This window comes from Weissella oryzae SG25 (genome assembly GCF_000691805.2).
Lineage (GTDB): Bacteria > Bacillota > Bacilli > Lactobacillales > Lactobacillaceae > Weissella > Weissella oryzae.
Genome location: NZ_DF820492.1, coordinates 57,672 through 115,342, shown reverse-complemented (window position 1 = coordinate 115,342; position 57,671 = coordinate 57,672). Strand labels below are relative to the sequence as shown.

Below are 57,671 nucleotides of genomic sequence, written 5' to 3'. Positions count from 1 at the left end.
TACTGTTCTTTCCTAACGCCTCACTGCCGGCTGGCATTTTATTTTTGACCGTTATTAAATACGGACTAGCCAGTTGGAGTATGGCTTTTGCTCTTAAACGGATGCGCTGGCAAAGAGGCTGGTCCTTACTATTTTTTGGTGTAATTTACAGTATGTCTGGCTGGTTCGTGGCCAACCAACTTAATCTGTTATGGCTTGATGCTGCAATTTTGCTACCCTTCATTGTCGTTGGCCTAGAGAAATATCTTAATGAGTGTTCAAAGTGGCAATATATTCTACCACTAACTGCCATGTTGATTATTAACTACTATATGGCCTACATGGTTGGCCTGTTCATGATATTATACTTCATCTGGCGCCAATCATGGTCATCATTTGCCTGGCAAAGTCGTTTAAGGATGCTGCGCAAATTTGTCTTTGGTTCTGCAGTTTCGATTGGTTTATCCGCCTTCATTTGGCTTCCAACGGCTTATACTCTGATGAATTCAAAAGGCCAGTACATGCTTGAAAATCTCAAATGGAATTTTGAGTACCCCATCGCCGATTTCATTGGTAAATTCTTTTTAGGAACGTTCAACTTTGACCAAATGCCAACTGGTTTACCTAATATCTTTGTTGGTTCTTTAGTATTAATTACCGTCTGGTACTTTTTTACTAGTCAGCAAATTCGCTGGCAAACGCGTCTTTGGGCTGCAATTATCACAAGTTTTTTAATTCTATCAATGATGTATGCACCACTTGACTTAGCTTGGCATGGTTTCCAGTATCCAGTTTGGTATCCTTACCGCTTTTCCTTTGTCTTTAGCTTCTGGCTTATCTGGCTTGCAGCCTCAATCTGGTCACCTAAGCTTCAAATGAATTGGTGGCAGTTAGGTTTCTTGCTTGTAATCCTAGTTGTCAGTCTAATTTATCTCTTCTCTCGGCTAAATAAGCTTAACTTCTTGACCCAAGACCAGTTAATTCTTGGCGTAACATTTTTTGCCTTAATGCTAATTTTATACATTTTAGCTAATAATAGTCGCTGGTGGTTGGCGGCAGTTAGTCTTTTAGCCATTGGTGAAATGACCGTTTCAACGATTTGGACGCTCAATCAATTCTCTTATTTAACTAACACTGAATACCAGACTTATATTCGAGCTCTCCAAAAAGTTAGTCGTAACTTTAAACCAAACCATCATACCTTCTACCGTGTTGCTCAGTCTTTCCAACGTACTAAGGGCGACCCCTTGCAGGGTAATTATTTTGGCGCTTCAACTTTTTCTTCAGCTCTCGAGCATCAACAGAGTGATTTTATGGCTGCAATTGGGCAACCAGAAGGTGATAACTATGTAACTTATAATAGTGGTACTCTTTTGACCGACGACCTCCTCGGTATGCGGTATTTAATGCAGCCAACCGGCAACCAAGCTGAACAAAAGGGAACCCCCTCTAATATGGCAACTTTCCCGCGTTGGGATACTAATGGTATTTATAAAATTCAACAGACAACTTCAGATGTCGTTGTTAGCAAAAACGAAAATGCTCTGCCATTAGTTTTTGCAGCCAGTCCAAATGCTTTAAATCTCAGATTTAAGGCTGATGATCCATTGACTAATCAAAATCGACTCTGGGACACTCTAACTGGTTATAATGACAATCAAGTCTTCACCGCTGTGAATTTCAATCAGACATCAGTTGATAATCTCAATGCACCAGGCACCATTACAGGGGCCTTTCTAAAGAAAAACAATGATGACCAACCGGCCAGCATTTCAATGACCTACACACCGAAAACTGATAGTCCTTATTATTTGAGTATTGGTGGCCAAATATCGGCCGATGAAGCCAGTATTACGGTTAATGGCACGCCAATTGCGGCCATCCCAAGTCATCGGCACACGATTGTTTTAGCTTTGCCAGCTGGTGTTGCTGGACAGCCACAAAATATCACTTTTACTTTGAATAAAAATGAATTATGGCTACAAAATGTTTCACTCTATCAAAGTGACCAAACTGCCATTGCCCAAGGTGCCGAACAACTTAAAGCCAATGGAATAACCAATATGACTTTTGCAGACACTAAAATCACTGGTGATATTAACTTACCAGCCAATCAAAATCTGGTAATGACTACAATCCCTTATGCTAAGGGTTGGCAGATTAAAATTGACGGTCATGTTGTTACTAATAATAAAGTTGGTGGCTTCTTCTTAGCCGCAACGACAACCCCAGGCAAACATCATATCGAACTTACTTTTGAGGCGCCTTATTTAAAAGCTGGTATAATCATTTCAGCCGGTACCTTACTCTTTACACTTGGTGTTCTTTGGACTGAGAGTTTCAACCAACGCCATAAAAAGATTTATTAAAACCGACATAACTATATCTTTACACAATACGCTGGTCATGGTATTTTACTTTGTAAGCCTGGCAAAATGCTTTGATTACGTTTTGTCAGTTTAATAGATTTAATTAACGATAGGAGGCCGTCATGGCTGAAGAAAAAACATTTCCAATGACGCTTGATGGAAAGGCAAAAATAGAGGCAGAACTTAATAAATTAATCACAGAGACTCGCGCTGAAATCACTAACCGAATTCAAATTGCACGTAGTTTTGGTGATTTATCTGAAAACTCTGAATATCAATCTGCTAAAGATGAACAAGCCTTTGTTGAAGGACGAATTAACACCTTGCAAAGTATGCTTGATAATTCCGTCATCATTGATTCATCAGAAATTGCTGCTGATGAAGTTGCCTTGGGTAAGATTGTAACTTTCCAAGAGTTACCTGATGAAGATCCTGAGACTTACGAAATTGTTGGTGCCGTTGAAGCTGACCCACTTGCTGGTAAGATTTCAAACGAATCACCAATCGCACAATCTCTAATTGGTAAGACCGTTGGTGATGAGGTTACTGTTACCCTACCAAATAACGGTTCAATGGATGTAAAAATCCTTTCTGTTAAAAATGCTTAATAGCGTTAAGCAGTGACTGAGCTTTTAGCCCAGTCACTTTTTCTTTATCAAAAAAGCCGGCAATTAGGCCGGCTTTTTTAATATACATATTTTTACTTACTACTCTTGCTAGCCGCCCCAGCCGCATTATTAGCGGATTGAACCTTACTAGTATTCTTCAACTGGTCATCATAGGTCTTTGAATAATAGATTTCACCGGTCTTTAAGTTAGCTACGAAGAAGAGATAGCCTTTATCTTGATCCTTAGGATTTAACACTGCTTCTACTGAGCTAACGGTTGGACTGTCAAATGGTCCAGGTCCAAATCCAGTATTCGCATATAAATTATATGGTGAATTAACCTTAACATCCGCATCACTTAAATTCGCCTTATCCGTATCTAAGGCGTACTTAACCGCCACATCTGAAGCCAATGGCATATTTACCTTAATCCGATTCAAGAAAACACCGGCAATAATACCACGATTATCTTGACTAGTGCCTTCACGTTCAACCAAAGAAGCTAAGGTCATCACTTGTTGAACCGTCATTCCTGATTGCTTAATCTGGTCGAAATATGGACTCATTTTTTCGTAATCAGCGGCCACCATTTGGTTAATAATTTGGCGAACATTGGCTGCATTTTTCACTTCATAGGTTGCAGGATATAGATAACCCTCTAGCTTATAACGTACGTTTTGTGCATTAACCGCATCATCTAACAAACCAGGATAAGCGGCTTTTAGGCGGTTCAAAAAGCTTGTATCATTTAGTGCTGCTAAAAATTCCTTAGCAGAAAAGTTAGTTTCAACGGCAACTTCTTTAGCAATTGCCTCTGCATTCTCGCCCTCACGAACTGTTACAGCCCCTTTACCATTCAATGGATAAGGCGATCCACCTGCGGATAATTTAGTAGTAATTGTGCTAAGTGACATGGCTGGACTAAGTAAATAGTAACCTGCTTTTAATTCGGCGACATTCTTTACATCAATATAATGTAAAAATGCCTTATCTGAACGAATTACACCCTTATTTTTTAAATCAGTTGCAATGGCCTTAGTGCTCGTGCCACTCTTAATTTCAATTTGTTGTTCACGCTTCGAACTGCTATCTAATGCTGAATAATTGGTAACCTCTGCATGATAATAGACAGCATAACCAATGCCGATTACCAACAATAAGCCAATAACGGCAATAATGATTCTCATTCGCTTAGATTGCTTGGGCTTTTTCCCGCCAGGGCGCTGCTTTTTAGCACTATCCTGGCGTGTAGTACGCGCTTCAAATTTTTGCATCTTATTATATTCTCCCAAAAATAAAAATCCACATTATCGAAAGTATAACAGCAATACCACGAAAATGTGAATTTTTAACTTTTTAATTAAGAACTTTTTACAAAACCGAAGTTTAGCGCAATTCTGCCGCAAAGTCCTGTGTTAATTGTTGGGTAATTTTTTCAACCGCAACATTAACATCGTCATCAACTAGGGTTGCCGCTGGATTAACAAAATTCAAAGTGTAAGCCAAAGACTTCTTACCTGCTGGCAAATTATCACCGGTATACAAATCGAATAGTTCAACATCATGTAGATAAGGTCCACCCGCTTGTTGAATTGCCTTTAGCAAGGCTGTTGCTTCGGTCTGCTTATCAACCATAATTGCTAAATCACGACTGATTGCAGGATAACGTGAGATTGCTTTATATTGATCAGCACGCTGCTTAATGGCCATGATTGCTGTCAAATCAAGCTCAAATCCATAGGTTTCATTAACCTTATAAGCTTTAGCAGTACTTGGGTGAATTTGCCCAATAAAACCAAGAACCGTTTCACCAAGGCGTAACTCAGCTGTACGACCTGGGTGCATCTCAGGATAATCTTGACTAGCGACAAACTCAACTTGATCAAGCAAAGCCAAGTTATTCAAGTATGCCATTACAATCCCCTTAAGAGTAAAGAAATCTACTGGCTGCGCTGCTTGATTCCAAGTGCGCTTTGTCCAATCACCAGTTATCACACCTGCCAAATGCTCAACTTCAACCGGTAACTGGGTTGGATCAGTCGATACAAACACTCGTCCTTGTTCATACAAAGCTAAATCTTTTTGCTTGCGTGCAACATTGTAAGCAACATCATCCAATAGTCCCGTCAATAGTGAACTACGGGTTTGCGAACGGTCTTGACTCATTGGGTAGTCCAATTTAATCGGCTCACCGGCATGTAATTTGAAATCTTGGGCTTTTTGTGGCGTTGTCAATACATATGAGATTGCCTGATTTAGACCCAAGCCTTCCAAAATATGGCGACTTGCCCGAATTAATACCTGTTTTGCACTCAACATACCGGGAGTTGTTTCCCCAGTTGGCAAAGTAGCTGGTAGCTTATCATAACCATACAAACGCGCAATCTCTTCAATTAGATCAGCTGGCAAGCTAATATCCCAGCGTCTTGCTGGAATGGTTACGGTAAATTCATCATTCTCAACTGTATAAGCAAACTTTAGTTGGTCAAAAATCTTAGCAATCGTTGCCGCCGTAATTTGCGTTCCCAATACATGGTTAGCTTGCGCAACACTTACTTTCACTACAGGTGCTACATATTGATAGTCTTGTGCTACCAAACGTCCTGCTGCTACTGTTCCGCCAGCTAATTGTGCAATTAAGGCTGCGGCATGGTCTAAAGCCACAAAGGTTGCCTCTACGTCAACGCCACGTTCAAAACGCTGTGAAGCTTCTGAATGAAGGTTTTGGCGTTGGGCAGTCTTACGAATCATGCTTGCCTCAAAGACCGCACCTTCTAAGACAACATTCACCGTTGCATTGGTAACTTCAGTTGACTCACCGCCCATGACACCCGCAAACATTAGACCTGTTTCACCATCAGCAATAATAATGTCCTGCTCATCAGCCAAACGTTCTTGACCATCTAAGGTCTTAATTTGTTCAGCCGCCTTGGCAGTACGCACATTAATCTGCTTATTAGGCAAACTATCAAAATCAAAGGCATGCAAAGGTTGACCGTACATTAACAACATGTAGTTGGTTACATCAACTACGTTATTAATTGGCCGAATTCCCATCGTCCATAGCCGGCGTTGCAACCAGAGTGGTGAATCCTTAATCTCAACGTTTTCAACAACGCGCAGTGCATACTTACTTGCTAAATCAGCTGGTGCCGTTGCTGAGAGTAAATCAGCCGTCTTGTGGGCAGATTCAGTTAATTCAAAAGTTGGTAACTTAACCTCTTGCTCCAAAATTGCTGCGACTTCAAAAGCGGTACCGTTCATTGAAAGCATGTCAGCCCGATTTGGTGTAATACCCGTTTCTAGCACATCATCGGTCAAGCCTAATACTTCTAGCGCATCTTCACCCGGCTTTAGACTTGCTGCATCCGTAACATCAAAGACCCAAATACCGGCTTCAAAGGCCTTTGGTGCGATTTTATCATCAAAGCCCAGCTCCTGTAAGGCAGCCAACATTCCATTTGACATTACCCCACGCAACTTGCTCTTTTTGATTTTTTGACCGCCACCAATTATTGAATTGTGCTTCGCCAAAATTACGGTTTGACCAACTGCAATATTAGGTGCCCCAGTCACAATCTGAATTGGTTCATCTTCACCCGCATCAATCTGGGTAATTACCATGTGATCAGAATCTGGGTGTGGCTCTACTGATAACACCTTAGCGATGACAACATTCTTCATATTTCCCTTAGGTTGTGATTGACCTTCAATTTCAACCGCCGTACGTGAAATCTTTTCGGCAAGTTCATTGACTGGCAAATTAATATCGACATAATCTCGTAGCCAATTTACTGAAACTTTCATAGTATTTTATCCTCTCTGCGTGAATTGTTCTAAGAAACGTACATCATTCAAATAGAAGTTACGGATATCTTCGACCCCATACTTTAACATGGCAAAACGATCTGGGCCTAAGCCAAAGGCAAAGCCGCCGTATACATCTGCATCAATGCCTGCCATGCGCAATACGTTAGGGTGAACCATTCCAGCACCAAGAACTTCAATCCATTCGATATCTTCTGGCTTGGTATCAGCGGTAACCGGTCCCCAAGAAACATCAACCTCAACTGAAGGCTCAGTAAAAGGAAAGTATGATGGCCTTAGGCGGATATCGTGGTCATCACCAAAGAGTTGGTGGGCAACTGCTAGCAATGTACCCTTTAAATCAGCCATTGTAATGTGCTTATCAAGTACTAAGCCTTCGACTTGGTGAAATTGATGTGAATGCGTTGCATCATCCGTATCACGCCGATAAACACGACCTGGTGAAATCATCTTCAAAGGCCCCTTAGTAAAGTCATGGTTTACCATTGCCCGAGCTTGCATTGGTGATGTCTGCGTCCGCATCAGAATCTCGGGTGTAATGTAAAAGGTATCTTGCATATCACGGGCGGGGTGATCTTTTGGCAAGTTCATCATTTCAAAATTAAACTTGTCAGTTTCAACTTCTGGTCCCTCTAATACTTGATAACCCATTCCCATAAATTGATCTTCCAAGTCATCAATGATTTGTTGCAAAACATGGGGTTGCCCCTGTTTTAAAGGCCTTCCTGGCAAAGTTACATCAAGTTTCTCAGCACTTAGTTGGGCTTGCAAAGCAGCTTTTTCCAGCTGGGCTTGCTTAATACTAATGGCATCAGCCAACTTATCGCGAAGCTCGTTGGCAATTGCCCCAACTTTTGGGCGTTCCTCAGCACTTAAATCTTTCATACCGCGCAATACTTCAGTAATCGGTCCCTTTTTACCAAGCCAATTAACCCGAACTTGATTCAGCTCTTTTAAGTTATCAACTGAGTCTTTAATTTCGTTTAATGCTTGCTTTTTTAAAGCTTGTAACTCATCAGCTAAACTCATCTTAGTTCTCCTTTTTTGAATAAAAAAAGTCCCTTTGGTAAATAAATACCAAAGGGACGTCTATAAACGTGGTACCACCCTACTTTAACAGTCAATTGCCCTGTTCTTAGGGGCCCTATAACGCGGGCTAAGTCGGGACAGCCTTATCAACCATCCTACTCCTGACTGAAATTCAGTTTGTCATCATCTATGGCTCACACCCACCCATAATCGCTGAAAAGATTAACCAACCTACTAGGTCATTCAAAGTAATAAATTTATTTTACCGATAATTTTTTAATCTGTCGAGTCCCTTAGCTAAAAATTAAGGCTAACAGCGCCACTAATGCGGGTAATCCTTGAACCAAGGCAATTTTTTTATTAACGGTTAGTGCGCCGTATAGCGCAACAATTACAATATAAACCATTAAAAGGCTCAAAAAGATTTTTCCAGCATTGGCCATGAAAAAAATACCAACTACCAAAATTAATGCGCCCAAGGCACCATTATAAATACCTTGATTCGCTAGTAAAGATCGGACTTCCTTGATATTTAACACCTTTTTATCGATACCAAAAACAGCTGCTTGCTTTTCAGCTGACATAAACATCTCCAAAATCATAATATAAAGTGCTTCCAACCCAACTAACATACTTAAACCTAAAGCAAACATCCACTTCTCCCCTATCAGCAAAAAAAGGTCACTTGAACGATGTCTAAGTAACCACTTTTTAAATTAATTAATTTTAGCTATTCCACTTATCTGACCAAGTATGGATTGCTTCCATCATTGGTCGCATTGATTCACCACGCTCAGTTAATGCATATTCAATCAAAGAAGAATCTTCATAGGTCCGACGTTCAATCAAATCAGCTTCTTCAAGCTCTTTTAAGCGTTCGACCATTACACGATCAGAACAGTTAATCACTGCTCGTGACAAGTCCTTAAAACGGCTTGGTCCCTCATTAAGTAAGACTTCAATAATTAAGCCATTCCATTTACGACCTAAAATATTAAAAGTAGCAGTGAATTTATCACAAATTACTGCATCAGCACAGTTTCCTTCGCTTACCTTTTGTTCAGTTGCTGCTGTCATGTTTTGTTTCTCCTTACTTATTTTACTAACAATTACTCGGTAATTATTTTAGCGCTAATTTTAGTGCATTGCACGAATCTTTGCTTAATAACCGGATTTCATTTTTTTAGCAAGTTGCGAATTTTTCGCCACTTAGGGGCAAAAAAATCAACCAAAGCAACCCAATCATCAACTAAATCAACCAATAAACTTTCTCTAAAATGCGGCAAGGCACTGGTTGCCCCCCACATGTGTTTAAGTATAATATCTTTTTCCATCGGTGAAAGTGCCGTAATTTTTTCGGCATTTCTAAAAGCAACCCGGGGATGAATGAAGGCGTGCGTACCTAGTTCGAACTTAGTTACCCGCCAATCATAAAAGAATAAATCATGTAACAAGCCGGCTCGCGCAACCGCAGTTGCATTTAGGCCATAGCGTAAAGCTATTCGATAGCTTAAATAAGACACATCAATTGAATGTTGCAACCGATCAGAATGATGATGTTGCACATAATTCTTAAGCAATTGAACTTGTGGGTGTGCCAATAGGTCACCCACAATCTCCAAATAAACCGTATCTTTTTGCCATTTCTGTGCTTGCATCAAACCATCTCCTATTCATCCAAGGCTGACAGCTACTTATCTCTTACCGATTTTTTAAAGCAAACATCGCAATCCCGGCGGCTACTGCAACATTCAATGACTCAGCTTGACCAGTTAGCGGAATATATAGGTTTTGGGTCGTCATTTCAGCTAAATCAGTCCGCATTCCCTGACCCTCATTTCCCATAATCAAGGCAAACTGGCTTTGAGCTGGAATCGTGAACAAATCAGCGGCACTAGGATCAAGTTTGGTTCCATAAACATTTAGCCCGTTTTGCGTAAAGGCGGCCGTCCATTCAGCTAAGTCACCAACTGTGAGGGTCAAATGGAATTGGCTACCTTGCATTGCCCGCAAAGCTTTGGCTGAATATGGGTCAACTGTTCCTTGACCAAAGACAACTCCACTATATCCAGCTGCATCCGCCGTTCGTACCATGGTACCAATGTTACCAGGGTCTTGAATTCCATCCAAGAACAACCAAGCGCCGTCATGAATAAACTGTGGTGAACGACTTGCTACTGGTAACGTCACTTCCGCAAAAATTCCTTGTGGTGTTACTAAATCAGATAGCTTCTTTGCAATGTCGTCATTAATTTCAAAAACTGGTACACCCAAAGGAAGTTCATCCTGATGTTGTGCTAGTTGTTCTGGTGTTGCCATGATTGCATGTAATTTACCATCATGTTTAATTGCTTCTTCAACTAAATGCCAACCATCTAAAAGATAGGTTTGACTAGCTTGCCGTCCCTTTTTAGATTGTAACTTTTGCCAAGCCTTTACGCGACTATTTTGCACTGAACTAAGCTTTTCCATAAATTAATTATACCTTTTTCTTCCTTGAACTTGCATGAAAACTAACCCTTGAACAAAAAAATCGCATCCAAGTGGATACGATTCTTCGAAAGGAGATAGAGGGATTCGAACCCCCGCGCCGGTTTCCCGACCTGACGGTTTTCAAGACCGTTCCCTTCAGCCAGACTTGGGTATATCTCCATGACTTTCTTACGACAAATACTAATATAAGTTATTTGCATATTAATGTCAAGATATCCATACCATGAATTGCTAAAAGGCAAGGCTTATATACCACTTAAATCCTAAGTTATTAAGCTTTATTGCTTAATTAATCCGCATAACTGGCTTCGTAACTGGCCTCATCTAAGACTAAGTCAATCTCACCAATATACTCTTGGGCTGCTCCGCGCACAAAATTATGCTTGAACTTCCAGAGTGAATCTTCAACATCTTCCTTTTCAATCCCACCCAAATCATAAAGGGGCATATGACTGTCAATGGCCCACTGAATCATTTCGACTTGAATTGCATAAGCAGCCCCATTTACTGGCGCATCATCAATTGTACCAGCGTACATATACCAAATCTTTGAGCCAATCTTAAAAGCAATTCCGGTTCCAATCGTTTGCTCTTCAAAACGGGCCCGATAAATTCGCATCATATCAGTGCCAACAAAGGCATCTACCATACGTTGGAAATAGTCCTTTGGTCGATATGTAATACCATGTCGCTGGCTCATAATTTCATAAGTCATGTAAAAATCATCTAAATCGCTCTGCTCGAGACCAAAATCAACCACGATACCATCACGGAATGGCCGCCGTAATTTATTTTTAGTCTTTGAAGGCACAAAATCAAAAGCGGTTTCTGCATCTGGCTTAACCGTCAAATCCATCACCATATTCAGGCGTGGTTGAATTGTGGCGTGCATCCCACCCTTTAAGCCCCGATTACGTGTGACATAACCACGAGCCTGTAATTGTGCGTTTAACTCATCACTATAACTAATCTCAGGATCAACCTTCAGAACATAGACATCATCATTTGCCAAAGCTAGCTTTGCTTCTTGCATTAAACGATCAAATAAGTCTAAATCCTGCATATCCATAACTGGACCTTTAGAAGCATAAGCAAACATCTTACCATTGGCCTGCTTAATCATAAGAATTGATAGTGCAGCGATAATCTGCTTATCTGCATCTTCCAAATAAACATAGCGTGGTGTCCAGTTATTTTTAACTTCTGCCCAAGCTAAATCCTGGGTTATTTGCGCAAAGGGTGACTGCCGAACAAAATCATTATAGCGGGCCAAAGCGTCTGAATCATTCATATCTAAAAGTGGCATTAATATACTCCCTAAATTTTCTTATTCTGTTTTTAACTGACTATATACCAAACTGGTTCCACCATACTACCTGGGGCTCCCCACTGATCACCCATAATGGTCCCACCTTTTAACTAAGCCCGTCCAAACATTTATAATATAATAATATACCACACTCTCTTATAAGAAAGTTAAAGCCACCAGCTAGATCTAACTAAATCAATAAAAAAGGTAACTCATCAGTATCGGTGAGCTACCTTTTTTTTCATCTATATATTAGCCAAATTTGAAATAACTACGCCACCTAAGGCAACCAAGATTACTCCAATAATGATAAAGACCATTTGACGCTTTGACTTACGTTCACCAAGAATCCAAATACTTCCAAAGACTCCAACGATAATTCCCATTTGTGACAACGTGGCCGCTGTTGCTTGTCCAATCTTTGGATTAGCTGCTGAGATAAACATAAAGACATTTCCAACTGCCCAAACTAATCCGGTAACTACGTTACGCCAAGTTGCCTTAGCGAAAATTTCGCGTTCCTTCATAAAGAAGATAACGATAATTAAGGCTCCAACGACTTGTCCAATTGATTGTGGGCCGACAATTGAAGTCATATAGTATAGGCCATCTGCTGATCCATGTGGCCCAGCTTTCAAACTAGCTGAGATATAACCTATCTTGGCTAGTAGATTTGGGAAGACAAAATACATCATGTATCCCAAAGTTGAAATTAACATTGCCAACAACCCAGCTGACCAGCTAAAATCAATATTCATCTGCTTAGGTGCATTAGCGTCAGGTATTGATGTGAAGTATGCTCCCAAAGCAACCATAGCAATCGCAATCAGACCAAATAGCCACATCCGTGAGCTGGTCCAATCACCCAAAACAGCCGCCGCCATAATTGCATTAAAAATAATCTGACCAGCCGTTGAAATTGGATTACCAATTGAAACCCCTAGTTTTTTAAACCCAATGAACTGACCAGCGGTTCCAACTGCCCAGAACAAACCAGAAACCACGCCAACAACCCAAATCTTAGGATTGAAGGCATAATCACTCCCAGCTACGGGGAGAACGTAGATTAACATCGTCCCTAGTCCGAAAACTAAGGCTCCAATTGTCATCCCCAAAGTTCCTTGTGCGGCAGAGCCACCCATTTTGGTGGTAACAATACCAACCGATCCCCAAGCGATTGCCGGAATCAAAGCAATTAAAATTGACATATATAAAACCTTCCACTCAACATTATATTAGTAACAACGTGATTTATAATACAATAAATAAAACGCTTTCACAAGACTAAATCGTTAAATTTTTCCATAATTTAGGTATATTACTAATTAGCGCCTATACATAGTCATCTTAAGTATAAGCATTCAAAATACTCTACCTATTAAATTTACTGGAGCTTACTTAAAGTTAAGTAATCAACAACAAGTAATGAAAAAATCGATAAGCAGTGGATATCCACTACTTATCGATTCGATTTTAATCTGGATTTTGTTCAGCCAATTTCCAACGTAGATAAGCATTAATAAAGGGATCCAAATCACCATCCATAACCCCTTGTGGGTTACCTGATTCGTAATTTGAACGATGGTCTTTTACCATTCGATAGGGCTGGAAAACATAAGACCGAATTTGTGAGCCCCAACCATTCTCTAACTGCGTACCTGAAATTGCTGCTCGCTCAGCTTCTTTTTTATCCATTTCAAGTTGATATAGCTTAGCTTTCAACATACCGTAAGCAGTATCCTTATTTTGGAATTGTGACCGTTGTTGCTGTGAGGCAACTACAATTCCGGTTGGTATATGCGTTAAGCGAACTGCTGAAGACGTCTTATTAATATGCTGTCCACCGGCACCAGACGCCCGATAAACATCCATCTTAACATCCGCCGGATTTATATCAATTTCAACTGAATCATCTAATTCTGGCATTACATCGATTGATACAAAAGATGTATGGCGGCGGCCGGCCGAATCAAAGGGTGAAATTCGTACAAAACGATGGACACCACGTTCTGAACGTAGATAACCATAGGCATTATGCCCGGTAATCATCAAGGTCGCTGAATCGATTCCTGCAACATCCCCGGGATGATAATCCATCAAATCAACCTTAAAGCCATGCTTTTCTGCCCAGCGGGTATACATGCGCTGCAAATTGGCTCCCCAATCGGCCGATTCAGTTCCCCCGGAACCTGGATGGATTTCCAAAATTGCATTATTTGCATCGTATGGTTCATTCAATAGCTGCGCCAAACGATAGCTTTCCAAATCTAAAGCCAGTTGCTTTAAATCAGCTTCCATTTCAGCTTGCATCTCATCATCAGGTAGCTCACTCAACAACTCTAAGGCCGTTGCAATGTTTTCAACAGCTTGGGTCAACTTGAGATAGTTGTCACGTCGCTCTTTCAAAACATTGTTTCCATCAATCACCTTTTGCGCTGCCAGATTATCATTCCAAAAATCAGGCATTACCATCTGATGCTCGTTGGCAGCAATTTCATCATTTAGTGCGTCTAAGTCTAATGAGTCACCAAAACGAACAATTTCATCGTTCATCAACTCTAACTCATGCCGTACTTCTGATAGTTCCATTTCTGTCTCCAATCTTCTTTTATACCAACAAAAGCTTCCACGCTTTTACTATGTACAAGAGCCGAATGACTTTCTTACGAATTCATCCGGCCCAATTGTTCAACTAATGATTAGGTATGCTTACCTAATATTTTTTAGTGCTTAACGGAGATTTTGACGAATTTCAGCCTTCATAAATAGCCGCGTAACGTCGTACTCAATATCAGCAATCATCTCTTCAAACATTTGGAAGCCTTCATTTTGATATTCAATCAAAGGGTTTAGTTGTCCATAGCCACGAAGCTGAATCGCATCACGAAGCTCGTTCATCGCTTCCATGTGGTCAGTCCAACGGGCATCGGCAACCCGCAGTACAACCACTCGTGAGAACTGTAGTAACTGATCAGCATCAGCTAACTGGGCTTCCTTAGCTAGATAAACATCCTTTGCCAAGCCATAGAGATAATCTTCAATTTCAGTTTGACTCTTCTTTTCCAAGTCAGCTAGTGTAACTTCACCCTCGTTTACCAAAATTGCACCGGCAAAATCAACAACCGGCTTTAAATTCCACTCTTCTGGCTTACCAATCGTGTGTGAATCGACTACTCGCTTAATCGTACGTTCCGCCATTGGTAAAATCACATCTACCAACGAATTTTCTTCGTCGATTACAGCATTCCGATTTTCGTAGAAAGTATTACGTTGTTGTGACATTACATCATCGTATTGTAAGACGTTTTTACGTGAATCGTAGTTATTTCCTTCAACGCGCCGTTGTGCTGATTCAACTGAACGGGTAATCAAACGGTTTCGGATGACCGCATCCGATTCATCTAAGTTCATACGCTCCATCATTAGGCGAATTCGCTCACCACCAAAACGAACCATCAAGTCATCTTCCAAAGATAGGAAGAACTGGGAATAACCATTATCACCTTGACGACCGGCACGACCACGCAATTGATTATCAATTCGGCGTGACTCATGACGTTCAGTACCAATTACGGCAAGGCCGCCAAGTGCTGCCACGCCAGGGCCAAGCTTAATATCAGTTCCTCGACCAGCCATATTAGTTGCAATCGTTACGGCACTTTTTTGACCAGCATTTGCAATAATCTCAGCTTCACGTGCGTGATTTTTCGCATTCAAAACATTATGAGCAATTCCTTGTGCATCAAGCATGCTTGATAGCATTTCAGAAGTCTCCACTGCAACCGTACCAATCAACATTGGTTGTCCCTTGGCATGCAACTTCTTAATTAAAGCAACGACCGCATTAAACTTTGCATGCAACGTTGGATAGAGCAAATCTTGATCATCAACCCGGCGAACTGGCCGATTTGTTGGGATTGTAATAATCTCCATATTATAAATTTCGCGGAATTCTTCGGCCTCAGTCTTGGCGGTTCCAGTCATTCCAGACAGCTTTTTATACCGTCGGAAAAGATTTTGATAGGTAATCGAGGCCATTGCTCGATTATCCTCTTGAATCTGAACTTGCTCTTTAGCTTCCAAAGCTTGGTGCAAGCCATCAGAGAAACGCCGACCTTCTTGGATACGTCCGGAGAATGAATCAACTAAGACAACCTCACCGTCACGGATAACATAATCTTTATTGTTATCCATTGTGTAGTTAGCCCGCAAAGCTTGGTCGATATGGTGGGTCAAAGCCGTATTTGACGCCCCATAAAGGTTATCCAGGTTAAAGTAACGTTCGGCCTTTTTAATTCCTTCATTTTGCAACAATACAGTCTTGGCTTCCATATCAACCTTGAAATCATCTTCGGCCACCAAAGACTTCACAAAACGGTCTGCCCGAATATACAACTGGGTATTTTCCTGTTCTGGTGCGCCTGAAATAATCAATGGTGTACGCGCTTCATCAATCAAAATCGAATCAGTTTCATCAACTAGTGCAAAGTTCAAAGAACGTTGTACACGGTCTTCTTTGTTTGCCACCATGTTGTCTCGTAGATAATCAAAACCAATTTCTGAATTAGTTGAATAGGTAATATCTGCATTATAGGCGTCACGCTTCTCACTCGCTGATTTCTCAGAAGTATTGATGCCAACGGTCAAACCTAACCATTGGTACAATTCACCCATTTCCTCACCATCACGCGCTGCCAAATATTCGTTAACTGTAACGACATGGACACCTTGTGCTGGGAGAGCATTTAAATAGACCGCCATTGTAGCCGTCAATGTTTTTCCTTCACCAGTCCGCATCTCGGAAATATTACCGCCATGCAAGACCGCCGAACCCATAATTTGCACACGGAATGGATACAACCCTAAGACACGCCGGGCACTCTCACGTACGACAGCAAAAGCCTCAGGTAAAATATCATCTAGCGTTTTACCATCTTTTAGTAATTGACGCAAATATGGTGTTTTTGCTTTTAATTCTGTATCACTTAATGTAGCCATCTCATCTTGGTACGCTTCAACTTGGTCAGCGATGCGGTTGAGACGGAGCATCTCTTTTTTATCACTTTCAATAATGTTCCTTAACGGATTTGCCATTCTATTTTTCCTTTGCAAGTTGTTAAACTAAATCAATATAGTCTACTAAATTTTACCATAAATAACTCTAAGACTACACTGGCAACTATAATAGAAAAACCAAACCACCCTTTCTTACTAGAAAAGTAGTTTGGTTTTATTTTTGTTGCTTGCTAATTCAAATTACAAAAACTCGTTAATGTTAGCAATGGCTTGCTCACGGCCAAGTAACTCAATCAAATCGCCCAAATTTGGACCATCTTCTTGACGGGTTGTTGCGATTCGTAGTGGATTCCAAAGCTCACGGCCTTTAATACCAAGCTCATTTTGAACTTCGCGAATCGCCTTTAAAATATCAACTGATAAGAAGACTGGCATCGCAGCTAACTTTTGTGCAAATAATTCTAGCGCTGGTCGAGCGGTATCAGCGGCCATCCATTCCTTAGCTGATGCTGGAATTTCATCTGCGGCTGGCATTGCAAAAAAGACTGGCTTAACTAAGTCAACAATTTCTGAGGTATATGAAACACCCTCTTTATACATATTGATAACTGAACGCAACCATTGCATCCGCTCAGTTGATAACTCTTCAGCCGTAACTAAGCCAGCACTGATTAAGTTCTCAACCATTTGAGCAAATACGCGTGGCTCATCGGCCTTCTTAATCCATTGATTGTTTACCCAGGCTAATTTCTTACTATCAAACTTAGCTGGTGATTTTGACAAACGAGTTTCATCAAAAATTTTAACCAATTGTTGCTTAGTAAAAATTTCTTCGGTACCAACTGGTGCCCAACCCAACATAACGATGAAGTTCAACATTGCTTCTGGCAAATAACCTAAGTTGCGGTATTGCTCAATAAACTGCAAAATTGTTTCGTCACGCTTTGACAACTTTTTTCCAGTTTCTGAGTTAACAATCAAAGTCATATGTCCAAAAATTGGGGCTTCCCAGCCAAAGGCTTCGTAAATCATCAATTGCTTAGGTGTGTTTGAAACGTGATCGTCTCCCCGCAATACGTGCGAAATTTCCATCATGTGATCATCAACCACCACAGCAAAGTTATAGGTTGGCATACCGTCAGCCTTTTGAATGACCCAATCACCACCAACTTGGTTGGCGCCAATCTCAACGTGGCCCTTAACAATATCATCCCAAGCATAGGTCTTCTCAACTGGCACCCGGAAACGTACAACTGGCTTTAAGCCGGCATCTTCGGCCCGAGCTTGAACCGTTGCAATTTCTTCAGCTGACATGTTCGCATACTCATAGACATAGTGTGGAGCTTCTTTAGCTGCAATCTGTGCCTCACGTTCCGCCGTCAACTCTTCAGATGTCTTGTATGACTTATATGCAAGTCCCTTATCCAATAGTTCTTGAATTAGTGGCTTATAAATCGCCAAACGTTCTGACTGCCGGTAAGGCCCATACTTACCTGGGTTAGCTGGTGATTCATCCCAATCAAGGCCAAGCCACTTCAAGTTATCCAACTGTGATTGTTCACCATCAGCAACATTACGTGCAGTGTCCGTATCCTCAATCCGAATTACAAACTCGCCTTTGTTGTGCCGAGCATATAACCAATTAAATAAAGCAGTCCGAGCATTTCCAATATGCAAATGTCCAGTAGGTGATGGCGCGTATCGAACGCGTACTTTCTTCTTGTCAGCCATGAATTTCAACTCCTCAATGACAATATCATTTTAGTAACTGTTTTCTAATATAGCACAAAGTTCGGCTTTTCGGCCGGTAACTTTAATTTTCTACCAAATTTCCAAAAATCATCCGCCCAGCATCGGTCTGCAGTGACGATGTAACTTCGACCGTAACATTCTCTTGCAAATGATTACGCCCGTCTTCAACAACGATCATCGTTCCGTCATCTAAATATCCGACCGCTTGCTTACGTTCAGTTCCATTACGAACCAATTGTACCCGCATTTTATCCCCCACAACAACGCGTGGACGTAGGGCACCAGCAAGCTCATTAATGTTTAATACTTCAACATTTTGAAAAGTCACAACCTTATTTAAATTATAATCATTCGTTACAAGAATGCCATTAACATCCTTAGCAAGGCGAATCAACTTCTCGTCAACTTCTTTAATGTCATCGTAGTCGCCTTCCCACATTTCAAGGGGTACTGCATCAGTTTCGCGTAATTCATTCAAAATATCGAGGCCACGACGACCGCGTACTCGCTTGATTGATTCGCCAGCATCTGCAATATATTGCAATTCATAAAGCACAAAATTTGGTACTAACAAGGTTCCCTCAATGAAGCCAGTTTTTACAAGATCTGCGATGCGTCCGTCAATCAAGATGTTCGTATCCAAAATCTTATAATGATGATAATTAGTCTCTTCATCGGTTAATAAGTCACTGCCATTGTCTGACTTTCTTGGTCGAATACGGGTTCTTTTGGCTAGAGACGGAATCAAGGTCCGCCATTCATCGATTCTGGTAGAACCTAGTCTAAAACCTAAATATCCAAACAAACCTAGTAGAATTACTGGAATAATTGCACTAAAGAAAAAATTATTCATCCGTGTCAGAGGCGTTGAAATCAAAACTGCCAAAGCCAAACCGATAATCGTAGTAACTGAGGAAACAAGCAAAGTCAAAGGTGATTGCTTATTTAAAACTACCTCAAGTTGATGTAACCCACGATCAACTAAGCGCCAGGTATAAATACCAATTACAAAAAGAATAAATGCACCAATAATGAAATCCGTCACCGGATTAGCTAACCAAATCAAATGTTCAATTTTAAAAATCCGCCATAGAATTGGCAAAATTGAAATTGCCAGCCCACCACCAACTAAGGCATAGGCACCTAAAATTAATCGTTTTCTTAACATAGTTAGCCTCCTTTCTAAATTAATTTAAAGCCAATCGTAAAGCATCCGCTAGCGTTGCCACTGGAACAATTTGCAAGGAAACCTCATCCAAATCATTCGCCACACTCTTAGGGACAAAGACACGTTTGAAGCCCATCTTTTCTGCCTCAAGTAAACGTTCATTAATTCTTGGCACCCGTCTGATCTCGCCAGTTAAGCCAATTTCACCCACAAAAGCATCGGTCGCTTGGGTTCCTACATCCTTGTAAGATGAGGCAATAGCAATTGCTACTGCTAAATCAATGGCTGGCTCATCAAGGCGAACACCACCAGCTGCTCGAATATAGGCATCTTGATTTTGCAACAGCAAATTCGCCCGTTTTTCCAAGACTGCCATCAAAACCGAAACACGATTGCGATCAATTCCTGCTGCGGTCCGTTGCGCATTACCAAAAACCGTAGGAGTCAGGAGGGCCTGGACCTCGACCATAATTGGTCTTGTCCCTTCCATCGCAATCACAACCGCCGAACCACTTGCATTAGCCAAACGTTCTTCCAAGAAAATATCCGATGGATTAGCAACCTCAATCAGGCCCGTTTGTTCCATCTCAAAAATACCTAGTTCATTTGTTGAACCAAAGCGATTTTTCACTGCGCGCAACAAGCGATAAGCGCGCTGGTTGTCGCCTTCAAAGTAAAGCACAGTATCAACCATGTGTTCCAAAATTTTCGGCCCAGCTATTGCTCCTTCTTTTGTAACATGACCCACAATAAAAATTGTAATCCCATTAGTTTTCGCAATTTGTAATAGCTCAGCAGTTGTTTCACGAATTTGTGCAACCGAACCAACCGCTGACTGCACATCAGGTTGTTGCATCGTTTGAATTGAATCAATAATTACGTAGCTTGGTTTCACTTCGTCAATTGCTTTTCTAATACGACTCATATCAGTTTCTGGGAACAAAAAGAAATCTGCATCGGGTTCTACACCCAGCCGTTCAGCCCGTAACTTAATTTGGCTGGCACTTTCCTCACCAGAAACGTACAAAACCGTCCCAGTGCTTGCTAGTTGACCTGAAATTTGCAATAACAGTGTTGATTTACCAATTCCAGGGTCACCACCAATCAAGACCATCGATCCGGGCACAACGCCACCACCGAGGACACGATTAAACTCTGCCAGATTTGTTTGAACACGAGGAGTTTCTTCAATATTTACCTCGGTTAATTTTTGAACTTGCGCAATTTCACCGGCTAGATTAACCCGTGACTTACGGTCAGCCTTTTCGGGCTGCATAACTTCTTCGACCAAAGTTCCCCAAGCGCCGCAGTTAGGACAACGTCCCATATAGCGTTGTGATACATAGCCACAATTTGAGCATACAAACTGGGTCTTTTGTTTTGCCATTTTTCACCTCACTCTTTTAATTACCCGAACTACCAAAGCCACCAACCCGCGCCTGCTTTTTTGCTGTCTGATCGCTATCAGTTAACAAGAATGGCATAAATATTCCTTGGGCAATTCGATCACCTTTTTTAATTTTAACTGTACCTAGTGAGAAATTAAGTAATTGTACAAAAATCTCCCCTTCATTTTGCGGGTTATCAACATAATCAGCATCAATTACCCCAATCCCATTTGGCAGGATTAGTGAGCGCTTCAATGGATTTGACGAACGGTTTGCTAGGATCAAAACTTCATCGTCTTGCATATAAGCTTTAATTCCCGTTGGTACTAGATAAGGTTTCAAGACAGCTTGCCCGGCAGCTAAATCGTCGGCTGACGGTGATTTTTGTTGCCAAATCTGCCATAAAATTTTGATAAAATTCAAACGCCAAATTGACGGCAATTCAAAATCTTCAGCTGCCGCAAAATCATACCCAGCAGCGTGTTGCGTAGCCCGGCTAGGTAAACTTAGTTGAGCATCTTTAAATCTATCCACAATTGCAAATCCACGCTTCATATTATTGCCCTCGTTTTTAACTATTTGTTTTCAGTATAACTTAAAATTCTGCTAAAAAGAAAAAGCAACCTAATAAAATGGTCGCTCATTACTTTCTTTTAATCTTTATATTGCAGCGCTTGATAATCTGCCCGTTTTAAAAATTGCATTCGTGCATATGAGCAAACTGGCTTCAAAGTAATTCTAGCATTCCGAGCCCGTTCAACTAGCTGTGCTAGTATCTCACTGGCAATTCCACGACCACGTAACTCAAAGGCAACCCGAATCTCATCAATTGACCAAGTAGCACCATCATTAATAATTGAAAAACGCAATTCAGCATCAACCACACCTTGCGCATCAGCATGCCAAAGGCGTCCCAATTCATATTGAAATTCCATCTTAGAAACCTCCCAGCTTTAGCGTAAAGTTCGTGCAAAACTTGGCTGATCATAGCGTTGCAATGCTTGTTCGATAATTTTCCCATCGCTCACGGCAACAGTCATGATTTTCCCACCACCTAGGTAAATCGCTACTTGGTGTGGCTCAGTCTCCAGCCCCCAAAAAACTGCATCACCTGGAATCAATGCATCCAACGGTACAGCGGTCATTTGATCAACCATCCCCGTAAGATTATCAGTTATATCTACGCCAAAGACTTCACCATAAAAATCTTGCATGAATCCCATTACATCATAACGCCCATCAGCACTTAAGAATGGCCGGCCTTGATAACTATCAATCCAATCCCAAAGTTGTGATTTCAGATAATCCATCATACCTGCCATTAACTGACGCTCAATGCCGCTGTCTTGCATGTCGGCCGTTTTACGTAGCTCGGTAATTTCAAAACCCTTACCTGCTTTTGAACGGCTATAAAAAAGCTCGGCCTTTATTTCGTCATCTGCTTCAGTTACCCAAATATGACCAAATTCATAATGTGTCTGCATGGTTGTAACCTTTCTTAATAAAAAACTGGCTAGGAATCAAAATCCCCAGCCAGTTAATGTGTTTCTTATTGGTGAATGAACAACAAACCTGAAGTTGAAATTGTCCGTGTGTGGTAAATCAAACCAAGATAGTTTGCTTCAGAAATATTAACAGTTCCGTTAGCATTGACTGAGTCAACTACCGCAACGTGACCATAAGTTGCATCTGCACCTTGAACACCAGGTCCAAAGTAAGCAACTGAACCAGCAGTAGGTACACTGCTTACAGTGTGACCAGCTGAAACAGCTGAAGCTGCCCAGCTACTTGCGTTACCCCAGTAGTTACCAACCCAAGATAGTTGTGACTTCACGTACCATGTGCATTGTCCATATGGGTATGTGTTAGTCGTATCAACAACTGTATTGTTTTGGTTAGAGTTACTGTTCGTATTTGCGTTTGTATCAGTATTAGCTGATGAATTTGAATCAGTTGAGCTACCATTACCTGACAAGTTCAATACTTGTCCAGGGAAGATAACTTGTGCTGGGTTCAAATTGTTTAATTGAACTAAGCTAGCTAAAGTCATACCATGCTTTGAAGCGATACCATACAAAGTATCACCACTAACAACCGTGTATGAAGCTGATGAGCTTGTGTTGCCAGCATTGTTATTGTTGCTGTTGTTACTATTGTTATTTGTAGTGTTTGAATCAGCACCAGGAATATTAATGTTTTGCCCAGTAAGAATCAAATTAGTATTTGAAATACCATTAGCTTGTGCAATAGCATTAACTGATGAGTTGTAACGTGCGGCGATACTATACAATGTATCCCCAGACTTTACGGCGTATGTCGTATCAGCTGACGCGACAACTTGTGAACCAGCGATAGTTGCAACGGCCCCAGCTGCAACCAATAATGAACCTTTTATTGAATTCATAACTTTATTTCTCCTATACTGTTTAATTCCACCGCTTTTAACGATGCTAACATAAAATAATCTTTAACTTTATCAAGTACAGGGATTATTCTACCTGCACTTTGTTACATGAGCAGGTAATTAATATTTAATTTTCTTTACTTTGGTTACAAAAATGTTACAAATTTAAAAATTAAACAAAATCATCATTTTTGCTAGCCAATAAATATGCAAAACCTTTGAAAAAACCTAGATAAAAATTGGGTGATTAATATAATTTTTCAAAAAAATTATTATGAGTTTTTAATAACAAAAGTAAAGACAAGCTTTTCGTTCTCTAAAAAAGTAACCCTTTCTTTATAAATATATTACAAAGATAAGTCATCACAAAGGGCCTAAACTTAAAATATAAGTTTAGGCCCTTTAGCTTTTTATTAATTATTCTAGAATCATCAGCTAGCCTTTACCTTAGTAACAGCTGGTTTGGCTGCTTTTATCGTAATTTTATTATCTTCTAAGTCAGCCACTAGCGCCTTTTGTGTCGGATGATCTAAATAGAAATCAGCGATTTGATCTTCTAATTGCTCTTGGATTACCCGCCGCAAAGGACGCGCACCCATATTTGGATCATAGCCTAATTCGACTAGGCGTTCCTCAGCTGCTTTTGATACCGTGACCTGTAAACCATGCTCAGCTACAGTCTTATTCATGTCAGCAAGCATCAAGCTTGTAATATTAAGTAAATCACGTTTGTTCAACGGGTTAAATTGAATAATCCCATCGAAACGGTTCAAAAATTCTGGTCTAAAGTATGGAGCTAAGCGATGTAAAACATCAGCCTTACTCTGCTTATCAGTTGCAACTTTTTCTGCCTCAAAGCCTACTTTAGGACTTTGCACACCAGTTCCCGCATTTGAAGTCATGATGATAATCGTGTCCTTGAAAGATACTGTGCGTCCCTGTGCATCAGTTAGCCGACCATCATCTAAGATCTGTAAGAACATGTTCATAACATCAGGATGTGCCTTTTCAACTTCATCAAGCAAAATCAGACTGTACGGATGACGACGAACAGCCTCCGTTAGCTGACCAGCTTCCTCATAACCAACATACCCCGCTGGTGCACCAATCAATTTAGAAACTGAATGCTTTTCCATGTATTCAGACATGTCAAAGCGAATCATATTGTCCGCCGTACCAAATAACTCTTTGGCTAATTGCTTAGCCGTTTCAGTTTTACCGACACCAGTTGGTCCAACGAAAAGAAAAGAGCCAATTGGTCGTCCAGTTTTGTTGAAACCAACTCGATTACGCCGAATCGCCCGAGCAACCTTATTAGTGGCTTCACTTTGGCCAATTACATGTTGGGCTAAATTATCAGCCAAGTTTTGTAATTGACTTTGTTCAGCTGCTTGTAAATCACCAACCGGAATCCCAGTACGTTCTTCAACAATTTTTTGAATATCTGCTACTGTTACCATGGCTGCATCAATTTTTTGTGGTGCTTGCTGTTCAATTGCTTCTAATTGTAGTTCTAAGCGATTAATTTCATCCCGTAGCTTAGAAGCTCGCTCAAAAGCTTCATGCTCAACAGCACTCTGCTTTTGCGCTTCTGCATTATGAATTTGTTGCTTTAAGTCCTCTGGATTGGCTACTTTCAAAGTTAAGTTCTTACGTGAGCCAGCTTCATCTAACAAATCAATCGCTTTATCCGGCAAGAACCTTTCTTGAATGTAACGACTAGACAAATTTACTGCTGCTGCCAACGCGTCATCAGCATAATGGACTTGATGGTAAGCCTCATAGCGTGCTCTAATCCCCTGCAAAATCAGTAAGGCTTCCGCCGCCGTCGGCTCATTAACTTGAATCGTTTGAAAACGCCGTGCAATTGCTGCATCTTTTTCAATTTGTCGGTATTCGCTCAAAGTCGTTGCACCAATTAATTGAAACTCACCACGTGCTAGGGCTGGCTTCAAAATATTACCAGCATCCAAAGAACCCTCACCCGCAGTTCCGGCACCCATAATTTCATGAATCTCATCAATAAAGAGAATTACATCAGCCCTTTGGGTAACTTCTTTCATCAATTGCTGCATCCGTTCTTCGAACTGCCCGCGGACCCCTGTGCCCTGCACAAGCGAAACCACATCTAAGCGGATAACTTCTTTGTTTGCCAACTTAGCAGGTACACTACCGTCAACAATTGCTTGTGCTAGCCCTTCGACCACAGCCGTTTTTCCAACCCCGGCTTCACCAATTAAGACTGGATTATTCTTAGTCCGGCGGTTTAGAACTTCAATTACCCGCTTAATCTCGTTATCTCGACCAATCACTGGGTCAAACTTACCTTCGCGAGCAAGTTGCGTCAAATTTATGCCAAATTGTTCCAATAAATTACCTTGTTCATTTCCCGTTGCTTGGCCTTTAGCTTGTTGCTGTTGCTGCATTGCTTGTGCTTGTAACATTCGTTCACGCTCTGCTTGCTGCATACGCGCTGCATCGCTATTCATCATGCGGAAAATATCATCAAAATTTGAAAAAGCAAATGGATCTTGTGCCATATTTGCTACCTCCTAATCATTCATATATCATCATATTTTTCTTGTTAATTTCGTTTATTTTGTAGTTTGACCATTATTGACCTTTCCACTATTTATATATTAGCACTCTGGTAACGAGAGTGCAAGAGACAACGAAAATAAAAGGGCTAATCGTTGCCGATTAACCCTCACTTACTTATTTTGAAGTTGCCTTCAATGTCTCATAATATCCAGTCCAAGTCAGTGTAATATAGCTACCGATGTATGACCAAAGCAGCGCAAATGCCAGTACCGCTACAATATCATTCACAAAACGGAACAATAAAAACTCTACTAAAATCACAAGCATAAACCACCAGAAAAAGGAAGCCACTGCCGTCAGTAGTTCAAAGCGATGCCCCTTAACCAAAGCCAAACCTTGCTTAAGCATCGTTCTCCCCCCCAAGCTACGGTCGCGCAGTTTTGCATCTAACATAAAATAGGGACCAAAAGTATAACCTAAAATTTTGTAGATTAACAAAGCAAACAAAGCCCAAGAACCTAAGCGTACGATCCAAGCCCATCCAATCAAGCCTGAACTATCAGCACCCATACTCCCAGTCATAAATGCTAGACCGGTCAGCACACCTGCCGCATAATTTAATAAATAAGGTAACAAACCCCATAAAATTATAAATATTCCCGTCACAAAGGCGACTAAAATGCTTCGCTTCAACCAATCTATCTGTAAAAATTGCTGAAAATAACTAGTAAACGGTGCTGCCTTCGTTGTTGAATCACGCCACTGCGCTAGTGCTCGATACTGTATGACTTGAAGACCATAGCTAACAATCAGACCGATTAAAAATAAGCCCAAGAAGAATAATAACAAGACACCAATCAATGCCATTGTACTTTTGACCCGCACAAATCCACCAATTAAAGCACCTAAAAGAAACAAGCCCAAGGCCATTGTTACAAATGGCATCAACCAAAGACTCAAGTTGCCCAACCAATCGCGCTTAAAAATTTTTTGTGCTTGTGCTTTTATTTCAACTCTGCGCAAGCGATTTTGTTCAATATTTTCCTGTATTTCTTTCCAAGCCATACTTTTCTCCAGACATTTTTAGATAGAGATTATTGTAAATAACATACCTTAAATATTAATTATACTAAAGCTAACCCAAGGTACTAGTCGAACGTAACAACAACCTTACCTAAACCAGTTCCAGCGGCCACCTGATTTTGAGCTTTTTCAACTACTTCAACACTTAATCCGGACATTGTTTCTGTCAAGGTTGAAAGAATTTGTCCGTTTTCCATCAGCTCACTTAGCAAAGCCAAAGCCTGACCTTGACTTGCAACCGCGTAGCCCGTATTAGTTTTTGTAAACATAAATTCCCAGTCTAATGATGCGGATTTATTTTTTAATTTACGAACCTCTAGAGGAGCCTTAGGTTCAACAATCGCCCCAATATGTCCGAAGGGGGCGATTAACTCGGCAGCCGCTTCGATATGTTGCTCAGGTTGATGTAAAATTGCAATATAATCAACTGGTGCTAAATTAAGTGATTTAACAACTGCAACGTAATCATCACGATGGTTTATAACCTGATCAGCGCCAAAATCATTAACAAGTTGCACCGTTTCAGGCCGAGAAGCAGAAGCAATCACTTCCATACCAAGCCATTTAGCAAGTTGTATCATCACCAAGCCAACGCCACCAGCTCCATTAATAATTAATAAACGCTTTCCTTTAGCTGCCTGCATTTGCATTTCAAGTTTAAAGTGATCATGCAACAATTCATAGGCCGTTAAAAATGTCAGCGGCATTGCTGCCGCCGCCGCTGGACTAACATTCTTTGGTGCCAAAGCTGCAATCCGCGCATCAACAACTTCATATTCTGCATTTGAACCAGTTCGATTCAATTGACCAGCATAAAAGACCTGGTCACCGACCTTAAAATTGGCTACTCGCTCACCCAAGGCGACAACCTCACCAAAGCCATCAAATCCTAAGACCCGTGAGGCCCCCAATTTATTGGCTTGTTCTCGCTGTTTTGCATCGACCGGATTTATCCCAGATGCAAACACTCGCACTAGAATGTCCTCAGCATTTGGTACAGGGCGTGGTATATCCATTAATGCCAAAGGTTTTGCTTGATTGTCAGTCGTTACTAGTGCCTGCATTCTGCTTGTATTTTGTTCCATCATCATCGTTTTCCTTCTATTCTATCTACATTTTTTGCTAATGAAAACAGCTAAGCTAAGCATATTAAATCAGCTTATAAGCTCCACTGCTTACCAGTCACTAACTAAACAAATATGAAAGATACCAAATTAGTGTGCTTTCAAAATGAAAGTATAAAAGTAACACAAATAGATTATAAACCGTTGGAGGATAGAAAGACAAAGCCTGTTATTATAAGTTTTGGTTCCTCCTCTATGCAGATTATTAGCCAGCTTCAATTTGCTTGCATAGTTTAAAACCCTTTGTCTTCAAGTTCACACAATTAAGTTGGTGTTCAAAAACTAAAAATTCAGTCTTATAGTTAAAAAAGGTCACAAGCCTATAAATTAGCTTGTGACCTTTTTGAAAAAATAAAAAGCATCAATTCCGAAGAACTGATGCTTTTAACACATTGGTTTGAATTAGATCTTGTTAACGTTAACAGCTTGCAAACCACGGTTACCTTCTTCAACGTCAAAAGAAACCTTTTGTCCGTCTTCCAAAGCCTTAAATCCATCAGTTTGGATAGCTGAGAAGTGTACGAATACATCGTCACCTGATTCGCGGGCGATAAATCCGAAGCCCTTTTCTGAGTTAAACCACTTTACTGTTCCTTGTTCCATGTCTAATATCTCCTGACACACATAATTATAATTCAAAGGTAATGCCAGATATTTTGGGTAAAACATAAAACATATCTTAAAACTATATTCATTATTATACGTCAAACTAATAATTTTTACTAGCCCATATTTCAAAATATAAAATTCTGATAAAAATTCATGACAATTACTTGGCGTACGCCTATGATTACAAATAGAAATAAATACTTAGGGGTTTAACTGTATGACCATTATTAATAAAATTATCCGTTGGTCTTTACTAATTCTTTTCTTTGGGGCTTTCTTATCAATGTTACTCGCTAGCCACACTGATACGACAATTATCAGTTCAATTAGCGTCATAACTCTAACGATAATTCTTTTCTTGCTCATTAGATGGATTTATCACCAATTGACAAGCTTTTCCAGCAAAACTAAAGGATATATAATCTGGCTAGCCTGGTTTTCAATTTTATTGATTCAAATCATCTTCGTCTTTACCGTACACGTTGGCGTTTTCGGTGATCCAGTCCAAATGCTACAAATGGCAACTCGCCTAGCTAATCATAATTATGATTGGGTAGAATGGATTCGCCAATATCCAAATTTAGTGCCATTAACTGCACTTTATACTGGTTTTCTCCATCTGAGTAGCTGGACTGGCCTACCATTCTTAGCGGTTTTTTATAGTTTTAACGTCGCTGTTACTAGTGCCATTGTCGGTTTAACGTTCTACTTAATCTGGCGTCACAATCAAAATATCGCCGTAATCGCCGCTGGCTTTGCGATTATAACACCGTTCTTCTACACTTTTCTACTTAATGTTGGTTATTCAGATGGGCCCGCAATTTTAATTTCACTAGCTTTAGCTCTCATTTATGACTCAGCTGAACATAAAGGGACATTTAAATGGTTAGCAGCTAGCTTGACCGTTATTTTATTTGGTGCCGCCTACCTTATGCGACCTAATATTATCATTCTTTTGGTTGCATTCTTATTGATGCTCTTGTTATCGTTTAAAAATCGAAAACAAAATTTCACTTTTCAACTAAATCTAAGAATGTTAGCCAGTAGCTTTGTTGGTCTAATCCTCGCTAGTCAAGTTAGTCGTTGGCTCTTTACCATCTTCCACTACGATAAAAATAATGCCGATGTCTTCCCAACGCTACACTGGATTTACATGGGGTTAAATCCAACTTCTGGTGGTAAATATTCAACTGCAGACCGTTATTATACCCTTTTACACCACGGGTATAAGACAGCGGCACAGGCTGATTGGGCTGGCATTTTGCATCGTTTCGCTGAATACAACCCAATTACGCTGATTCTACATTGGTTAGCAAAATTCTTTACCCTTTGGTCATCCGGGACCTTCCAAACTAGTACTGATTATCAAATTCGTTGGCAATCTGCACCCAGCTTTTTGCTTAATCACATGCTGACCTTGGATGTTCTCAATGAAAGCTTTACTAAAGCCCTCATTGCCTTACTACTTTTTTCAATCGTTGTTAAACTTTATCGAATGAAAAAGTTACAAGTCAACTTAATGTTGCTAGTATTACTTTTCATCATCGGTATCTCGCTATTCCATTCGTTAATTTGGGAAGTAAAAATCCGCTACCAATTCATGACCATTGGTTTATTACTCTTTGCTGGTTATCAAAACCTTGCTGACTTAATCGAACAACCGCTTAAATTTAATAAGTTTAAAGAGCTCACGCAAAAAAATACTTGGGCGCTAATTGCTTTGCCAATTTTAGGTGGGATTTCCTTGCTAACGATGAATTTGATTCCTAGTAACCATCTCTTATCACCGGTATCAAGCTATCGTTGGGCTCAATCATCAATTCAAAAGCAAAATGATCATACCTTTATTGAGCAAGGCCAGCAGATTTCACAAATTGTTCCTTTGGGCGTTAAATCATCAAATTTGCAACTAGTAACCGAGTACTCACAACCGCTTGTGTTGTACATCGATCGTTGGCAAGCAAATCAATGGCAGCCTGTCTTGGAAAGCAAAATCCCCGCCCATAGTTTAGTTAAGAATATTTCTTATCCCTTTGCAGCCGGTAAATATCGAATTACCTTACAAAATAATACAATTTATCCGGCTGAGGTAGCTGTGGCACAAAAATCTTATACGACACCAAATCGTTTATTAGCTACTAATCCCCAGGGTGATAATAGTACCTTAGTCTTTACATTTTGGCGTAGTTCTAACCAGCGGGCTGTCTATACACCAACCCTTATTGGTAGCTTTACGGGTATTATCGCTGTTACTTGGCTAATGTTAGCCTATCCACGTTGGCAGGCATTCCAACAAGTGAAAAGAAAAAACAAATAAGCTTTCAAGTTTCTTGATAAGCTATGATATAATTAGAATGAAAATCTTAAAGTAGAAAGACTTTCATGTTTGTGGCGTTGTTCTTTGAACAACGTCTTTTTTAATATTTAATTACCTGCCAAAAAGCGCATTAATACTGAAAGCTGGCCTATACTATGACTGCTTTAACTGTTGGTATTCCCCTATTTTTTGCTACAAATGTTGACACTCTGTTACTGTTACTTAGCATGTTGTTACTTTATCCCGTACATACAATTGTATTATCCCAGCTAGCTGGGGCGATTACCGTAATCGCCTTGGCAAATTTAGCTAGCCAAATTCTTAACCACCTTGTCCCAACTTGGAGCCTAGGTTTATTAGGTATTATCCCCATCATCCTTGCCTTTCGAGTAAACGTTGACCTACCAATTAAGCAAGATATACTTAAAAAATCAGGCGCCTATTGGTTAATCTACATGCTCTATTTAAGCTCAAGTAGTGACAACTTAATTTCCTACAGTGCCGTCTTTACAGCTAGTTCGTTAGCAAATCGGCTAGCAATTAGCGCTATATTACTAATACTCACTGGCTTATTACCCGTAATCATGCAAATAATCTATTCGCACACCTTTATCAAAAGCCATCTTATTCGTTACCAAGCAATCATTACTCGTGTAGCCTATTTTACAATTGGCATCTATATTTTATTTATTACCGCCATCATCCCACACCTAATACAACTATTGCTGCGGTAAATTTGCTAACGCAATTAAACCTTCATGCCAGTAATACACGGCTATTACTATCAATTTGACCTTAAGCCAAATTGATAAATAACTTTATCGACGTACTCTGCTTTAACTTCCCTTTTCAAAGTCTAGGTTAGTTTTTTAGAAATACCAACCTTGAAAACCCAGTTGTTTAAAGGCTACAATGGAAAAGCACTTTAAATCAGGCTGTCGAAAGGGTCTTTAAAATGATTTCCGTCAATAAAAATCGCTTCTTAAATGTTCAGGTTTTCCTATTATTTATGCTTTGTTTTCTACTCGGTTTAAGCGAGTTCATTATGGTTGGGGTTCTACCCCAAATTGCCCACGCGATCAATGTACCAATTACGGCAGTAGGTAACTTAGTGTCTTATTTTGCAATTGCTTATGTTATTCTTGCGCCCTTTGGTGCTGCACTAAGCTCACGCTTTCAACGTTTTCCCTTGCTCCTAACCCTCCTCATCTTTTTCCTAAGTGGCAACATGCTCGCTGCTATTTCTTGGAATTATTGGAGTCTGGTCGTTGCTCGGCTTATCGGGGCTTCAGTTGCTGGTACCTTAACTGCCGTTGCTCTGACCTTTGCACCTGATTTAGTTGACCTAGCCAATCGAACGCGGTTTCTTGCTTGGGTCTACTCTGGTTTTTCAATTGCAGCAGTCCTTGGCGTGCCGATTGGATCTTTCATTACTAATCAAATTGGCTGGCGAGTAACTTTTTGGTTAATTAATGTGCTTACGATTCTATTAATTTGCGCCGTTTATGTAACTATCCCTCGCACCAGCGCAGTGGTTACACAAAACAAAACCAATATTTTTACGCAATTTAAAATCTTCACTGATTTACGAATTCTCTTAGCCTGCGGTATCGTGGTCTTTGGTGCCGCTGGAACATACTCCTTTTACACGTATATTACCCCCTTACTAATTAACTACATCCACATCCCAAAAACTTGGTCTGGCTTGGGGTTAGTCGTTATTGGGCTAGCTGGCCTTTGTGGAAATATTTACAGCGGTAAACTCGCTGCTCAAGGTAGCGGTATTGAGCCAGCCACTAAATTATGGAAAGTTTTACTTGCGCAACTACTGGCGCTCATCATTTTTACCTTGGTTATGAATAATTTCATCGCACTATCCTTGGTACTACTTAGCCTAAGTTTAATGATGTATCTACAAAATTCACCTGCGCAGGTACTTTTTGTCGATGTACAAGCAAGTACCGGCTTGGGGTCAACTAATCTGGCTGCCGCCCTACAATCCATTGCTTGGAACGGCGGTATCGCTCTGGGGTCGGGCTTCGCTAGCTTAATTGTTGCTCACATCGGAATGCGCTGGATTGGCCTTAGTGGGGTCACTTTCGCAATCTTAGCCCTCCTATGTGTTGGTGCGCTTGGCCGACTAAAAAACCACCTTGTGCATGCGTAAAAACTAATCAAAAAAGCAACTAGGCCAAGCGCCTAGTTGCTAAAATAATCTTATTTTAAAGAGGACAATAACTGTCCTCTTTTTTATTGGGCAAAGTAGTTTTCCAAACAATCAACAATTAATTGATGGTCTTCTTCTGAACGCATCCCAGATACGGCAATCGTGCCGACCAAGCCAGTTCCCTTAACGTTCACTGGAAAGGCCCCACCAGCTGCTGCGTATTCAAACTTGTTCAACAAACTCGCCTCTTCTAAGCTTCGTTGCTCGCTCGTCATTTTAATTTGCAAAGCTAGGCTACTGCTACCAAAATTATAGACTGTGTTAATTTTACGTTGTAGCCATTTATCGTTGTCAAGCGCAGTTCCCGCCAAGGCAGCATGAAAAAGTTGTTGGTGCGCCCGTGTTATATCAATCGTAACTGGAGCTGCCTCGGCCTGTGCCAACTTTACTAAGCGATACCCAATTTCTAGGGCAGTATCATTATCAAATTGATCAAATTGTAGTTTCGCTTCTTGGGCGACCACTGTTTCTAAAGATGGTATTTGCATTTGCTTTACCTCGATCAAATTCTTCTGTAAAAATAAATTGCAACTTCCAAACGCTAAAAGGCTAACGCAATTTCTTGCGTTGGCCCCCAAAAGCCATTATCAACATAACCTGTCGGTAGTGGAGCTGGCTTTTCAAAGGATGACTGCAACTCATAGATTTTTCCCTGTTGAGCACCGATATACATACCGTGTAGTAGCTCAAAAACATGATAGCCCATCTCCATACTTGCCCGATGTGGCCGTCCCTTAACGATTGACCAAGCCATTTCAGCAGCGCCAACACCCCGTGAATTCTCTCTAAAGCCATGGGTGAAAGGAAATTCAGTTCCTTCATTCATTGGTTTTTGTAGAATATTGATTGAATCAAAGTTATTCGGATCACCTAGTTTTAAGATGCCTTCATCCCCAAAAATTTTTAATTCTGGCTCCTCGCTAAGAATATTTTCTGAATTAAAATGCACCGTGCATAATACACCATTCGCATATTCAACTACCGCTGTCAAAATATTTTCAGCTTTAACCTGTGATGCTTCACCAAACCAAGGCCGATCAACCCGCCGACCAATCCGGTCTGGCTTGTAAGTCCGGCCAAAGGCGGTCACACGCTTAGCTGGTCCTAAGATACTTGCCAACGCAGTCATATAATAACAACCAGTATCAAAAGGCAAGGTGCCACCTTTTTGGTTCATATGCGGGAAAATATCAGCGTAGATATTAAAGTCGCGATTCAAAGAAACAACGGCTGATAGCGGTTGACCAATTAACCCTTTTTCTAAGATATAATTGGCCGTTTGAATTCCAGCTCCCAAAAAGGTATCTGGCGCCAGACCTAAGCGCAAATTTCGGTCTTTAGCGATTTGACAAAGTTCTGCCCCTTCTGCCAATTCAACCGCAATCATTTTTTCAGAAAAAACATGCTTATCATGAAGTAATGCTTGCTTGATTACATCATAATGCGCCTTGGGATTGGTTAAGTTGATAATCATTTCAATTTGTGGGTCAGCCAAAATTGCTTCATAACTTAAAGCCTTTAGTTGATAGCGCTCAGCAGTTGCTAACATCCGTTCCTGATTAAGATCAAAACAGGCAACTAAATCAATAATCTTAAACTTTTCCTGTAATGATTGAATATATATATCACTAATTACACCACAACCGACAATTGCGGCCTTAATTGTTATTATTTCCATTTTTCATGCCTCCAAAAGATAGTTTACAATTTTATGTAAGCGTTTGCAAAGAGTTCTTCTAAGCATTTAATTATTTTCATAGCTTTTAATATTACTTATTAATTAATGTTTATTATTATCAATTGTAAAAGCTATACTGCATGAAATCTTGTAAAATATTACTTGGAGGGAAAAATTATGAATAAAAATCGTGTCGAAGCATTTACGGATGCTATTATTGCCATCATTGCTACCATCATGGTCTTAGAGTTTAAAACCCCAACTAGTTATGGATTAGACGGTATTATTGAAGAACTACCCTATCTATTTGCTTATGGTACCAGTTTCTTTTTCATTCTAGTCGCTTGGTATAATCACCATTATATGTTTGCCTTAATTGAGAGAGTTACCAAAAAAGTTTATTGGTTAAACAACTTATGGTTATTCACCATGTCACTATTACCTGTTTCTACGGCGTGGGTTGGCCGCTTTGTTGATAAAGCCATCCCCGAATGGTTCTATTTTTTCACAGTCTTTATTTGGACATTAGCCTACATCTGGTTGACCTTAGCAATTGTTGCAGACTTAAAGCAAACCAACCAGGCAAAAGCACAAAAGGTTTTGAATATGCCCGCAATTAAATTTCTCAGCAGTTGGTACGTTATGCTGACTTCTGTCATTGTCCTAATTGCAGTAGCGTTTTTCCCACCAATCGTCCTAATAATGACTATCTTAGAACTTATTTCAATGGCCATTCTTACGCCGGCGGACAGCGATCGAGTTGCATAACTTATATAACAAAAATGATAGTGCCTAACTAAGTTGGGCACTATCATTTTTGTTTGGTAAAATCACGGTTTCACCTTATATTTTGAATTAATTCATTAACTAAGCGTTCAATCTTATCACGGGTCAACCTAAACATGGCTAACTCCTCATCTGCACTATCATAGGGCCTTGCTGGATCAAGCAATGGCCAATGCCGTCTTTTGACAGCTGCCGGTGCAATTGGGCACTTATCGCGTGCATCGCCGCATAACGTAATTACATAATCGCTTGAATTTAGATAGGCTAAATCAATCAAATCAGAGGTCTGCATTGAAATATCAATATTGCTTTCTTGCATTACCGCCACTGCAAGGGGATTTAGTCCATGCTGCTCGATACCAGCACTCTTAATCTGCCAATCCTTTGGTGCGTACTGCTTGGCAAAGCCTTCGGCCATCTGGCTACGCGCAGAATTTCCAGTACATAAAAAATATAGTTGCATTGCATTATCTCCTGCAATTCCAGTTTTTAGCTTTCTAAGAGTATTTTCTTATAAATCAAGCGGTCTGCAAAGCAATATTTTTAATTTGTACCTTCTACCGCTGATAGAGCATGTGGCAGCTAGTCTATCTGACAATCAGTTTTATCAATATTTACCCACATAGTTAAAAAAATTCGTTATCCCTAAGGATAACGAACAAGTTTAATACATTAACTTTATCAAATATTACCACTCAATCGTCTTAGGATTATCCCTAAAGCTCTCAATCAAAACTGATTTTAATGTCAGCTTAATTACAAGCATATTTTCAGCGTTCTCATTCAAACTTTTTATTTCTGGCTGCGCCACTAGTTCCGCTTTTAATTGCTCGTCGGTTAATTTATCCACAACTACATTATTAGAGCTAAATCGTAAACCGGTTGCTTCCACAAACCAAGAACTAATTGCCACGGTGTCGCCAGTCGCAATTTTTTCAGCCCGACTTGTGTCTTTAGGCGTTACAACATACAAGACATTCTCAGCGGTCTTTGATTGTTTAAATGTCACAATTGAATTGTACACCTTTGTGTTATTTACATAGGCCAGCGTAATTTTGTTAGGCAACTTGGCTAAAACTAAACCAAATTGATTATTACTAGCATCATTAGCGTTCTTCTCCTTGGCCTTGCGAATTGTCATGACTACTAACGGGATGACCAGTAAGATATATCCCAGAACACTAACAACGATAATGGTCCAAAATAGCGTCTTAATCCCCAAACCAAAGACAACTAATTCAGAAAGTAAAATCGCAATAAAAAACACAACAAATAACTGTAAAAAACGCTTAACGTACATAATCCCTATCCCCTCTTATTAACTAAACGTCTATTATTTTAGGCCTTTCTTTAGCTATATTCAAGGCGATAACCAGATAAAACAACTACAATTATCTATATAATTAAATCATTATTATTTATAATTTCATCAAATTTGCTTACAAATAATAAACACTTGCACTAGGGTAGGTGCGATTTTCTGTAGCATTCAAATGCACTATAATACAAATTCTAAAAAGTTATTGTAAATCACTAATTAACTAAAAAAGTATATTGCTTATTTCTAAACAATATACTCTCATAAATTATCATTATTTACTTACAACGGACCTAGTTGCTTCTATCTGCTTGTCTTTCCATTCGACTACACTTTTAATTACAAGTTTTTCGATCGCATGGATATATTTATCCATTTTCTCATAATCAGGTTGATTATTTTCATCAATTGGCAATAGAATCTTTTTCCCTAAAGATTTCGAACTACGGAGTTTATGTCCATAATCATATTGTCCAAACAAAGATATTCTCATTGATGCACCAATAAATAACATGGTATATTTCGCCATCTTATTATCGTTACTCCAATATGCACCAGTATCGTCTCCCATTCCGTATTCATACGACCGATAAAATACATTTCCAAATATATCTACGGTTAAACTATTACCAGGAAAAATACGAACATTATTTGATATATAGTTTGCAATACCATTTTCAGTAGTGCCCGACATAACAAAAGGTAATTCGCCTTCTATCTGATCATCTTTTTTCAAACGTCTACCTTGTACAACATGGTCAAATAAATAACCAATTTCAAATTCACGCCAACTAATCGCCCCCCCCATTTTTTCTAAAGCTTTCAACTAATTGTCGCTCCTCATCTGATAATACGTAGCTATTCAATCCCGTTGCCTGTAGATATGTTTCAAGAGCCTTAATACGCTCTGCTTCAAGTTCCTTGATATAAGCCTCCATATAATCAAAAGCAATATTTCCAGTGTTATATACCGGTAAATTGATTTCAATATTATTAAAAGTATCGTCAACTTCCCTGACTAGCACCGATAAAAGCAGTGACTTTTGCTTATTTAATATTCCCGAAAAATAAAGCGCCAAAATATCGTTTATTTCAAACTTCGGTATTATTTTCCTAACAAATTGTCCGGCATACCACGCTTCTTTTTGATAAAAAAAATCCATTTGTAATAATCCAAGGCTAAACGTTTTTGCCGAATTAATGTTCTCGCTATTTACAAATCCCGTATATCCCCAAACACCATTATTAATACTGGTTCTGGTTACATATGGATACTTTTCTTCATTCACTCTAGTAAGACGGTCTTTATTGAATGATTTTGTGTTACTAATTTGAAACAACTCGGATAGCTTGAATCTTTTATTATTAAGCCCTGGATATCGCGCCCTAACTCGTTCTTCAACTTCTGAATTAGGGCTACTTAAAAATCCTGATTCGTTCCTTTAAGAATTTGAGAAACTTCCCAGCTTAAATAATCACTAACCGTCTTTTTGAAGTCAGCCTCGGTTGGAGTTGTATCAATTTTCTTGTTATAGTTCCAATCTTTTCCACTCTCTGGGTCAATTGTCCCTAAATAATAATTATCATTCTCATTAAAGTAATTCGTTTTCTTAGCCTTATTCAAAATAAGGTCAACAACTTCTTGATAATGCCCTTTTGCATCATTTGAGTTGATTAAATTAATCTTCGCTTTCTTGCGATTGGTTCTGGTATAGCCATCTTCTCTTAGGTCAACAAAGTAAACATTATCATCCTTTTTATGGCCACCCGTTCCGACCTCAAACAGGTATATTGACGTTTGCACACTAGCTTTAAATAAATCGGCTGGCATTTTAATGCTGGCCTTTAATGTGTTTTCTTTTAAAATACGTTGATTTATTTCGACGGCCTTACCTGTTCCTGCACTATCTTGGATAATGACTGCGCCATAGCCTTTTTTCTGCTTTTTGAAAGCTTTCTCGACAAAAATCATACCGTTACCTTCAGCAGAGTAAGGTGGATTCAGCAAAAACACATCCGCTGGAAATGGGTCTTCATTGTATGCGTACTTACCTTCATATTGGGTTAGTGAATTATCATTAACAATATTTGAAGAGCCATCCCCCATTAAAATCATATTCAAAACCGCCAGCATATAGACGTTCGGTAGCAGTTCAACCCCTAATAATTGCTTGGTTTTAATTCCTTCAATGGTATCAAACAATTTCCCTTTATCATTTGGATAGTGTTCATATGCGTCCTTAATCATTAAGTTCATCGCACTAATCAAAAAGCCACCAGAACCTAAAGCCCAGTCCCAAACATAACTTCCCATGTTAACCCTAGTTAATCTTGCCATAAAGTTAGTAACATAGCGTGGTGTTAAGACCACATCATTAGCTCCGCCGTCAGGTACATCAACCCACGCATTCATTACATTAAATAATTTACCAGTGAAATCATTGATTCCGGTTACGTCATAAATTGGAATTAATTTATCGTAAACTTCTTTATAGATTGCCCTAATTGGCGTCTGTGTCTCTAATTCAGATTTTTGATTTAAATTATTATCTACAAAATTACTTCTTAAAACATTGATAATCTGTTTTTGTTTCTTCTCTGGTAATTTGCGACTTTTCAAGGAGTTAGTTATTTTACGTAGTATCTTTTCGCCGTCGGTATTTCCTTCTTCGGTCGAGCCCATTAATTCACTTGGCTTTAGCCGTGCTACCTTATAGCCACCATCTTCATTTTTTACGCCGATAGCTGCCATTAGGGCACCCGCCACTACATTTATCCTTTGGCTTGGGATAATTTGTTGCTCATCATGAATTTTTTGATTTAACTCCTGCAAGGCTGCTTCGATTTTTGCATCATCCCGAATAGCTCGCTGTTCAATTTCTTTTGGATCTAATTGAACCGCTTCAATTTTTTTGAATAACGCTTCTCGTTGAATTGCTTTATTTTTCAAAAAATCAAAATCTTTAAAATCACCTAAATGGATTGGTAGTTCTGCATGAATTTTATTCAGTACATAGACACTAATTTCATATTGCATCTTCCCAGCTGATTCAAAACCATTTACCCCTACTGCGAGCACCTCCCGGTACTCTGTATCGTTAACAACATTCATAGCATAATAGACTGCACCATTTACAGCATAGTGAGGAATTGCTTGCTTATAATCAAAATTCTCATCTTTATCACGTAAAATAACTAAATTCTGTTTATCTAATTTAATAAGCTTATTTTTGGCTCCCTTATATTCAACGAAAACTGGTATTCGCTTTTCGCCGTCTTCAATAATCAATGAATAGTCAGGCCTTCCACCACCATTACCACCACTTTTAGATGGGTTTGTTTTAAGTGCACGCTCGATATCTGCATCAATAACTTGTTCTTCTGAACCTATTATCGGCCAGCCTAAATGTCGAATCTGCTCATCAGCCCACTGCTTTACAGATGTTTCAAATGATTTAACCATTTTAGGCCACCTCCAAGAAAGAAGGTTTAGTCCAATTTAAATGTGCTCTGTGCTCTGTGCTCTGTGCTCTGTGCTCTGTGCTCTGTGCTCTGTGCTCTGTGCTCTGTCATTATCAGTGCGTCCCTTTTTATTTTGTCAAGTTTTGTTGACTTTATTTTCTTATGTTTACTAGCTTTTGAACACAAGCATTTCCAATACCTAACCTTTACTTAAACAAAATATCAACTGCTTTTTCTAAAGCTTAGTAGCATAATATTTTGAAGAGCATATCTCTAAACTCTTTTTTGCAAATCACTTCTAATAGCATTGCGCACAGCCGTTAATTAGATTAATTATTTGTCAACATTGATGAAATTAAAAATTTTTAGGTATAGTTTAATTGGATATTCTCCAATATCCTCGTACTTTCACACAAACTGATTAATAATAGTATTTGTTATTATCAATTATTACAGCACTTACATTCGCTAAGAACTCAACTCATATTTAGGTAAACACATGAAATATAAACCAATCACTATACTCCGTACCTTAGTCTTTATACTAGTAACTTGCTTCATATCCCTTAGCATTCAAACTTATCGTACGCATGAGCTTGATGCGCCAATACACAATAGCAAACTAGCGCTTACAAGCATTACAGCTAGTGACTTAAATCATGACCAAAAGCTTTTAATGAGCACCCTAGTTTATTATGCAATTTCAAACATTTCTGATGGCCGTTGGCTTGAAGTTTCTGATTTTAACCGTGGCTGGCAAATTCAAAAAATCAATGTTGATGGAAATATCCGCTATCTTGTTTGGCCTGATAAAAATATTCAGGCTGAAAGCAAACATATTGAACCTAACTGGTTTGAAATTAATGGTGACACCGTTAGTTACCATAGCTTTATCATTCACTCGCAAGGTTTTGACCTTACCCATACTGTAGCTATGTCAGCCATCATTAATGCGGTTAATCAGCCAAAAAGCATTCATCGCATTAATTCAATGCTTCCAAATTTGGTGATTGTTTAAAACATTAATCACTTTGCTATTCACTTCTTAATGATTCTTTCAGCCTTACAAAGTATTACCAACATTCTTACTTAAAAGAGGACTGCTAACAATAATTGTTAGTAGTCCTCCTTTAGGTTTTCTGCTTAATTCAATCAACAATTTTAAAATTACTGCAAGCTTCGCTAGCCCAAAAAAGCGCTTAAATCAACCCAAGTTAGTTGTTAATGTAGTCAAATTCATAGTAGTGCGGGGTGCCATAGGCATCCGACATTGGATAAATCAAGGTGACGACATTGTCAGCATTATAGCCCAAATAATATGTATCTTGATTGGCTGGATTGTAAATTTCTGTGTTTACTTTTATACGTTTAGTTTGTCCTGTTCGCTTTGTCCTGACTGTCAATGTTTTAGTATCAGTATTCTCAATCTGCAAATCAGTATATTTTACAGGCGAATTTGGCAAAGTTAGACTATCTTCTAATGTTAGGCTATCATCATCTGAACCTTTATTTACCGTAATCATTCTATCGCCATAATGAAACTTATCCGTCCAAGTCCCGGTATAGACCACTGCATGAGGAAACTCACTTGCTTCCTCAGCTGTTTCACTGCTTGAAACCTTGTCACTCATACTGTTCGAAGTTTCCACACTCATGCTACTTGAAACTTTATCACTTGTACTGCTTGAGCTCACACTAGCTTTTTCATGGTCCACCAAAGAACTCTCATTATCTTTAGCCGCAGTTTGTTTTTTATTTCCGTAGATTACGAAAAGTCCCCCACAAACTACAATTAGAACAACAAGGCCAATCATCATTGATCGAATGAACTCGCGTTGGCGGATTGCCTTAATCCTAAGGTAGTCCTCACGCCAATTCGGATCATCTTGCCGAATCTCATAAAATTCAAAAGTGTGACTGGTTCTTGTTTTCGTACTTAAATACTTCTTTGCCATTATAATTCCCCAAAATAAGTTGTTAAGTTACATATTACACTAACTTTCTTGCGTTTGTAGTGTATTTAAATATCTTAAAATCAAATCTTAAATATATCTAGTTGGAATTAACATCTTTTTGGTTGCATATTGTAACAAAACAGCTACGAGGAAAAGGGGTACTGTTTTTTCAGCACCGAATATATCCACTAACATAACTAACACCGCCATTTTTAACCGTATAGTTTCTTGTTTTGTTACTTACTTGCTAGCTAACCATTAGATATCCGCTAGCAATTAGTATTTACACTTTTACGTATGGTTAATCTAGCCACTGACTAACAATCATTAGCTTGTAATGCTGTTATCGTTTGATTGTCTATCGCTGGTCTTTGCTCTGAGCTCGTTTCGTTACCTTCTCAACAATTACGTGTAAAGTGCTCTTAAAACGCTTTATATTACATTAAATAGTTATATCCTAAAACATCCCCGCATTTATTACTTTAAACCTTGCAATGTGACAAACAAAAAGCCTTACCAGTTCAAACACAACTGATAAGGCCGTTCAATAAATTATGACTAGTCCTTATCTATCCAACACTTGGCAATGTAGCTTATTAGGTTTACTGCTAAACCTGCAAACACTGCGATTATGAATGAGCTATTACACTGGAAACCTCCAGTCTGTGCCTATTTTCAGCGTGGCACAAATTAGACACAAAAAAGCTACTTCTAGCGCTGAAACCAGAAAGTAGCTTAGACATGTAGGTATCCCAGCATATCCCAATTCATGCTTGAAGTGTAACACGTTTTATATTAAGCGTAAATTAAAAGCTACCTCTAGCGACGAAACCAGAAAATAACTTAGACCCAAGACGCTTAGTTTTGAATGAATTAGTACCTGAAGTATAACACAATGCCCCCTAAGATGATGTTAGGGTTTGCAAAGTTATAATGTTAGCATCATAATATTCGGTGTGTTAGCTATCACATCAACGGTTACTTCATGCACATCTTGCAACCTTTTTTGTTTTTTGTGTGCAGCCTTTTGGCAACTATCTATAATGCTATGGCTCTATCCAACAACAAGCCTTCATAGTGGCTAGGCTGGTGTACACTCTGACATTGTCTTTAATCTAGACAAGCGCATTAGCGCCAATCAGCCCCGTGAATGGCTACTATCTGCAATTAAAGACGTTCCTGACCTACCACAGATAAATATACACAAATATACACAGGTTACGCCATACTTATATCACGCTAGCAGTACAAGCTAGCATGGATATTAAGACACTACAAGCACAAGTCGGTCATGATGATATAAACACAACGCATAATATCTATGCCGCTGTTACTAAGGATATGCGGGTAAAAATGGCTGATGTATTCACTTCATTAGTGAACTTCTAGCACTTACAAAAGTACAACAAGAAATACACACTAAAATACACAGTTGCTTGATTTTCGGTGACTTTTCATGACTTTCTATGACCTTTTTAAAATCTTGAAAACATAAGAAAACCCCGTCAGACCGGCGAAAACGCTAATCTGACGGGGTTTGCTAAAACTGCTAATTGGGCATACTGGATTCGAACCAGTGCTCAAGGATTCAGAGACCTTTGCCTTACCTCTTGGCCAATGCCCAAAAACAACAATATTTATTATACCAATATCCCTAAAAACCATCAAGGCCTATTTAAAAAAACAGTGGGGTTAAGTTCCCCACTGTTTTTATCCATCAAAATAATGCCTACATTAACTGACGGGCCTTAATTCGAGCCCGGGCTTTTGATACGATTTTACGCTCAATCAGCTTTAAAATGCGCAGTCCCCGCTCAGCACTAGCTTCGCCAAAGGTTTCTACCCAGCCCTCAAAACGATGTTGTACCCGCATCGTGACGACCTTTTCAACGACCGTGCCTTCCGAAGTTAAATACAATAACATTCGCCGCCGATCCGCTCGGTCGTGTACTTGGTAAATATACTGCTTTTTCAAGAGCATTTTAATCTGACGTGAAATCGCTGCTCTCGTTACATTACGGCTTTCAACAACTTCTGTTAAGGTCAGGCCTGATTGATGATTAGCAATGCTGTGCATTATTAAATATTGTTCAAATGATAAACCAAACTCCATCGCTGGTTCTGAAACAACATCATCTAGATATTTTACCGTTGTCAAATAAGCATCAATATACCCGTTTAATAACTTCATCATATCTTCCTCGTTTCAAGGAATCCCCAAACTACTTGATAATTCTATCTTATATTTAAAATATTTGCATTAAAAAACGAACAATTAAGCATAATTGTTCGTTAGTACTATCGATTAATTATCGTACAACCATTACAGTTACCGGTGCATTGTTAGCAACGTACTTTGATTGTGAACCAAAGTAATGATGGTCCTCATCGTCCTTAGAATGCGCCCCAATCACCACCAAGTCGGGATGAATATCTGGAATTACATCTTTAACGATTACTTCGCCAGGCTCGCCCTCAGCTAGCATAGTGGCAACATTAGCCACCCCTGCATCCTCAGCAAGCTTACGATAGCGCCCTAAAGCACGCTCGACATCATCACGCGCTGCTTGATTGCGATTTTTTGAAAAATAATCAAAAACGCTCAAATCATCCGATTCGAAGACCGATAAAATCGTTAGACGCGCATCATCTTCGCGTGCTTGATGAATTGCGTTAATTAGTGTCATCTGGCCTAGTTCTGAATCATCTACTGCTGCTAAAACATGTTTAAAAGTTTTTGGTTCCATAATTTCTAGCTCCTTTAACTCCTTAGAAAAGACTTGAAATTGTTTGAATAATCAACTGGACATTCAACAACGTTAAAGCAAGTGCTACAAGATAAGCTACAATTGTCATCCATCTTGCGTTCTTAAACTCACCCATATACTTAGTTCTTGAAGTAAAGTAAATCAAAGGAAACATTGAGAAAGGCAACGCTACTGATAGAAATACTTGTGAATAAACTAATAGCTTATCTAAAGCTCCTTCAGTTGCGCCAAAGATAATTGTAAAGATAATGATTGGCACAAGGGCAAGTCCACGCGTTACCAATCGTTGTACCCACATTGGTAACTGTAAGTGCGCAAAACCTTCCATAATAATTTGTCCCGTCAATGTACCCGTGATTGTTGAATTTTGACCAGAAGCTAACAATGCTAATGCAAAGAGCATTGATAATAGCGGACTAGCAATTGCACCCACAATATGACTATTATTTAATGCCCTATACAAATCACCAAAGGCTTGCATGTCACTACCATGACCAAAGAACAAGGCAGCTCCCACAATCAAGAGCAATGAGTTTACAACAAAGGCACCAGTCAACTGGATATTTGAGTCCCAAGCAGTAAATTTAAGAGCCTCACGGACACGACCTGGCACATTACGGTCAATCTTACGTGTTTGTGAAATTGACGAATGTAAATATAGATTATGGGGCATCACAGTCGCACCCACAATACCCAAGGCTAGGGTTAGCTGACCTGACTTTAAAATATCCCGGTGCGGTACTAAATTAACAACTGCCGCTCCCATATCTGGCTTGGCTAAGATTGCCATGTATAAAAAGATTGCTAGAATTACTAGAATCAAGGTCGCCACAATTGCTTCAATCTTTCTGAAACCGAGTTTCATCAAAAGCAACAGTAGCAATACATCTGCCGCTGTAATCAAAACACCCCAGAGTAGTGGAAAGCCAAAAAGCAGATTGATGGCAATCGCCGCCCCAATAACTTCTGCCATATCTGTCGCCATGATTGCTAACTCAGTTACAAACCATAAAATCCAACCAGTGGTTTTATTCGTTGAGTCACGAATCATCTGCGCCAAATCTTTCTGAGCCACAATGCCTAGTTTAGCTGCCATAAATTGCAACATCATCGCAATTAAACTAGATATTAAGACAACAGACATCAATAAGTAATGGTACTCTGCACCACCAACAATTGATGTAATCCAATTACCTGGATCCATATAACCAACAGCTACCAGCGCTCCTGGACCACTCCAAGCCATCAGTTTCCTGAGAAAGCCACCACTTTGCGGTACTTCAACTGTGCCGTTAATTTCCGCCAAACTTGAACCGCCATTTTCATCCTTTACGGAATCCTTTACTGAATTTGTAAGCATCAGTAAAATTCCTCCTTCTTGTTTTTTGGTATCACTCATTATCTTATTATTAATAGTTTTTGTAAATACTTTTACTAAAGGAAAACGTAAATTTTAGCGCTTCTTTGTCGACTTTTAATTGAAAGCGCATCCTTTCTCATTTTAAGCTATTAAATATAAATTTTCTGTGATTATGGCTGAATTATTGACATATAGCTCATTTTCATGTAAATTAGAACAGTTGAAAAAAATAATCGATTATTAAATAACACTGCCTATTCCAATCCGGCACGGCGGTGTAAGGGAGGATAACATTATGGCAGTTCCTGCACGTAAAGTTTCAAAGAATGCTAAGCGCTCACGTCGCGGTGGTCAAGGTGGTCTAAAGACCCCTGCAATTCACCAAAACGAAAATGGTATTTACGTACGTAACCATCACGTAGCTTCTGATGGTACTTACAAGGGTAAGCAAGTTGTTGCTCCTAAGTAATTAAAAAAGACCTGAAATGTTAATTCATTTCAGGTCTTTTTTTGTGCGCCGCTCGTAGCCATTTTATAGCTCCTTTAGAATCAAATCATTGATCAAACGTTGCGCTGTTGTATTGGGTAACTTCTTGCGAAGTTCCTGCCAATTTTTGAAGCCAAGTTCCTTGGCTTGTAAATCTAGCAATGACATAGGTCATGCCTCCTTTTAAAAAAATGTATCCGTTTTCACCAAGCCCCTCAAATTCATTATATACTTTTTCGGATTAAATGAAAGGGTTTTACTAAAATTAAATATTTATCTATATGGTGATAGTCCGGTATTTCTGGGCTAATACAATGCTATTTGTAAGGATAATTTCATACTACTTTATAATTTGTAAGTAATATATTTGCTTACATTTGCTAAAAATTAATTATCAATTAGTATTTTTTATTCAGTTATAATAACCACTACGTCTGCCTCAGTACTTATATTATGCACAAAAAAGCTCTAAAATTGTGAAGATTTTAGAGCTTTTTTGTATTAATTTTATCTATTCAACTGCTAAGAGCAGCCAATATTTTAGGTTATGCTTATAGTTCTTGTTGCAAGTCAGTTGGCTTGTACAACTTAATCACCTTAGTGAATAAGAAATCTGACAATAACCCAGCAATTATCGGTACTACGAAGAATACTAGAATTGCAATCATTGGTGAAACCGTATGCGTTTGGAAGGCTTTATCAGCTGTATCCATCACAGAAGATTGGATTGGTGAAACCATTCCAATCCACCCAAACCCAGCAGTTGTTGGTGTACCTTGTACATTAAACAAAGCTACTGGTATAGCTGAAATTGCAGCCGTCAATAGGAAGGATAGAATCATCTGTGGTCGCTTAAAGACTGAAGGCATCATTCCCTTCATTGCACCCAAGAAGATTGCGATTGATGTTCCCTTTTTGTTAACCTTAACTGAATTGATTAGCAAAATTACAGTTGTCGCAATTACGCCAACTCCGGCAGCACCAGATCCCAATCCAGCAAGTGAAATCGCCAAAGCAATTCCAACTGTTGAAACCGGTGTAATGATAATAAATGAGAATGCCATCGCAATTAAGATTGACATTGGAATTGGTAGCAAGGTCGTGAAATACTCAACTAGATTACCTAGCCAAGTTGTTACATTCCCAACAACTGGGGCGATTGTCAAGCCAAGCAAGCCAACGCCACCACCAATTACCAATGGGCTTAAGATAATTGCTAATGCGCCAAAGCCCCAAAGATATTTGTAAACTAACCAAATAACTAGTACCCCGATTGCCGAAACAATCATCGCATTAATAACATCACCCGCACCAGCTGCGATATAAACGCTGGCTGGTGCCTTCAATGCTAGCCCACTAACGGGATTAACAAATCCAGCCGGTGCAACGGCCCATTTAATTGAACCAGAGGCCGCACCAACGGCAATTGTCAAAACTCCAACATCTAAGGCCTTCATTTTAAATTGCATGGCGATTGCCAAACCAATTAACAAAGGAATAAATGATGAGAATAGCACCAAAATTGCATTCAAACTAATCGCCCAATGCATACCACTTTGGATAAATGGTCGTAGAACGTACTTTAAAATTGCTGACGGAAGAACTCCAATTAGAATTCCTTGCGCTGAACCAGCAAGAATCTTAAAGAGAAAATCTTTAAGATTGAAACGGTAGTTACCGTCAAAAACTTCGTTATTCATAAAAAGTGTTAACCCCTATAAGTTAAAAATAGACCCCAAAATATTGATAAATCTAATTTTTAGTATTCAACAGCGATTGATGGCTTCTCACCATTAATGAAAGCCAATGAAGCATTCATTGATTGAGTAACCATTTCCAATACAGCCTTAGTTGTGTAGAAAGCAGTGTGTGGTGTAACCAAAACGTTCTCACGAGCAATCAAATCAGCAATCTTAGCATCTGGGAATTCTTTGTTTGACCAATCAACATTGAACAAACCAACTTCTTCTTCGTAAACATCCATTGCGAAGTCAGAAATCTTACCTGAGTCCAAACCAGCGATTACATCGTCAATATCCATCAAGTTTCCACGTGAGCAATTTACGATTACAACGCCATCTTTCATCTTAGCGATTGAATCAGCATTAATCATGTGGTGGTTAGCTGGTACACCTGGAACGTACAAAGTAATTACGTCAGCTTGTGCATACAACTCTTCCAAAGTATCTACGTATAGACCTTCAGCTTCAACTTCAGCATTGTGGTACAAGTCATAAGCAATGACCTTAGCCCCAAAGCCCTTTAGAATCTTCATTGCAACACGGCCGATGTTACCAGTTCCGATAACACCAACTGTTTGCATCCGCATCTCGCGACCAATTGTTGGTGCCCAGCGCAAGTCATGCTTAGCAACCTTAGCATCCATTGCCTTAGTCCGACGAAGCAAACGTGACATTTGGATGATTGAGTGTTCAGCAATTGCATTAGGTGAGTAAACTGGGACATTTGAGATTGAAAAATCAAACTCACGTGCAGCATCAAAGTCAATGTTGTCAGTTCCAACATTACGCAATGACATCTTGTTAATTCCCAACTCATGCAAGGCTGTCAAAGTCTCACGTGTGTAGTCCAATTGTTGATATACATTAACAGCATCGAAACCTTCTGCTAACTTAGCAGTTTCAGGGTCCAAAAGTTGGTCAGTAAATTCAACAGTAACCTCTGGATGTGCAGCAATCCAGGCCTTCAAAGCAGGTTGTTCGTCTTCACGAATTCCGTATGCAAAAATCTTCATGATATTCCTCCAAAATTGTCTAGCAATAACAACTACAATTATAAGTAGTTATTTGTGATAAAGTCAACGACATTTGCAGGCTTAACGCCTATAATGGATAGCTTTTCACCAATTTTCTCCGCATAAATTTAAATTTCTAGCTCACTTCTTTATTTTTAAGCTAAGATTTGATGCAAATTAAAAAGTGAGCTAACCTTCAAAGTTAGCTCACTTTTAATCAATTAACACCTAAACTAATTATTTTTGCTCGTTGGCTGAAACCATAATCTTGTCAACCAAACCATAGGTAAGTGATTCTTCTGCATCAAGCCAGTGATCACGTTCAGTGTCACGTTCAACCTCTTCATAAGGTCGACCAGTATTAGCAGCCAAAATCTCATTTAACTTCTTACGAGTCTTGAGAATTTCTTCTGCAGCAATCGCAATTTCAGTTTGTTGTCCTTGCGCACCACCAGATGGTTGGTGAATCATGAACTGTGAATTAGGCAAGATAAAACGCTTGCCCTTTGCTCCTGATGAGGCCAAAACTGACGCCATTGATGCAGCTAGCCCAATAACAATGGTCTGCACATCTGCCCGAATGAAGTTCATAGTATCGTAAATGGCCATACCGGCATTAACTTCCCCACCAGGTGAATTAATGTACATGTAAATGTCCTTATCAGGATCTTGCGCATCAAGGAACAATAGCTGGGCAATAATTGCCGTTGCCATCTGTGACTCGATGGGACCATTCACCATAATAATCCGATCAATTAACAAGCGTGAAAAAATGTCATATGAACGCTCACCACGTGCTGATTGTTCGATAACATATGGAATTGGATTCATTACAAATTCCTCCTATAAGGTTGATTGCGTATATTTTAAACTATTAGTCAAAAAAGGTCAAACTTTTTCTTAGCGTAATATTTTGGGCACGCTGCCCCCAGTTCTTAATTCATCTGCGAGTTGCGAAATTTTTCTTAGACGGTGATTAACTCCTGATTTAGAGATTGAACCGCCCGTCACATACTTACCTAATTCAGATAATGGTTCTTCACGATGACTTAAACGAATTTGCGCCATCTCCCGCAAATTTTCCGGTAATTTATGCAAGCCTAGTTCATCATCTAAGAATTCAATATCATCAACTTGCTTTTGGCTAGCCGTAACTGTCTTTTCGATGTTAGCCTGTTCAGCATTAACCAAGCGATTAACTGAATTCCGCATATCACGCACAATTCGGACATCTTCAAACTTTAACATCGCCTCAGTTGCACCAATAACGTTCAACATATCTGCAATTTTTTCAGCTTCCTTCAGATAAACAATGTAACCTGAACGACGCTCAACAGTTTTAGCATTTAAATCAAATTGATTAATCAACTGTTCTAATTGATTTGCTTGCTCTTCATACAAAGAATAAATCTCAAAGTGATAGCGACTTGTTTCTGGGTTATTAACTGACCCAGCTGCTAAAAAGGCGCCGCGTAAATATGAACGGGCCATCCCCTCATCTGCCAACCAGCTATCCGGAATTGTTGGTAGTAATTCAAAATTTTCAAAAATCCGCAAATCATCTAATAACTTATCAACATCCTGGGTTATTCGAACGACATAAAGGTTATTTTTCTTTAACTTCATTTGCCGTCGAACAGAAATCTCTGAGTTCACATCATAGAACTTTTGTAATAATGAAAGGATACGGCGGGCAGTCGCTGCATTTTCAGTTTGTACATTTAAGGTAAAGTGCATATTGGCTAGGCCAAGAGAACCATTCATCCGCATTAAAGCCGATAACTCTGCTCGGGCATTGTCAGCCTTAGAAATATCGAGCATTGTTAGTTCTTTCTTTACATCACTAGCAAATGACATGGCTTACCTCCGTATTCTTAATTTAGTTTATCGGCAGCTGCAATCTGCATTATTAATTGAGCAACTTTATAGCCATCATGGAAAGCACCGGCATCCCGTAGTTCAAGCAAATCACCCATCACAGGGATTGCACCTTCCGCACGTACATGTTCAGGATCAGAGATTACTTGCCTAGATACCTCATTCCACTTTTTCCAATCAATATAATCTTCTGGTACTTGTGCTGTGTTCATGATGACGGCATCGACCACCCGTTCACCAATATGCTCATTAATGGCACGCACATGATCGGCATCTGAAAAGCCGTCCGTTTCACCTTTTTGCGTCATAATATTAGCAACATAGACAACCTTAGCGCGCGTGGCCAAAAGAGCCTCGGCCACATTTGGTACCATTAAATTAGGCATAATTGAAGTGAATAGTGAGCCCGGTCCCAATACCACCACATCAGCATTTAGAATTGAATTGACAACTTCACTAGGTGCCTCTGGCAGGCGATGTTTATCCAAGGTAAATTGCGGGGTTACCCAGACATGTTTAATTTTCTTACCAGCTGCAGTAATTGCACCCTCACCCTCTAAAATCGTACCGTCTGCGAACTCAGCATGTAGGACTAACGGTTCATCTACCACTGGGAATACATTCCCATCGATTTGGAAGAGCTTAGACATCCGCTGAACCGCACTAAAAATACTATTATCTTGTTCGGCAATTGAAGCCAAGATTAAATTACCTAGTGCATGACCAGCTAACATCTCATCATCGGAGTTAAAACGATACTGGAAAATATCAATTACTTCTTGGTCAATATTGGCCAGGGTTGATAAGACATTGCGAATATCTCCTGGTGGCACCATATTTAAATAATTACGTAAAACGCCAGAAGAACCACCATCGTCAGCAACCGTCACGATTGCCGTCAAATTAGTATCACACTTTTTTAAGCCCCCTAAAATTACTGGCTGGCCTGAGCCACCACCAATTACAACTATCTTAGGTACAGGTTTAAGGGCAAATTTTTCAAGTTGCTCTTGCCCTTTTGTCATGCGCGGGTACTTCCTTCCCGGCGGCGTTCAATATCACGATGATATTCATTGACCTTCCAATTGGCCTTCAAATCATTTGCCAGTTGGTGTGCAAAGGCAACTGAGCGATGTTGACCACCAGTACAACCAAAAGCAATTGTCAACGTGGTCTTACCTTCAGCTTTATAACGTGGCAACAGCCATTTGACTTGCTCTAGCTCTAATTGGTAAAACTCTTTTGCATCTTGATTGTCCCAGATATAATCGCTTACTGCTTGGTCAATCCCAGTTAGGTCACGCAAAGCTTTTAAATAGTATGGGTTCGGCAAAAAGCGTACATCAACGACTAAATCAGCATCAACTGGCATGCCATATTTAAAGCCGAAACTCATCACTTGAACATTAAACAAGTTATGTTGGGCCTCTTGATCACCATATTTACTAACGATTAACTGTTTAAGCTTACGTGCAGCTAATTCATCAGTGTGTATAATCTCAGTTGCCATTTCACGAATGCTGGCTAATTGTTCACGCTCCTGTTGGATTCCCCATAGGGTACCCTTATCACCCGAAAGTGGATGCTGCCGTCTAGTTTCTTTATAACGTGCCACTAAAGTTTCATCACTTGCATCAATATATATTAATTTTAAATCATAATTACGGTCAGCTTTTTTTAAGAGATTTTGCATAATCCCACTTAAATCTTTGAAAAATTTTTGCGAACGCAAATCAATCATGACCGCTGCATGCTGAAACGCTGGATCTTCGGCCACCATTTCCCAAAAACTAGCTAACATTTGTGGAGGTAGATTATCTACTGAATAAAAACCAATGTCTTCTAAGGCATCCATTGCAACTCGCTTACCAGCACCACTCATGCCAGTAACAATTACTAATTCTCGTTTTGCCATTATGCCCTCCTTTACTCTGTAATCTCCATTATATATTAACTTTTACATTATGTTACTGTTAGCTACCCGCAATTTTCAATAAAATAAAAAGCCTTACAAATAAGCAACTTATTTGTAAGGCTAGTCAGTCTAAATCTGACCTTTATTTGTTTTTAACTTGCTTTTGACGCTTGGCGTCATGGATAGCCCGTAAGGCACGCTTACGTGTCTTAATGTTGGGACTATGTAACTTACGTCGTGCTGAAGCAATGTCTAATTTTTCCCCTGCCATGATTCCACCTCTTTGTCTTTAATAACTTACGTTTAGTAAGTATAGATGACTATCTAAAAATTTGCAAGTACCTTGCTCAAAAAAACCAAGTAAGCAACTAACGCCAACTTGGTCTTCTGATAAAGGGTATCCTTTATCGTTGTCTTGGTGGTTACTTGGGCTAAATAACCACACTTGATAAAAGTTAATTAGTCTGAGTTGTTTTGGGGAACAACTCTGTATAGAAGTAAGGTAAGAAAATTTTCATGAGATTTATGTTAAAAGTTATCGCTGAATGGCTTTCAACAGTTTAGATTCTACGCAGCCAAACTTAAAAATAATTTTATGCTTGCATAAAATTCACTAAACCTAATTTTCTTACAACATAAGTGTAACACCAATTGACTATAACAAAAAGCTATTAGCTCAAGGACAATCTTTTGGGCGTCTTATTTAAGTATCATTCATTTAAATTTTTAATATTTACTAAGCTTGTTTACGTGCTCGTGCCCGATCACGAATCATAATTGGGCCAAGATATTGACCGGTATAGGAAGCTCTAACTTCAGCAATCTCCTCTGGCGTACCAGTAGCCAAAACTTGACCACCGCCTTCACCACCCTCTGGTCCCATATCAATCAACCAATCGGCAGTTTTTATCACATCCAGATTATGTTCAATCACTAAGACGGTATTACCACCATCAACCAAACGTTGTAACACTTCCAAAAGCCGAGCAATATCATCCACATGTAGCCCCGTAGTTGGCTCATCAAGGATATAGAAGGTCTTACCCGTCGATTTTCTTTGTAGCTCCGCTGCCAACTTCATTCTTTGCGCTTCACCCCCTGATAGAGTCGTCGCTGACTGGCCCAAAGTAACGTAGCCTAGACCAACGTCAACAATCGTTTGTAACTTGCGATGAATCTTAGGGATTGGTGCAAAGAAATCTAGCGCTTCATCAACCGTTAAGTCCAAGACTTGCGCAATTGACAAACCACGATACGTCACTTCTAAGGTCTCAGAATTATAGCGCGTTCCGCCACAAACTTCACAGGTAACATAGACATCAGGTAAGAAGTTCATTTCAATCTTAATGACTCCATCCCCCTTACATGCCTCACAGCGGCCACCCTTAGTGTTAAATGAGAAGCGGCCTTTAGCATACCCTCTTAGTTTTGCCTCGTTAGTTTGCGCAAAGAGGGCTCGAATATCATCAAAAACCCCGGTATACGTTGCTGGGTTTGAGCGTGGTGTCCGACCAATTGGTGATTGGTCAATATCGACAATCTTATCAATATTTTCTAACCCGGTAATCTTCTTATAGCGCCCGGGTTTTTCAGAATTTTTATTCAAAATCTGCTTCATCGCCCGCTTCAAAACAGTATTAACCAAAGTTGACTTACCTGAACCAGAAACCCCAGTTACTGCGATAAATTTGCCAAGTGGAAAATTCACGGTCACATTTTTAAGATTATTTTCACTTACACCACTTAAAGTAATCTGCTCACCGTTGCCAGCTCGTCGCTGGTCAGGTACTGATACAAAGCGTTTACCAGATAGATACTGTCCTGTTAAGGATGCCGGATTGCTTTTCACTTCAGCTGGCGTACCCGCCGCAATAATTTCACCACCTTGCTCACCCGCACCTGGACCAACATCAATCAAGTAATCTGCGGCTAACATCGTATCTTCATCGTGTTCAACCACAATCAAGGTGTTACCCAGATCGCGCATTTGCTTCAATGATTTAATCAGACGGTCATTATCCCGCTGATGTAAACCAATTGAGGGCTCATCGAGAACGTACATGACTCCGGAAAGATTTGAACCAATTTGCGTTGCCAAACGAATCCGTTGTGCTTCACCACCAGATAGGGTCCGTGCTGAACGTGACAGCGTAAGATAATCTAGCCCAACATTTTTCAAAAAACTTAGCCGATCTTTAATTTCTTTTACAATGGGCGCAGCGATTTGCTCATCTTGCTCACCAAAGCTTACTTGGCCAAAGAAGTCTAATTCCTGATCAACTGGTAACTCTGAGATTTGACCGATGTGCTTACCGCCAACTTTAACGGATAATGCACCAGGATTCAAACGGTAACCATGGCAGGCAGAGCAAGGCAATTCATTCATGTATGAAGCCATTTGCTCTCGCGTAAAGTCAGAATTAGACTCATGATACCGCCGTTGGATATTGTTAATAACCCCTTCGAATTTAACATCAACGTCACGGACACCACCAAAATCATTTTCATAATGGAAATGGAATGTATCTTCGCCTGCACCGTATAGCACTAATTTTTGCTCGGCTGGCGTTAATTGCTCAAAAGGAACATCCATCGGAATATTATTTTGTGTCGCAAATTGTTGCAACATCTCAGGATAGTAACTTGATGAAATTGGATTCCAAGCAACAATCGCGCCTTCGCTTAATGTCTTACTAGTGTCAGGAACGACCAAATCAACATCAACTTCTTGCATTACACCCAAACCACCACAGACTGGACAAGCGCCCAGCGGTGCATTGAAGGAGAATAGTTGGGGTTCTAACTTACCAACCGCAAAATCTTTCAGTGCCCCTGTGTAGTGGTCAGAAAAAGTTAGCGTCGTGCCACCAATTTCTTCAACTGACACCAAACCTTCGGCCATGCGTAAAGCTGACTCAAACGATTCAAATAAACGAGCCCGTGAGCTATCTCGCAAAATGATTCGGTCAACTACAATGGCAATATCATGATACTTGTTTTTATCTAAATCTAATTCATCCGTAACCTCATGTAGTTCGCCATCAACGACTAAACGCACAAAGCCTTCCTTTTGAACCTTGGCCAAGGCAGTTGCATGTGAACCACGACGATGGCGCACAATGGGTGCTAAAATTTGTAAGCGTGCTCCTTCTGCCCGCTCAGTAAATAAGTAATTTAACATTTGGTCAATTGATTGCTTAACAATCGTCCCATCAGCTGCCGGGTCAGGTTTACCAACCCGCGCATACAAAAGCCGGTAATAGTCATTTATTTCTGTAACCGTACCAACTGTTGATCGGGGATTTTTTGAGGTGGTTTTTTGATCAATCGAAATTGCCGGACTCAAGCCATCAATTGAGTCAACATCTGGCTTATCCATCTGTCCCAAAAACTGCCTTGCATAGGCTGAAAGACTCTCAACATAACGACGCTGTCCTTCCGCATAGAGTGTATCAAAGGCCAATGAACTTTTACCTGAGCCAGACAAACCAGTCAATACAACAAACTTTTCGCGTGGAATTTTCACATCTACATTTTTTAAATTATGAGCTCGCGCCCCATGAATACTAATCCAATCATTGGTCATCAGCCATCTCCAAATCTTCTCAAGCTTAATTAACAAAAATCGCTCTTATTAATTTATACCTAACTCACTTTAATAAAATAAGCACTACTCAATTGTAGCACTTCGCTGTTTTTTTTCGAAATTTTTAGTGACTTGTCCGCTCTGACTGCTTTTCTAGCCGTTCAGTTGGCTCCATCAAGTCACTCAACCATGCAATGATAACATGAGTTAATACTAAAATCACGCCAATTAAATTAACATAAACCATTAATATTATTAAAGTACCCATTGCCTGATAAAAATTAGCATTACGGATTGCTAAACTTGCATACCAAGAAAAACCATGATTCAACACTACCATCATAATGGTTTCAATCGCCGAACCAATTAACACAGCTTTTCGCTTTAAACGCAGTGCTGGCAGTGCAAAATTAAACAAAACTAAGATAATCCAAAGCCCCACGGCACCATAAATTTGACTTTGATTTAATAAACTAGTT

51 protein-coding genes, 2 tRNA genes, 1 pseudogene and 1 other annotated feature (2 of these 55 cut by a window edge) are annotated in these 57,671 nt (G+C 39.6%); of the genes and pseudogenes, 9 read left to right on the top strand and 45 right to left on the bottom strand.

The annotated features are described in order from the left end of the window. Together TT13_RS07405 and greA are read left to right on the top strand one after the other, a co-directional pair. On the top strand, positions 1-2,348 hold the 3' portion of the coding sequence (locus TT13_RS07405; RefSeq protein WP_027699389.1) for a YfhO family protein. Its footprint begins 298 nt before the window's first position; 2,348 of the gene's 2,646 nt are visible here — the last part of the coding sequence; its start codon lies off the left edge, out of view; it ends in the stop codon at positions 2,346-2,348. A 122-nt stretch (positions 2,349-2,470) separates the two neighbouring features. Next, positions 2,471-2,956: a transcription elongation factor GreA gene (greA, locus tag TT13_RS07400; RefSeq protein WP_027699388.1), complete on the top strand. Its 486-nt coding sequence runs from the start codon at positions 2,471-2,473 to the stop codon at positions 2,954-2,956. A 92-nt stretch (positions 2,957-3,048) separates the two neighbouring features. Here greA and mltG read toward each other — a convergent pair whose 3' ends face one another. From mltG to TT13_RS07285, 23 genes are all read right to left on the bottom strand, one after another. Then, the gene (gene mltG / locus TT13_RS07395) at positions 3,049-4,230 is read right to left on the bottom strand and encodes an endolytic transglycosylase MltG (RefSeq protein WP_027699387.1); all 1,182 of its coding nucleotides are present in this window, start codon (positions 4,228-4,230) and stop codon (positions 3,049-3,051) included. 112 nt (positions 4,231-4,342) lie between these two features. After that, positions 4,343-6,763: a phenylalanine--tRNA ligase subunit beta gene (gene pheT / locus TT13_RS07390; RefSeq protein ID WP_027699386.1), complete on the bottom strand. Its 2,421-nt coding sequence runs from the start codon at positions 6,761-6,763 to the stop codon at positions 4,343-4,345. Between the two features lie 6 nt (positions 6,764-6,769). After that, positions 6,770-7,813, bottom strand: a complete 1,044-nt coding sequence (locus TT13_RS07385) for a phenylalanine--tRNA ligase subunit alpha (protein ID WP_027699385.1) — start codon at positions 7,811-7,813, stop codon at positions 6,770-6,772. A gap of 49 nt (positions 7,814-7,862) precedes the next feature. Further along, positions 7,863-8,069 (bottom strand) — a binding site (T-box leader). Between the two features lie 37 nt (positions 8,070-8,106). Continuing rightward, positions 8,107-8,466, bottom strand: coding sequence for a DUF1304 domain-containing protein (locus TT13_RS07380; RefSeq protein WP_027699384.1), 360 nt, complete (start codon positions 8,464-8,466; stop codon positions 8,107-8,109). A gap of 73 nt (positions 8,467-8,539) precedes the next feature. Beyond that, positions 8,540-8,890 carry a winged helix-turn-helix transcriptional regulator gene (locus TT13_RS07375; protein WP_045476932.1) on the bottom strand — a complete coding sequence of 117 codons (351 nt, stop codon included), beginning with the start codon at positions 8,888-8,890 and terminating at the stop codon, positions 8,540-8,542. Positions 8,891-8,988: 98 nt separating this feature from the next. Further along, positions 8,989-9,471, bottom strand: a complete 483-nt coding sequence (locus tag TT13_RS07370; RefSeq protein ID WP_027699382.1) for an HD domain-containing protein — start codon at positions 9,469-9,471, stop codon at positions 8,989-8,991. 43 nt (positions 9,472-9,514) lie between these two features. Then, the gene (locus tag TT13_RS07365) at positions 9,515-10,285 is read right to left on the bottom strand and encodes a TrmH family RNA methyltransferase (protein WP_027699381.1); all 771 of its coding nucleotides are present in this window, start codon (positions 10,283-10,285) and stop codon (positions 9,515-9,517) included. Positions 10,286-10,375: 90 nt separating this feature from the next. Continuing rightward, positions 10,376-10,465, bottom strand: a tRNA-Ser gene (locus TT13_RS07360). A 130-nt stretch (positions 10,466-10,595) separates the two neighbouring features. Continuing rightward, entirely contained in the window at positions 10,596-11,612 is a 1,017-nt protein-coding gene (gene femX, locus TT13_RS07355) for a UDP-N-acetylmuramoylpentapeptide-lysine N(6)-alanyltransferase (protein WP_027699380.1), read from the bottom strand. Between the two features lie 248 nt (positions 11,613-11,860). After that, positions 11,861-12,823 carry a GRP family sugar transporter gene (locus TT13_RS07350; RefSeq protein WP_027699379.1) on the bottom strand — a complete coding sequence of 321 codons (963 nt, stop codon included), beginning with the start codon at positions 12,821-12,823 and terminating at the stop codon, positions 11,861-11,863. A 265-nt stretch (positions 12,824-13,088) separates the two neighbouring features. After that, a complete protein-coding gene (gene prfB / locus TT13_RS07345) occupies positions 13,089-14,204 on the bottom strand; it encodes a peptide chain release factor 2 (protein ID WP_027699378.1) in 1,116 nt (371 codons plus the stop codon). Positions 14,205-14,345: 141 nt separating this feature from the next. Continuing rightward, a complete protein-coding gene (gene secA / locus TT13_RS07340; RefSeq protein ID WP_027699377.1) occupies positions 14,346-16,709 on the bottom strand; it encodes a preprotein translocase subunit SecA in 2,364 nt (787 codons plus the stop codon). Between the two features lie 162 nt (positions 16,710-16,871). Next, positions 16,872-18,362, bottom strand: coding sequence for a glutamate--tRNA ligase (gene gltX / locus TT13_RS07335; protein WP_027699376.1), 1,491 nt, complete (start codon positions 18,360-18,362; stop codon positions 16,872-16,874). 82 nt (positions 18,363-18,444) lie between these two features. Further along, positions 18,445-19,551: a PIN/TRAM domain-containing protein gene (locus tag TT13_RS07330; protein ID WP_027699375.1), complete on the bottom strand. Its 1,107-nt coding sequence runs from the start codon at positions 19,549-19,551 to the stop codon at positions 18,445-18,447. Positions 19,552-19,570: 19 nt separating this feature from the next. Then, complete coding sequence (gene radA / locus TT13_RS07325; RefSeq protein WP_027699374.1) at positions 19,571-20,938, bottom strand: DNA repair protein RadA; 1,368 nt, start codon at positions 20,936-20,938, stop codon at positions 19,571-19,573. A gap of 16 nt (positions 20,939-20,954) precedes the next feature. After that, positions 20,955-21,494, bottom strand: coding sequence for a dCTP deaminase/dUTPase family protein (locus TT13_RS07320; RefSeq protein WP_027699373.1), 540 nt, complete (start codon positions 21,492-21,494; stop codon positions 20,955-20,957). Between the two features lie 98 nt (positions 21,495-21,592). Beyond that, positions 21,593-21,874, bottom strand: a complete 282-nt coding sequence (locus tag TT13_RS07315) for a GNAT family N-acetyltransferase (RefSeq protein ID WP_027699372.1) — start codon at positions 21,872-21,874, stop codon at positions 21,593-21,595. A gap of 18 nt (positions 21,875-21,892) precedes the next feature. Continuing rightward, a complete protein-coding gene (locus TT13_RS07310; RefSeq protein ID WP_027699371.1) occupies positions 21,893-22,423 on the bottom strand; it encodes an NlpC/P60 family protein in 531 nt (176 codons plus the stop codon). 65 nt (positions 22,424-22,488) lie between these two features. Beyond that, positions 22,489-23,343 (bottom strand): COG3942 and LysM peptidoglycan-binding domain-containing protein, encoded by an 855-nt coding sequence (locus TT13_RS07305; protein ID WP_027699370.1) that lies wholly within the window; start codon positions 23,341-23,343, stop codon positions 22,489-22,491. A gap of 431 nt (positions 23,344-23,774) precedes the next feature. After that, complete coding sequence (locus tag TT13_RS07300; protein ID WP_045476930.1) at positions 23,775-25,883, bottom strand: ATP-dependent Clp protease ATP-binding subunit; 2,109 nt, start codon at positions 25,881-25,883, stop codon at positions 23,775-23,777. Positions 25,884-26,058: 175 nt separating this feature from the next. Further along, positions 26,059-26,949, bottom strand: a complete 891-nt coding sequence (locus tag TT13_RS07295) for a DUF975 family protein (RefSeq protein ID WP_027699369.1) — start codon at positions 26,947-26,949, stop codon at positions 26,059-26,061. Positions 26,950-27,032: 83 nt separating this feature from the next. Further along, positions 27,033-28,058 carry a zinc-binding alcohol dehydrogenase family protein gene (locus tag TT13_RS07290; RefSeq protein WP_242868528.1) on the bottom strand — a complete coding sequence of 342 codons (1,026 nt, stop codon included), beginning with the start codon at positions 28,056-28,058 and terminating at the stop codon, positions 27,033-27,035. A gap of 435 nt (positions 28,059-28,493) precedes the next feature. Next, positions 28,494-28,694, bottom strand: a complete 201-nt coding sequence (locus TT13_RS07285; protein WP_027699367.1) for a cold-shock protein — start codon at positions 28,692-28,694, stop codon at positions 28,494-28,496. Between the two features lie 223 nt (positions 28,695-28,917). Here TT13_RS07285 and TT13_RS07280 point away from each other — a divergent pair, with 223 nt between their 5' ends. The 3 genes from TT13_RS07280 (at position 28,918) to TT13_RS07270 (ending at position 33,184) form a co-directional block, all read left to right on the top strand. Next, positions 28,918-31,017, top strand: coding sequence for a glycosyltransferase family 39 protein (locus TT13_RS07280; protein ID WP_052348586.1), 2,100 nt, complete (start codon positions 28,918-28,920; stop codon positions 31,015-31,017). Between the two features lie 155 nt (positions 31,018-31,172). Beyond that, a complete protein-coding gene (locus TT13_RS07275; RefSeq protein WP_027699366.1) occupies positions 31,173-31,751 on the top strand; it encodes a cadmium resistance transporter in 579 nt (192 codons plus the stop codon). A gap of 221 nt (positions 31,752-31,972) precedes the next feature. Beyond that, the gene (locus TT13_RS07270; protein ID WP_027699365.1) at positions 31,973-33,184 is read left to right on the top strand and encodes an MFS transporter; all 1,212 of its coding nucleotides are present in this window, start codon (positions 31,973-31,975) and stop codon (positions 33,182-33,184) included. An 83-nt stretch (positions 33,185-33,267) separates the two neighbouring features. Here the strand turns inward: TT13_RS07270 and TT13_RS07265 are convergent, their stop codons facing one another. Beyond that, complete coding sequence (locus TT13_RS07265; RefSeq protein WP_027699364.1) at positions 33,268-33,732, bottom strand: heme-degrading domain-containing protein; 465 nt, start codon at positions 33,730-33,732, stop codon at positions 33,268-33,270. A 53-nt stretch (positions 33,733-33,785) separates the two neighbouring features. Then, positions 33,786-34,922, bottom strand: coding sequence for a Gfo/Idh/MocA family protein (locus tag TT13_RS07260; RefSeq protein WP_027699363.1), 1,137 nt, complete (start codon positions 34,920-34,922; stop codon positions 33,786-33,788). A 177-nt stretch (positions 34,923-35,099) separates the two neighbouring features. On the opposite strand from TT13_RS07260, the gene TT13_RS07255 reads away from it, so the two are divergent. Then, positions 35,100-35,690, top strand: coding sequence for a TMEM175 family protein (locus TT13_RS07255; protein WP_027699362.1), 591 nt, complete (start codon positions 35,100-35,102; stop codon positions 35,688-35,690). A 70-nt stretch (positions 35,691-35,760) separates the two neighbouring features. Here TT13_RS07255 and arsC read toward each other — a convergent pair whose 3' ends face one another. The 5 genes and pseudogenes from arsC to TT13_RS07230 form a co-directional block, all read right to left on the bottom strand. Then, positions 35,761-36,171 (bottom strand): arsenate reductase (thioredoxin), encoded by a 411-nt coding sequence (arsC, locus tag TT13_RS07250; protein ID WP_027699361.1) that lies wholly within the window; start codon positions 36,169-36,171, stop codon positions 35,761-35,763. 225 nt (positions 36,172-36,396) lie between these two features. Next, positions 36,397-37,008 carry a hypothetical protein gene (locus TT13_RS07245; protein ID WP_027699360.1) on the bottom strand — a complete coding sequence of 204 codons (612 nt, stop codon included), beginning with the start codon at positions 37,006-37,008 and terminating at the stop codon, positions 36,397-36,399. 292 nt (positions 37,009-37,300) lie between these two features. After that, complete coding sequence (locus tag TT13_RS07240; protein ID WP_052348584.1) at positions 37,301-37,852, bottom strand: restriction endonuclease subunit S; 552 nt, start codon at positions 37,850-37,852, stop codon at positions 37,301-37,303. Further along, positions 37,818-38,375 (bottom strand): annotated as a pseudogene (locus tag TT13_RS07235) (restriction endonuclease subunit S); the annotation flags it as partial. The gene TT13_RS07240 and the pseudogene TT13_RS07235, both read right to left, overlap by 35 nt. A 71-nt stretch (positions 38,376-38,446) precedes the next feature. Beyond that, the gene (locus TT13_RS07230) at positions 38,447-40,489 is read right to left on the bottom strand and encodes an HsdM family class I SAM-dependent methyltransferase (protein ID WP_027699359.1); all 2,043 of its coding nucleotides are present in this window, start codon (positions 40,487-40,489) and stop codon (positions 38,447-38,449) included. Between the two features lie 675 nt (positions 40,490-41,164). Here TT13_RS07230 and TT13_RS07225 point away from each other — a divergent pair. Then, a complete protein-coding gene (locus TT13_RS07225) occupies positions 41,165-41,506 on the top strand; it encodes a hypothetical protein (RefSeq protein WP_052348583.1) in 342 nt (113 codons plus the stop codon). Between the two features lie 196 nt (positions 41,507-41,702). Here TT13_RS07225 and TT13_RS07220 read toward each other — a convergent pair whose 3' ends face one another. Further along, entirely contained in the window at positions 41,703-42,443 is a 741-nt protein-coding gene (locus TT13_RS07220; RefSeq protein WP_027699358.1) for a hypothetical protein, read from the bottom strand. Between the two features lie 1,257 nt (positions 42,444-43,700). On the opposite strand from TT13_RS07220, the gene TT13_RS11555 reads away from it, so the two are divergent. Further along, the gene (locus TT13_RS11555; RefSeq protein WP_242868527.1) at positions 43,701-43,832 is read left to right on the top strand and encodes a hypothetical protein; all 132 of its coding nucleotides are present in this window, start codon (positions 43,701-43,703) and stop codon (positions 43,830-43,832) included. 164 nt (positions 43,833-43,996) lie between these two features. Here the strand turns inward: TT13_RS11555 and TT13_RS07215 are convergent. The 4 genes from TT13_RS07215 to TT13_RS07200 all read right to left on the bottom strand — a co-directional run bounded on the left by TT13_RS07215 (position 43,997) and on the right by TT13_RS07200 (position 46,571). Beyond that, positions 43,997-44,067 (bottom strand) — tRNA-Gln (locus tag TT13_RS07215). 105 nt (positions 44,068-44,172) lie between these two features. Further along, entirely contained in the window at positions 44,173-44,637 is a 465-nt protein-coding gene (locus tag TT13_RS07210) for a MarR family transcriptional regulator (protein WP_045476924.1), read from the bottom strand. A gap of 115 nt (positions 44,638-44,752) precedes the next feature. Next, positions 44,753-45,190, bottom strand: a complete 438-nt coding sequence (locus TT13_RS07205; RefSeq protein WP_045476921.1) for a universal stress protein — start codon at positions 45,188-45,190, stop codon at positions 44,753-44,755. Between the two features lie 22 nt (positions 45,191-45,212). Then, the gene (locus TT13_RS07200; RefSeq protein WP_027699356.1) at positions 45,213-46,571 is read right to left on the bottom strand and encodes an Nramp family divalent metal transporter; all 1,359 of its coding nucleotides are present in this window, start codon (positions 46,569-46,571) and stop codon (positions 45,213-45,215) included. A gap of 295 nt (positions 46,572-46,866) precedes the next feature. Between TT13_RS07200 and rpmF the strand changes: the two genes are divergently transcribed. Next, positions 46,867-47,040, top strand: a complete 174-nt coding sequence (gene rpmF, locus TT13_RS07195; protein WP_027699355.1) for a 50S ribosomal protein L32 — start codon at positions 46,867-46,869, stop codon at positions 47,038-47,040. 63 nt (positions 47,041-47,103) lie between these two features. On the opposite strand, the gene TT13_RS11630 is transcribed toward rpmF, so the two are convergent. The 10 genes from TT13_RS11630 to TT13_RS07155 all read right to left on the bottom strand — a co-directional run. Next, complete coding sequence (locus TT13_RS11630; protein ID WP_278279341.1) at positions 47,104-47,226, bottom strand: hypothetical protein; 123 nt, start codon at positions 47,224-47,226, stop codon at positions 47,104-47,106. Positions 47,227-47,609: 383 nt separating this feature from the next. Continuing rightward, a complete protein-coding gene (locus TT13_RS07190) occupies positions 47,610-48,758 on the bottom strand; it encodes a PTS sugar transporter subunit IIC (protein WP_027699354.1) in 1,149 nt (382 codons plus the stop codon). Positions 48,759-48,817: 59 nt separating this feature from the next. Then, positions 48,818-49,813, bottom strand: a complete 996-nt coding sequence (locus TT13_RS07185) for a D-2-hydroxyacid dehydrogenase (RefSeq protein WP_027699353.1) — start codon at positions 49,811-49,813, stop codon at positions 48,818-48,820. A 237-nt stretch (positions 49,814-50,050) separates the two neighbouring features. Further along, entirely contained in the window at positions 50,051-50,644 is a 594-nt protein-coding gene (locus tag TT13_RS07180) for an ATP-dependent Clp protease proteolytic subunit (RefSeq protein WP_027699352.1), read from the bottom strand. A gap of 69 nt (positions 50,645-50,713) precedes the next feature. Then, complete coding sequence (gene whiA / locus TT13_RS07175; RefSeq protein ID WP_027699351.1) at positions 50,714-51,670, bottom strand: DNA-binding protein WhiA; 957 nt, start codon at positions 51,668-51,670, stop codon at positions 50,714-50,716. Between the two features lie 17 nt (positions 51,671-51,687). After that, entirely contained in the window at positions 51,688-52,716 is a 1,029-nt protein-coding gene (locus TT13_RS07170; protein ID WP_045476918.1) for a gluconeogenesis factor YvcK family protein, read from the bottom strand. Further along, on the bottom strand, positions 52,713-53,606 hold the full coding sequence (rapZ, locus tag TT13_RS07165) for an RNase adapter RapZ (RefSeq protein ID WP_027699349.1): 894 nt from the start codon (positions 53,604-53,606) through the stop codon (positions 52,713-52,715). Before rapZ ends, TT13_RS07170 begins: the two co-directional genes overlap by 4 nt. A gap of 142 nt (positions 53,607-53,748) precedes the next feature. Beyond that, positions 53,749-53,877, bottom strand: coding sequence for a putative metal homeostasis protein (locus tag TT13_RS11325; protein ID WP_190279643.1), 129 nt, complete (start codon positions 53,875-53,877; stop codon positions 53,749-53,751). Positions 53,878-54,342: 465 nt separating this feature from the next. Further along, a complete protein-coding gene (uvrA, locus tag TT13_RS07160; protein WP_027699348.1) occupies positions 54,343-57,192 on the bottom strand; it encodes an excinuclease ABC subunit UvrA in 2,850 nt (949 codons plus the stop codon). A 124-nt stretch (positions 57,193-57,316) separates the two neighbouring features. Next, positions 57,317-57,671, bottom strand: partial view of a YihY/virulence factor BrkB family protein gene (locus tag TT13_RS07155; RefSeq protein WP_052348581.1) — the 3' end only. It continues 515 nt past the right edge of the window; only the last 355 of its 870 coding nucleotides appear in the window; the start codon falls outside the window, past its right edge — the gene reads right to left on this strand; its stop codon occupies positions 57,317-57,319.

Excerpts from the sequence above, each read along its gene's own strand:
- TT13_RS07375 (WP_045476932.1), bottom strand. The coding sequence starts at position 8,890 with ATGACAGCAGCAACTGAACAAAAGGTAAGCGAAGGAAACTGTGCTGAT.
- TT13_RS07365 (WP_027699381.1), bottom strand. The coding sequence starts at position 10,285 with ATGGAAAAGCTTAGTTCAGTGCAAAATAGTCGCGTAAAGGCTTGGCAA.
- TT13_RS07280 (WP_052348586.1), top strand. The coding sequence starts at position 28,918 with ATGACCATTATTAATAAAATTATCCGTTGGTCTTTACTAATTCTTTTC.
- whiA (WP_027699351.1), bottom strand. The coding sequence starts at position 51,670 with ATGTCATTTGCTAGTGATGTAAAGAAAGAACTAACAATGCTCGATATT.
- TT13_RS07210 (WP_045476924.1), bottom strand. The coding sequence starts at position 44,637 with ATGATGAAGTTATTAAACGGGTATATTGATGCTTATTTGACAACGGTA.
- TT13_RS07260 (WP_027699363.1), bottom strand. The coding sequence starts at position 34,922 with ATGGAAATAATAACAATTAAGGCCGCAATTGTCGGTTGTGGTGTAATT.
- TT13_RS07220 (WP_027699358.1), bottom strand. The coding sequence starts at position 42,443 with ATGGCAAAGAAGTATTTAAGTACGAAAACAAGAACCAGTCACACTTTT.
- TT13_RS07225 (WP_052348583.1), top strand. The coding sequence starts at position 41,165 with ATGAGCACCCTAGTTTATTATGCAATTTCAAACATTTCTGATGGCCGT.
- TT13_RS07290 (WP_242868528.1), bottom strand. The coding sequence starts at position 28,058 with ATGATGATGGAACAAAATACAAGCAGAATGCAGGCACTAGTAACGACT.
- TT13_RS07275 (WP_027699366.1), top strand. The coding sequence starts at position 31,173 with ATGACTGCTTTAACTGTTGGTATTCCCCTATTTTTTGCTACAAATGTT.
- TT13_RS07385 (WP_027699385.1), bottom strand. The coding sequence starts at position 7,813 with ATGAGTTTAGCTGATGAGTTACAAGCTTTAAAAAAGCAAGCATTAAAC.
- rapZ (WP_027699349.1), bottom strand. The coding sequence starts at position 53,606 with ATGGCAAAACGAGAATTAGTAATTGTTACTGGCATGAGTGGTGCTGGT.
- TT13_RS07300 (WP_045476930.1), bottom strand. The coding sequence starts at position 25,883 with ATGGCACAAGATCCATTTGCTTTTTCAAATTTTGATGATATTTTCCGC.
- femX (WP_027699380.1), bottom strand. The coding sequence starts at position 11,612 with ATGCCACTTTTAGATATGAATGATTCAGACGCTTTGGCCCGCTATAAT.
- TT13_RS07265 (WP_027699364.1), bottom strand. The coding sequence starts at position 33,732 with ATGCAAATACCATCTTTAGAAACAGTGGTCGCCCAAGAAGCGAAACTA.
- TT13_RS07170 (WP_045476918.1), bottom strand. The coding sequence starts at position 52,716 with ATGACAAAAGGGCAAGAGCAACTTGAAAAATTTGCCCTTAAACCTGTA.
- TT13_RS11325 (WP_190279643.1), bottom strand. The coding sequence starts at position 53,877 with ATGGCAGGGGAAAAATTAGACATTGCTTCAGCACGACGTAAGTTACAT.
- TT13_RS07245 (WP_027699360.1), bottom strand. The coding sequence starts at position 37,008 with ATGTACGTTAAGCGTTTTTTACAGTTATTTGTTGTGTTTTTTATTGCG.
- TT13_RS07295 (WP_027699369.1), bottom strand. The coding sequence starts at position 26,949 with ATGGCTTGGAAAGAAATACAGGAAAATATTGAACAAAATCGCTTGCGC.
- gltX (WP_027699376.1), bottom strand. The coding sequence starts at position 18,362 with ATGGCTGACAAGAAGAAAGTACGCGTTCGATACGCGCCATCACCTACT.
- TT13_RS07255 (WP_027699362.1), top strand. The coding sequence starts at position 35,100 with ATGAATAAAAATCGTGTCGAAGCATTTACGGATGCTATTATTGCCATC.
- prfB (WP_027699378.1), bottom strand. The coding sequence starts at position 14,204 with ATGGAACTATCAGAAGTACGGCATGAGTTAGAGTTGATGAACGATGAA.
- radA (WP_027699374.1), bottom strand. The coding sequence starts at position 20,938 with ATGGCAAAACAAAAGACCCAGTTTGTATGCTCAAATTGTGGCTATGTA.
- uvrA (WP_027699348.1), bottom strand. The coding sequence starts at position 57,192 with ATGACCAATGATTGGATTAGTATTCATGGGGCGCGAGCTCATAATTTA.
- TT13_RS07270 (WP_027699365.1), top strand. The coding sequence starts at position 31,973 with ATGATTTCCGTCAATAAAAATCGCTTCTTAAATGTTCAGGTTTTCCTA.
- arsC (WP_027699361.1), bottom strand. The coding sequence starts at position 36,171 with ATGCAACTATATTTTTTATGTACTGGAAATTCTGCGCGTAGCCAGATG.
- TT13_RS11630 (WP_278279341.1), bottom strand. The coding sequence starts at position 47,226 with ATGTCATTGCTAGATTTACAAGCCAAGGAACTTGGCTTCAAAAATTGG.
- TT13_RS07320 (WP_027699373.1), bottom strand. The coding sequence starts at position 21,494 with ATGAAGCGTGGATTTGCAATTGTGGATAGATTTAAAGATGCTCAACTA.
- TT13_RS07315 (WP_027699372.1), bottom strand. The coding sequence starts at position 21,874 with ATGGAATTTCAATATGAATTGGGACGCCTTTGGCATGCTGATGCGCAA.
- TT13_RS07200 (WP_027699356.1), bottom strand. The coding sequence starts at position 46,571 with ATGCTTACAAATTCAGTAAAGGATTCCGTAAAGGATGAAAATGGCGGT.
- rpmF (WP_027699355.1), top strand. The coding sequence starts at position 46,867 with ATGGCAGTTCCTGCACGTAAAGTTTCAAAGAATGCTAAGCGCTCACGT.
- TT13_RS07205 (WP_045476921.1), bottom strand. The coding sequence starts at position 45,190 with ATGGAACCAAAAACTTTTAAACATGTTTTAGCAGCAGTAGATGATTCA.
- TT13_RS07370 (WP_027699382.1), bottom strand. The coding sequence starts at position 9,471 with ATGCAAGCACAGAAATGGCAAAAAGATACGGTTTATTTGGAGATTGTG.
- TT13_RS07285 (WP_027699367.1), bottom strand. The coding sequence starts at position 28,694 with ATGGAACAAGGAACAGTAAAGTGGTTTAACTCAGAAAAGGGCTTCGGA.
- secA (WP_027699377.1), bottom strand. The coding sequence starts at position 16,709 with ATGGCAAATCCGTTAAGGAACATTATTGAAAGTGATAAAAAAGAGATG.
- TT13_RS07310 (WP_027699371.1), bottom strand. The coding sequence starts at position 22,423 with ATGCAGACACATTATGAATTTGGTCATATTTGGGTAACTGAAGCAGAT.
- TT13_RS07185 (WP_027699353.1), bottom strand. The coding sequence starts at position 49,813 with ATGAAGATTTTTGCATACGGAATTCGTGAAGACGAACAACCTGCTTTG.
- TT13_RS11555 (WP_242868527.1), top strand. The coding sequence starts at position 43,701 with ATGGATATTAAGACACTACAAGCACAAGTCGGTCATGATGATATAAAC.
- TT13_RS07305 (WP_027699370.1), bottom strand. The coding sequence starts at position 23,343 with ATGAATTCAATAAAAGGTTCATTATTGGTTGCAGCTGGGGCCGTTGCA.
- TT13_RS07350 (WP_027699379.1), bottom strand. The coding sequence starts at position 12,823 with ATGTCAATTTTAATTGCTTTGATTCCGGCAATCGCTTGGGGATCGGTT.
- TT13_RS07380 (WP_027699384.1), bottom strand. The coding sequence starts at position 8,466 with ATGTTTGCTTTAGGTTTAAGTATGTTAGTTGGGTTGGAAGCACTTTAT.
- TT13_RS07330 (WP_027699375.1), bottom strand. The coding sequence starts at position 19,551 with ATGTTAAGAAAACGATTAATTTTAGGTGCCTATGCCTTAGTTGGTGGT.
- TT13_RS07180 (WP_027699352.1), bottom strand. The coding sequence starts at position 50,644 with ATGAATCCAATTCCATATGTTATCGAACAATCAGCACGTGGTGAGCGT.
- pheT (WP_027699386.1), bottom strand. The coding sequence starts at position 6,763 with ATGAAAGTTTCAGTAAATTGGCTACGAGATTATGTCGATATTAATTTG.
- TT13_RS07190 (WP_027699354.1), bottom strand. The coding sequence starts at position 48,758 with ATGAATAACGAAGTTTTTGACGGTAACTACCGTTTCAATCTTAAAGAT.
- greA (WP_027699388.1), top strand. The coding sequence starts at position 2,471 with ATGGCTGAAGAAAAAACATTTCCAATGACGCTTGATGGAAAGGCAAAA.
- mltG (WP_027699387.1), bottom strand. The coding sequence starts at position 4,230 with ATGCAAAAATTTGAAGCGCGTACTACACGCCAGGATAGTGCTAAAAAG.
- TT13_RS07230 (WP_027699359.1), bottom strand. The coding sequence starts at position 40,489 with ATGGTTAAATCATTTGAAACATCTGTAAAGCAGTGGGCTGATGAGCAG.